Annotated in this window: 38 protein-coding genes and 1 pseudogene; 30 read left to right on the forward strand and 9 right to left on the reverse strand. The window is 59.8% G+C overall.

All coding sequences use genetic code 11. The annotated features are described in order from the left end of the window. The first annotated feature begins 264 nt into the window (after positions 1–264). Entirely contained in the window at positions 265–612 is a 348-nt protein-coding gene (locus tag KIH76_RS10475; protein ID WP_236036984.1) for a cupin domain-containing protein, read from the forward strand. 239 nt (positions 613–851) lie between these two features. On the opposite strand, the gene KIH76_RS10480 is transcribed toward KIH76_RS10475, so the two are convergent. The 3 genes from KIH76_RS10480 to KIH76_RS10490 form a co-directional block, all read right to left on the reverse strand. Continuing rightward, positions 852–1943, reverse strand: a complete 1092-nt coding sequence (locus tag KIH76_RS10480; RefSeq protein ID WP_236036985.1) for a type IV toxin-antitoxin system AbiEi family antitoxin domain-containing protein — start codon at positions 1941–1943, stop codon at positions 852–854. 611 nt (positions 1944–2554) lie between these two features. Continuing rightward, entirely contained in the window at positions 2555–3211 is a 657-nt protein-coding gene (locus KIH76_RS10485) for a sugar O-acetyltransferase (protein WP_219070598.1), read from the reverse strand. A gap of 109 nt (positions 3212–3320) precedes the next feature. Beyond that, positions 3321–3890 (reverse strand): DUF1349 domain-containing protein, encoded by a 570-nt coding sequence (locus KIH76_RS10490; protein ID WP_214374582.1) that lies wholly within the window; start codon positions 3888–3890, stop codon positions 3321–3323. Positions 3891–4095: 205 nt separating this feature from the next. Between KIH76_RS10490 and KIH76_RS10495 the strand changes: the two genes are divergently transcribed. Beyond that, entirely contained in the window at positions 4096–5028 is a 933-nt protein-coding gene (locus KIH76_RS10495) for an AraC family transcriptional regulator (protein WP_214374583.1), read from the forward strand. Positions 5029–5046: 18 nt separating this feature from the next. On the opposite strand, the gene KIH76_RS10500 is transcribed toward KIH76_RS10495, so the two are convergent. The 3 genes from KIH76_RS10500 to KIH76_RS10510 form a co-directional block, all read right to left on the reverse strand. After that, complete coding sequence (locus tag KIH76_RS10500; RefSeq protein ID WP_214374584.1) at positions 5047–5487, reverse strand: GNAT family N-acetyltransferase; 441 nt, start codon at positions 5485–5487, stop codon at positions 5047–5049. Positions 5488–5701: 214 nt separating this feature from the next. After that, the gene (locus KIH76_RS10505; protein ID WP_214374585.1) at positions 5702–6778 is read right to left on the reverse strand and encodes an aldo/keto reductase; all 1077 of its coding nucleotides are present in this window, start codon (positions 6776–6778) and stop codon (positions 5702–5704) included. A 43-nt stretch (positions 6779–6821) separates the two neighbouring features. Next, positions 6822–7478, reverse strand: coding sequence for a sugar O-acetyltransferase (locus KIH76_RS10510; RefSeq protein ID WP_219070601.1), 657 nt, complete (start codon positions 7476–7478; stop codon positions 6822–6824). Positions 7479–7640: 162 nt separating this feature from the next. Here KIH76_RS10510 and KIH76_RS10515 point away from each other — a divergent pair, with 162 nt between their 5' ends. Continuing rightward, positions 7641–8537 (forward strand): LysR family transcriptional regulator, encoded by an 897-nt coding sequence (locus KIH76_RS10515; protein WP_219070603.1) that lies wholly within the window; start codon positions 7641–7643, stop codon positions 8535–8537. A 222-nt stretch (positions 8538–8759) separates the two neighbouring features. Next, the gene (locus KIH76_RS10520) at positions 8760–10310 is read left to right on the forward strand and encodes an aminotransferase class I/II-fold pyridoxal phosphate-dependent enzyme (RefSeq protein ID WP_214374588.1); all 1551 of its coding nucleotides are present in this window, start codon (positions 8760–8762) and stop codon (positions 10308–10310) included. A 104-nt stretch (positions 10311–10414) separates the two neighbouring features. Here KIH76_RS10520 and lepB read toward each other — a convergent pair whose 3' ends face one another. Then, positions 10415–11035 (reverse strand): signal peptidase I, encoded by a 621-nt coding sequence (gene lepB / locus KIH76_RS10525; RefSeq protein ID WP_219070605.1) that lies wholly within the window; start codon positions 11033–11035, stop codon positions 10415–10417. Positions 11036–11366: 331 nt separating this feature from the next. Between lepB and gltB the strand changes: the two genes are divergently transcribed. The 7 genes and pseudogenes from gltB to KIH76_RS11800 all read left to right on the forward strand — a co-directional run. After that, positions 11367–15938, forward strand: a complete 4572-nt coding sequence (gene gltB, locus KIH76_RS10530; RefSeq protein ID WP_219070607.1) for a glutamate synthase large subunit — start codon at positions 11367–11369, stop codon at positions 15936–15938. A gap of 1 nt (position 15939) precedes the next feature. Beyond that, on the forward strand, positions 15940–17472 hold the full coding sequence (locus KIH76_RS10535) for a glutamate synthase subunit beta (RefSeq protein ID WP_219070609.1): 1533 nt from the start codon (positions 15940–15942) through the stop codon (positions 17470–17472). 160 nt (positions 17473–17632) lie between these two features. Beyond that, positions 17633–18571, forward strand: a complete 939-nt coding sequence (locus KIH76_RS10540) for a C39 family peptidase (protein ID WP_219070611.1) — start codon at positions 17633–17635, stop codon at positions 18569–18571. A gap of 29 nt (positions 18572–18600) precedes the next feature. Next, a complete protein-coding gene (locus KIH76_RS10545; protein ID WP_219070613.1) occupies positions 18601–18972 on the forward strand; it encodes a hypothetical protein in 372 nt (123 codons plus the stop codon). 98 nt (positions 18973–19070) lie between these two features. Beyond that, complete coding sequence (locus tag KIH76_RS10550; protein WP_219070615.1) at positions 19071–19535, forward strand: tripartite tricarboxylate transporter TctB family protein; 465 nt, start codon at positions 19071–19073, stop codon at positions 19533–19535. 142 nt (positions 19536–19677) lie between these two features. After that, a complete protein-coding gene (gene glgA / locus KIH76_RS10555) occupies positions 19678–20925 on the forward strand; it encodes a glycogen synthase (protein WP_219070617.1) in 1248 nt (415 codons plus the stop codon). A gap of 167 nt (positions 20926–21092) precedes the next feature. Beyond that, positions 21093–21621: pseudogene (locus KIH76_RS11800) on the forward strand (ABC transporter ATP-binding protein); the annotation flags it as partial. 441 nt (positions 21622–22062) lie between these two features. Here KIH76_RS11800 and KIH76_RS10565 read toward each other — a convergent pair. Further along, positions 22063–22911: an aldo/keto reductase gene (locus KIH76_RS10565; RefSeq protein ID WP_219070637.1), complete on the reverse strand. Its 849-nt coding sequence runs from the start codon at positions 22909–22911 to the stop codon at positions 22063–22065. 89 nt (positions 22912–23000) lie between these two features. Between KIH76_RS10565 and KIH76_RS10570 the strand changes: the two genes are divergently transcribed. Next, a complete protein-coding gene (locus KIH76_RS10570) occupies positions 23001–23204 on the forward strand; it encodes a hypothetical protein (protein WP_214374596.1) in 204 nt (67 codons plus the stop codon). Between the two features lie 39 nt (positions 23205–23243). Here the strand turns inward: KIH76_RS10570 and KIH76_RS10575 are convergent, their stop codons facing one another. After that, positions 23244–23906: an alpha/beta hydrolase gene (locus KIH76_RS10575; RefSeq protein ID WP_214374597.1), complete on the reverse strand. Its 663-nt coding sequence runs from the start codon at positions 23904–23906 to the stop codon at positions 23244–23246. Positions 23907–24120: 214 nt separating this feature from the next. On the opposite strand from KIH76_RS10575, the gene KIH76_RS10580 reads away from it, so the two are divergent. From KIH76_RS10580 to KIH76_RS10665, 18 genes are all read left to right on the forward strand, one after another. Next, a complete protein-coding gene (locus KIH76_RS10580; RefSeq protein ID WP_236036988.1) occupies positions 24121–24774 on the forward strand; it encodes a DUF1819 family protein in 654 nt (217 codons plus the stop codon). Between the two features lie 38 nt (positions 24775–24812). Continuing rightward, positions 24813–25535: a DUF1788 domain-containing protein gene (locus KIH76_RS10585; protein WP_214374599.1), complete on the forward strand. Its 723-nt coding sequence runs from the start codon at positions 24813–24815 to the stop codon at positions 25533–25535. Further along, positions 25532–29281 (forward strand): BREX system P-loop protein BrxC, encoded by a 3750-nt coding sequence (gene brxC / locus KIH76_RS10590; protein WP_214374600.1) that lies wholly within the window; start codon positions 25532–25534, stop codon positions 29279–29281. Before KIH76_RS10585 ends, brxC begins: the two co-directional genes overlap by 4 nt. Before the next feature lie 80 nt (positions 29282–29361). Then, on the forward strand, positions 29362–30588 hold the full coding sequence (locus KIH76_RS10595) for an ATP-binding protein (RefSeq protein ID WP_214374601.1): 1227 nt from the start codon (positions 29362–29364) through the stop codon (positions 30586–30588). A gap of 2 nt (positions 30589–30590) precedes the next feature. Then, positions 30591–34286, forward strand: a complete 3696-nt coding sequence (gene pglX / locus KIH76_RS10600; RefSeq protein WP_219070621.1) for a BREX-1 system adenine-specific DNA-methyltransferase PglX — start codon at positions 30591–30593, stop codon at positions 34284–34286. A gap of 26 nt (positions 34287–34312) precedes the next feature. Further along, entirely contained in the window at positions 34313–36487 is a 2175-nt protein-coding gene (locus KIH76_RS10605) for an AAA family ATPase (RefSeq protein ID WP_219070623.1), read from the forward strand. A 108-nt stretch (positions 36488–36595) separates the two neighbouring features. Next, entirely contained in the window at positions 36596–37273 is a 678-nt protein-coding gene (locus KIH76_RS10610) for a sce7726 family protein (RefSeq protein ID WP_214374603.1), read from the forward strand. A gap of 24 nt (positions 37274–37297) precedes the next feature. Then, positions 37298–38308: a sce7725 family protein gene (locus KIH76_RS10615; RefSeq protein WP_214374604.1), complete on the forward strand. Its 1011-nt coding sequence runs from the start codon at positions 37298–37300 to the stop codon at positions 38306–38308. A 20-nt stretch (positions 38309–38328) separates the two neighbouring features. Next, positions 38329–39384, forward strand: a complete 1056-nt coding sequence (locus KIH76_RS10620) for an RES family NAD+ phosphorylase (RefSeq protein WP_219070625.1) — start codon at positions 38329–38331, stop codon at positions 39382–39384. Positions 39385–39401: 17 nt separating this feature from the next. After that, on the forward strand, positions 39402–40898 hold the full coding sequence (locus tag KIH76_RS10625; protein ID WP_214374606.1) for an ATP-binding protein: 1497 nt from the start codon (positions 39402–39404) through the stop codon (positions 40896–40898). A gap of 132 nt (positions 40899–41030) precedes the next feature. Beyond that, positions 41031–43670 (forward strand): BREX-1 system phosphatase PglZ type A, encoded by a 2640-nt coding sequence (gene pglZ / locus KIH76_RS10630; protein WP_219070628.1) that lies wholly within the window; start codon positions 41031–41033, stop codon positions 43668–43670. A gap of 48 nt (positions 43671–43718) precedes the next feature. Beyond that, the gene (brxL, locus tag KIH76_RS10635; protein ID WP_219070630.1) at positions 43719–45962 is read left to right on the forward strand and encodes a BREX system Lon protease-like protein BrxL; all 2244 of its coding nucleotides are present in this window, start codon (positions 43719–43721) and stop codon (positions 45960–45962) included. Positions 45963–46071: 109 nt separating this feature from the next. Next, positions 46072–47127 (forward strand): tRNA (adenine-N1)-methyltransferase, encoded by a 1056-nt coding sequence (locus tag KIH76_RS10640; protein ID WP_214374608.1) that lies wholly within the window; start codon positions 46072–46074, stop codon positions 47125–47127. Positions 47128–47218: 91 nt separating this feature from the next. Beyond that, positions 47219–47776 (forward strand): SixA phosphatase family protein, encoded by a 558-nt coding sequence (locus KIH76_RS10645; RefSeq protein ID WP_219070631.1) that lies wholly within the window; start codon positions 47219–47221, stop codon positions 47774–47776. A 135-nt stretch (positions 47777–47911) separates the two neighbouring features. Then, positions 47912–50215, forward strand: coding sequence for a 5-methyltetrahydropteroyltriglutamate--homocysteine S-methyltransferase (gene metE, locus KIH76_RS10650; RefSeq protein ID WP_219070633.1), 2304 nt, complete (start codon positions 47912–47914; stop codon positions 50213–50215). A gap of 65 nt (positions 50216–50280) precedes the next feature. After that, a complete protein-coding gene (metF, locus tag KIH76_RS10655) occupies positions 50281–51126 on the forward strand; it encodes a methylenetetrahydrofolate reductase [NAD(P)H] (RefSeq protein ID WP_214374611.1) in 846 nt (281 codons plus the stop codon). 102 nt (positions 51127–51228) lie between these two features. After that, entirely contained in the window at positions 51229–54366 is a 3138-nt protein-coding gene (locus tag KIH76_RS10660) for a bifunctional [glutamine synthetase] adenylyltransferase/[glutamine synthetase]-adenylyl-L-tyrosine phosphorylase (RefSeq protein ID WP_219070634.1), read from the forward strand. Between the two features lie 82 nt (positions 54367–54448). Next, positions 54449–55303, forward strand: a complete 855-nt coding sequence (locus tag KIH76_RS10665; RefSeq protein WP_219070635.1) for an HAD family hydrolase — start codon at positions 54449–54451, stop codon at positions 55301–55303. The last annotated feature ends 683 nt before the right edge of the window (positions 55304–55986 follow it).

Below are 55986 nucleotides of genomic sequence, written 5' to 3' on the forward strand. Positions count from 1 at the left end.
AATACCAGCTCAAACCCCCGCTGACCGCCACGCAAGCCAACCGCCTGCACGACGGCAACGGCACGACCGGCAAACAGGCACGCGTCGCCACGGCCGGCAACCGCAAACGAGCCATCCGACGAGGCACACGCTAACACGCCACGTCCGCTCCCACGCGTAGGTTTTCAAACAACACCACGCATGGTGCGAGCGTCAGCGTCGCCACTCAACCCATCAAACAACCAAACACGGTGCGTTGCGGCGATGAATGAAAGGATTTCGAAGATGAGCGAACAGACGAGTGGCCCGCAGCCGTCTGAGGTGATGGAGTTCATCGATGATTTGGGATCGCTGGTGGCGGTGCAGCCCGAAGCCACGGTCTCGCGTACCGTGATGCAGGTGGAAGGCGCCAACGTGGTGCTCTTCTCCTTCGACAAGGGGCAGGAATTGAGCGAGCACACCGCCGCAGTGCCGGTGCTGGTGCAATGTCTCGAAGGACATCTCAAGGTCACCGGTGGCGGCAAGACCGTGGATCTCGTGCCGGGCGGCATCCTGCATTTCCCGACCCGGCTGCCGCATGCGGTGTACGCCGCGGAAGCGTCCAAGATGGTCCTGATCATGGTGCGGAGCTGAACGTCATCGTTCGTTCGGAATGATTTGTTATGCGGTTCCTGGTCCTGTTTTGTCCGGAGTCCGCTTTCGTCGTAATCTCCATAGTTTCTCCTCGCAAAGTTCGCATGATTTCGTCGACCGTGCGAACTATGTGAGGAAACAAGTGGATCAAACTTCGCAAAGTTCGTACATCTCACGAAATCATGCGAACTTTGCGAGGAGAACGGCGTGCTCGAGCCCATACCTGCCGGTCTTCCAAGTCAATACTCACGTCCTTTGACGTCCGTCCGTCGTTCGTAGAACGGATGCATGCCGGTCATCGGCACGTCGGCGTCTAACAATTTGTGCATCAGCGGCGATCGTTGTGCAACCTCGTCGAACGTCGTCCGGATAATCGTGGTCACCTTGGCGCGGCGCAACGCGTCCTCGCGTTCGCGTTCGTCATGTACCACGGATTGTACGCCGCGTCGTCCCGTCATCTTCGGATCGACGTACTTGCCGGTGCCGTCATATTCCAGCACGATGATGCGTCCGTCCTGCGTATGCCATACGAAGTCGACGCGGTACCGTTTCCACGGGGCATCGGGGTCGACGAACACATGCTGCAATTGCGGCACTGCGAACCCCAGATCGAGGACCGTCGCGTAGCACCACGATTCGCCGCCGTTCTCGCACAACGGGTTCGCATAATGCAACAAGCGAAGCACGGGGCCGTGACCCGTATGCAATCCGTCGCACGTCTCCATTACCTCATCCAAGGTGACGAGCCCCCTGCGCAACGCCGAATTGAACATGGGCATCGCCTGCGCAAACGGATATCGCAAACCGCAATCGACCAGCGTCCTTGCCGGCGAAGTGACTCGCACGATCTCCGTCCCCGGATCGGCCGGCGCGGCGGACAACGCATGCTCCGGCGTGACGGAGATCGTGAGGCCTCCGGGACGTGGGCGATGCGCTACCCGGACCACCGGCATATGCCGCATGAAGATGCGGCGGATGTTCGTGTGACAGCGGGAATTGCCGCCGGTGGGCGAGGCGATGAACACCGCATCGTCTCTGTGGAGCCGCCAACTGTATTCGAGTTGCAATATGGCGGCGGCGCTGAGTCCGGCGAATACGCGGGATGGCTGCCGGTACGCCAGTGAGCGGATGACATGACGTGCCTGTTCTCTGGCATTCAGGTCGTTCCAGTACTCGGCTCGCGCGTAGATGCCGCGATGGGGACGGACCAGCAGCCCCGATCGCAGCCGTGTGATCACGGCGTGACGTTGAGCGCCGGTCGCAGGGGAGAAGCAGCGGCGGAAAGTTTCGGCTTCGTTGCACAGGTTGTCGATGTCCGTATTCTTGCGCATACGGCTAATGATGGGCGCATGCGGCTACCCGCGCAATGAAAACAGGGGTATGTGGTCGAAAGGTATGCTTCGGCGTGTTGTATCGTTCGGCTCGGTCCCGGCTTCGCAAGGTTCGCATGATTTTGACGACCTTGCGAACTTTGCGAGGAAAAAGGCCTCCCAAACCTCATAAAGCTCGCGCAACCCTTGAAATCATGCGAACTTTGCGAGGATGGATTATGGTGTCGACCTGGTGTGGAGAGGTCGGCCTCGGACTGTGCCGTTGCGACTAGACCGTGTGCGATTCGGGTGCACGGGATGGTGTCCGGGAACGCGAACCGTCTCGTCGTCATGCTTGACGTGAACGGGGCAAGACCATTCCGCACGGCTCCACTGATGGGTGGGTGTGCGGAATGGTCTTGGATTGATTGCCGTGGCGAAACGTGGGGAAGTCCCGGTGTCAGTGCACCGAACGAACGTTGCGGTGATAACGACTATGACGATGGGGATCGCGAACGCTGGCGTGAAGGTGTCGGTGGCCGTTTCCTCCTCCGAAGTGATAGTCGGATCGACGGCGCGACAGGAAGTAATCGTTCGCTGATAGTCGGTCGCTCTTTTATCCATCCGCGCCGTCAGCGGGCCGCATCGCGGGCGGCGATGCGCTCGCAGAAGCCGGTCTTGTCCGCTTCGGTGATCGGGCGCAGCACGCGGGCCGGATTGCCCACGGCGATTACGCCGGCCGGAATGTCGTGCGTGACGACCGAACCCGCACCGATTACCGAGCCGCGGCCGATGGTCACGCCGCCGAGCACGGTCACGTGGCCGCCCAGCCACACGCCGTCCTCGATCACGATCGGCTTGGCCTGGCATGCGCCTGCCTTACGCTCCTCGAAGTCGAGCGCATGGTTCGTGGCGAACAGGCCGACCATCGGCGCGATCCACACGTAGTCGCCGATCGTGATCGGCGCGTTGTCGAGCATCACGCAGTCGAAGTTGATATACGCGTGCGAGCCGATCGAGATGTTGCGGCCCATTTCGCAGCGGAAGTTCGGTTCGATGAACACGTCGTCGCCGACCTCGGCGAATAGCTGTTCCATGATCGCCCGGCGTTCGGCCTCCTGATCGTAGTCGAGCGCGTTGTAGGCGCGGAACAGCTTCTTGGCCTCCACGCGCTTGCGCTCGATCTCCGGATGCGAGTCCTGATAGACCTCGCCGGCCACCATAAGATCCCATTCGATGCGGCCCTCGGGCGTGAGATCCGCGGTGACGTCGTAGGTGTTCGTGGTCATGATTGTTCGCTCCTTCGCCGATGTTGTGTACGGTCGTACATTATAGGTGACATGCTCGATGTATCCGGATCGAATCGGATAAGCCGAACATGACCCGGGAGTTGCGCGGTCACTGTCCGGCACGCGGATCGGACAGGCGATGGTCGAGGATCTCAAAGTCGGTGAAGGTACGCGTGCCTCCTTCGCCGGTGGGGGACTGGGCCTCGAACCCGACCTTGAGCAGCCGGTCGAACGGCATGGAGGAGCATAGGCGCGACATGAACCACTGCATGCCGTCGAAGGAGTAGTGGATCGAAAACACATCGTCGGTGCGGGCGAGTTGCAGCCAGACGAAATCACCGTGAACGGTGACGCCGTAACAGTCGTCCGAAACGCCATCGGTCGCCACGGTGACCACCGACTTGAACCCGTAATCGCCCTGCTCGAAGCAGGCCTTCACCCAATGGGTGTCATCCTGATAGGCGAACAGTGCGCCGCCGTCGAACTTCGCCTTGTGCTCGAGCGAGATCTTGGCTCGGCAAACGAAGTCGCCCACGACCGGACGGTAGACGAATGCCGCGTCGGCTACCACGCTGTCGTCCACGGGATTGACGAAGAAGTCCTTGCCTGGTATGGATTCGATGGTCAGTACGTTGCCGCTGATGTTGAATGTGACGTTGTCTGAGTTTGCGCGCAGCATGATGGGATTCCTTTCTATCGGTGATCCGGGATCGGTGCCCGGTTGCGTATCCCCGTTTGGCTGGGATGATTGATTATGATGATAATTCCGTAAGCTCTCTCAAATTCCGCTTGCTTTGGTGAAATATTGGTATGATGATTCCAAAATATAGAAGGATCATTCCCTGATGGATTCACTGCGCGAAGATGTATGGAGGTGACGTGGCATGGCGAACATTGCGGTTCGGGTGAACTCCGACTATCTGGAGGACGTGCAGTACGATGACCCCACTCTGCCGATCCACTTCTGCATGGACTACTTCGACACGCTTGCTGGCCACGAGATCAACGTGCACTGGCATCGCGACTTCGAGTTCGCGATCATGCTGCGTGGCGCCTGCAACTATCATCTGGGCGGCGGCGACGCGATACGGCTCGAACAGGGCGATGGCATCTTCGTCAATTCCGAAGCGCTGCACTCGGCAGACAATCCCACGCCGGGTGCGATCATGAGCTGCGTCACGTTCTCTCCGTTGTTCTTCACCGGGCAGCCGTCCGGCACGATCTACGGCGAACACATACTGCCGGTCGTGAACCGGCCGCTCGCCGGACTACGTCTCGACGCGAGCCGAAACCGTGACATGCTTGCGGAAATACTGACGGTTACGTCGATCGGCAAACGCGAGACAACTGCACCGCTGGAATACGTCGAACATGTGGCGAGACTGTGGCGGCTGACGTTGTCTGCGATCGACAAGGTGCCGGACGAGCGGCCGGACGAGATGGAACTGCTTCGTGAACGGCGCATGCGCACCATGATGACGTTCATTCAACGGCATTTCGATGCCGGCATCGGTTTGCTCGACATCGCGGCCAGCGCCGGCATCGGTCGCACCGAATGCTTCCGGCTGTTCACACGTCTCGCCGGAGTCAGCCCGGGGGAGTACCTGATCTCCTACCGTCTGCGTCGGGCCGCGGCGATGCTCGTCTCCGGCGACGATTCCGTCGCGCTCATCGCCCATGTCTGCGGGTTCAACGACGCCAGCTATTTCGCCAAACGGTTTCGGCAGCGCTATGGATGCACGCCAAGGGAATATCGTGCCCGTTGCCGGACGGGTTTTGCGGCGTCCTGTGTTGCCGGAGTGAAGATTAGAGAGTGATTGCGAAACTTGCACGTATTATTGCGCCCGCCACATCATGCCGATGTGGGGGATGCCGTCCTCGAGAAACTCGTCGGAGATCTGCGTGAAGCCGAGCTGCTCGTACAGGCCGCGCGCGTAGGTCTGCGCCTCGATATGCACGACGTCGGCGTGCATGCGTTCCTGTGCCACGCGCAATCCCTCGCGTACGATCCGCGTGCCGAGGCCCTGCCGGCGGCGGGTCGCCAGCACACGGCCGATCGACGCTTCCGCAAACGTGACGCCCGGATCGATCACGCGGCAATAGGCGGCGATGCCATCCTCGTCATGCAGGAACACATGCCAGCAATGCCGGTCCGCCTCGTCCACCTCCTGATAGGCGCACCGCTGCTCCACCACGAACACCGCCACGCGCGCCCGGTAGATCTCATACAACTCCGCCGCGCTCAGCTCTTCCAGCCGTTTCACCGTCAACTGCATGATCCCATCGTATAAGCCGCGTCCGATTCCATTCACAAACCGTATGGCCGGCCATTGAAAGAGCCTATTGGACATGGCGATTGATGTGCGGTGTAATGCATCACAGTGGACAGACGAACACCCCTTCCCGCAGGGGCAGGCTCAATGGGGTGATGGAGAAGCCATATGAGTAGTTTTGTATGCTTGTTCATGATAGTCGGTCGAACTGCGTTCGTCACCGGTTGGTGAGCGCCTCCTGTGTGGGCGCGTAACGGGCGCCTTCGATGGTGATCGAGTCGAGCGTGCGGTTGATCTCGGCCAGTTCGTCCGGCGTGAACGTGACGGCCGCGCCGCCGAGGTTCTGCCGCAGCCGGTCGACGTGCTTGGTGCCGGGGATCGGCACGATCCACGGGCGTTGCGCGAGCAGCCAGCCGAGCGCGATCTGCGCGGGCGCGACGTCGCGTTCGTCCGCCAACGACTGCACGTATTCGCTCATGCGGATGTTGTGCGCCATATGCTCGGGGGAGAAGCGCGGGATCTTGCTGCGATAGTCGTCGGCGGCGAAGCGCGTGGCCGCGGTGAACCGGCCTGCCAGCATCGCCTTGCCGAGCGGGCTGAACGGCACGAGCCCGATGCCCAGCTCCTCGAGCATCGGCATCAGCTCTCGTTCGGGACGCCGCCACCACATCGAATACTCGTTCTGCACCGCCGTGACCGGCGTGACCGCATGCGCGCGGCGCACCGTGGCGGGCGCCGCCTCCGACAGCCCCCAGTGCAGGATCTTGCCTTCGGCCATCAGCTCGCCCATCACTCCGGCCACATCCTCGATCGGCACGGTCGTGTCCACGCGATGCTGGTAGTACAGGTCGATGTGATCGGTGCGCAGTCGTCTGAGCGACCCTTCGACCGCCTTGCGGATCGTTTCGGGACGCGAATCGGTCTGCTGCACGCGGCCGGACGCGTCCAACGCCGCGCTCCCGTCGGAGCCGTCGCCGTTCGGGTCGCCGTGCAAGGCGAATCCGAACTTGGTGGCGATCACCACGTCGTCGCGGAACGGCTCCAACGCCTCGCCGACCAGCGCCTCGTTCGTGAACGGCCCGTACACTTCGGCCGTGTCGAAGAACCGTTCGCCCATCTCGTACGCCGCGCGGATTACGCGGATCGACTCATCGTGCGGCAGGAACGGCGGCCAGCTCATCGTGAACCCCATGCAGCCCAAGCCGATCGCCGACACCTCCAATGCGGCCGGGCCCGTGCCCAGTATGCGAGTCGGCATCGCCGCTGTGGGGGCGGTCGCGGTATTCGTTTCCATGATGCGTTCCTTTCGCCATGCCATTATGTGAGCGATGCCACGATCAGACGTGGCCGATGACGTGTGCCGGATTGCCGGCGACGATCGTGCCGGCCGGCACGTCGTGCGTGACGATCGCGCCCGCGCCGACGATCGCGCCGTCTCCGACCGTCACGTGCTGCAGGATGATTGCGCCCGCGCCGATCCATACGCGCTTGCCGATCGTGATCGGCCGGCTGACGGTCGTGGCCCGCCGGGCCGGGTCCTTCATATGGTTGATGGTGATGAGCTGCACGTTCGGCCCCAGGAACGAATCGTCGCCGATACTGATGCCGCCACGGTCCATGAGCATGCACCCCCAGTTGATGAACACGTTGCGCCCGAGCGTGATGTTGTGGCCGAAATCCGTGTAGAACGGCGGATTGAGTCGGAACGACGGATCGACCGGATGGCCGACGATCCGTTCGAAGAGCGCATGAGTCTCCTCGGAGTCGTGGTATCCGGTGTTCAGTTCGATGCACAGACGTTTCGTAGCGCGGATGATGGTGCCGATGGCGGCGTCGTAGCCGGGCTCGCGCGGATCGACCGGTTCGCCGCCGCGGTCACGGGCAAGCAGATCCGTCGTTTGCAAAGACGGTTCGGACGATGGTTCCGTATCGGAGATGCCGTCGCGGACAGTGGATGCGTCGGCGGCGAGGGCGAGGGTTGCGTTGGCGGTCATGATGCGTTCCTTTCGACGATCGCCATCATTGAACCGCTGCAATCATCTATTGTCTAATAGCATGAGCATATGGTCGTCTATGCTTACAGTGTATGGCTGGCATCGTAATGGCATCCTGCCGATGTGCGGGACGATGCAGGCAATGAGGAAACGGAGCGGGGTATGGAATTGCGCGTACTGCGGTATTTTCTGGCGGTGGCCGAGGAAGGTAGCGTCACCGGCGGCGCCGAACTGCTGCGGATATCCCAGCCCACGATGTCGCGCCAACTGCAGCAGCTCGAACGCGAGCTTGGCGTGACGCTGTTCGAACGGGGCCAACGGTCCATCGCGCTGACGCCTGAAGGCCTGCTGTTGCGCGATCGGGCACGGGCACTCGTCGAACTCGCCGACAAGACCGTGAACGATGTGACGAATCGTTCGGCTGAAGAGCTGAACGGCGAGATCGCGGTGTGTTGCGGTGAGCTGCGTGGCGTTGATTGGCTGGCCGATCGCATGGTCGCGTTTCGCGCGCGGCACCCGCACGTGCGGTTCGCGCTGTTCTCCGCGACGGCCGACGTGATGCAGGAACGACTGGAACAGGGGTTGTCCGACGTCGCCGTGATGGGCGGGTCGATCGATGCGGAACGGTTCGATTTCCTGCATCTGCCGCATCAGGACCGTTGGGGCGTGATGATGCGTGACGGCGATCCATTGGCCGGTCGCGGCGAGATCGCTCCCGTCGATCTCAGAGGGAGAGAAGTGCTGATGCAGTACCGTCCGCAGGTGCGCGGCATGCTGGACAGCTGGCTCGGCGGCGTGCGTGACGAGATCATCGTCGCCGGCACCTACAACCTGCCGTTGAACGCGGCGACCGCGGTGCGGCACGGCCTCGGCATCGCCCTGTGCATCGATGTGGGGCAGGTGGGAGACGGCCTGCGGTTCGTGCCGTTGACGCCGCGTCTCGACGTGCCGTCCGCCGTCGTGTGGAAACGAGGGCGCACGCTCAATCCCTCGGCTGCGGCGTTCGTCGGATCGTTGCGCGATGCCGGCGTGTCCGATGTGCCCGATCTGGTCGGTTGACGGGGTTGGGTGTCCGTCCGTCTATCCTCGCACCGTGTCCGGGTGCGTGGGGCGCTGATTGCACACGGCCTGCAGAGGAGGGGCACACGCCGATCGAAAGGTTCAATTTGTGTTTCCGGAATGTGACGTGAATTGAACTTACGGTGCTTTCGGGGATGATGTAGTGCTATGGTTTGAACCAATGGTTTTGAACTTTGAACTTTCCGGGATCGGGGGAGTGACATGGAAAGTTTCGCGACGCGATTGAAGACGGCGATGGGCGCCCGTCATCTCAAACAGGTCGACATCGTCCATGCGGCCCAGCGGGCTGGGATCAAACTCGGCAAAAGCCACATCAGCCAGTATGTCGGCGGCAAGACCATACCTCGTACGGAAACGCTGCGCTTCCTCGCCGATACGCTCGGCGTCGACGAGGAATGGCTGCTCGGCCATGATATGTCGCAGTCAAGCGGTCCGCAGCTATCCACGGCACCCGCCGCACCGGCGTTGACCACACGGGCATCATCTCAGCACACGGCGTCAGACCACCAGACCATCCTCACGGAAGAAGGAATCCCCATGCGTCAGTTCCACAAATCCACCAAACTCGACAACGTGTTGTACGATGTGCGCGGCCCGGTCGTCGACGAGGCCGCCCGTATGGAGGAAGCGGGCATGCACGTGCTCAAGCTCAACATCGGCAACCCCGCGCCGTTCGGCTTCCGCACGCCCGACGAGGTCGTTTACGACATGTCGCGCCAGCTGACCGACACCGAAGGCTACTCCGCGTCCAAGGGCCTGTTCTCCGCGCGCAAGGCCATCATGCAGTACGCGCAGCTCAAGAACATCCCCAATGTCGGCATCGAGGACATCTACACCGGCAACGGCGTGAGCGAGCTCATCAACCTGTCCATGTCCGCCCTGCTCGACGACGGCGACGAAGTGCTCGTGCCCAGCCCCGACTACCCGCTGTGGACCGCGTGCGTGAACCTTGCCGGCGGTACCGCCGTGCACTACGTGTGCGACGAGCAGTCCGAATGGTATCCGGACATCGACGACATGCGCTCCAAGATCACCGACCGCACGGTTGCGATCGTCCTGATCAATCCGAACAACCCGACCGGCGCGCTCTACCCGCCCGAAGTGCTCCAGCAGATCGTCGACCTCGCCCGCGAACACCAGCTCATGATCTTCTCTGACGAGATTTACGACCGTCTCGTCATGGATGGCCTCAAGCACGTCTCGATCGCCTCGATGGCGCCCGACCTGTTCTGCGTTACGTTCTCCGGCCTGTCGAAGTCGCACATGATCGCCGGCTACCGCGTCGGCTGGATGGTCCTGAGCGGCAACAAGCGCATAGCCAAGGACTACATCGAGGGACTCAACATGCTCGCCAACATGCGCATCTGCTCGAACGTTCCCGCCCAGTCGATCGTGCAGACCGCACTCGGCGGCCATCAATCCGTGAACGACTACATCGTGCCCGGCGGCCGCATCCACGACCAGCGCGACTACATCTACAACGCGCTCAATTCGATCGACGGCGTCACCGCAGTCAAGCCGAAGGCCGCGTTCTACATATTCCCGAAACTCGATGTGAAGAAGTTCAACATCACCGACGACGAACAGTTCGCGCTCGACCTGCTGCACGACAAGCGCATTCTCATCACGCGAGGCGGCGGATTCAACTGGCAGGAGCCGGACCACTTCCGCATCGTCTATCTGCCGCGCATCGAAGTGCTCAAGGACGCGGTCGACAAGCTCACCGACTTCCTGTCGTACTACCACCAGTGATCCGCGGCGGGCCGAGAGCGATTCGAGGTATCCAAGACAATATGCGTGTGGCCTTCCTCCGGATGGGGAAGGCCACACGCATATGAAACGGAACGAGCCAGTCGTCACCGCGCGTCGGGTACGGCCGCGAACACCTCGTGGTGCGCATCGAGCACATGGACGCGATCAAGAGGCCAGAACGTGAACACGGCCACGCCCTCCGAGTTGCTCATCGGCACCTGACCTCCGTTGGCATCGTCCTGATGGGCCCGGCTGTCGGCGCTGCCCGAACGGTTGTCGCCCATCATCCACATCATCCCGTTCTTGACCGTGACGCTGAACGCCTGATCAGACGGGTTCACCCCGGACTTCAGATACGCTGACTCGTCGATCGCCACGCCATTGACCTTGAGCGGCGCGCCGTCGCCGTCGCAACTGACCGTGTCTCCCGGCAGACCGATCACCCGTTTGATCAGATACTTGCCCTTGCCAGCCGACAGCCAGTTGTCCGGATCCTTGAACACGACGATGTCGCCGCGTTGCGGCTTCATCACCTTGACCGCGACCACGCGATCCTTCAGCTGGATCGTGTCAAGCATACTGCCGGACGGGATCACGTACGTGCCCAGCAGAAACATGCGGATCAGCGCCACCGCGACCACCGGCACCACGATCCAAGGAAGCCAGTCCATCAGTCCTTCCGAGGGGGCCGTAGACTCGTTCGCCCGTGCGCTGTGTCTTGCCATATCCGTCACTTCCGTTCCCTGCGCCCGCGCCGCCGGTGCGGCACAGTCTGCCATTGCACTGCCCGCCATTATCCCACAGCCGGCCCGGCGGTTCGCTGGGAGCGTCGCGGCATACGGGATATCCTGAGACGTCGGCCGCCACGACGACACCGTGACCGCGCACATTCGTAAAATCCTCTAGAATTGGGTATTGACTTTTGCCCCGACTCGGTATATGGACAGGGAAACGTATTTGACATATCCCAGCGGTACTCTGTCCTACGCATTACCTAAAGAACCGTAGGTTGTCAAGACCTGCCGAAAAAGAATCATAGACATGAAGGTGGTTTCGGTGACTTTCCACGCCCCGCTCGATCTGAGCATTCATTCATCACAAGGTCTGTACGACCCCAGCGCCGAACATGACGCCTGCGGCGTCGGCATGGTCACCACGCTCAACAAGCAGCCCGAACGCAAGATCATCGACGACGCCATCGAGGTGCTGGTCAACCTCAACCACCGCGGCGCGGTCGGCGCCGAGGAGAACACCGGCGACGGCGCGGGCATCCTCATGAGCATGCCTGACGAGTTCATGCGCGCCACCGCCGGCGTCGAACTGCCCGAGGCGGGCCATTACGCGGCTGGCATCGCGTTCCTCGATCGCGACATTGCCACCTCCGGCCAGCAGGAGCAGGCCATCGCCAACATCGTGCGCGAGGAGGGCCTCGAAGTCCTCGCGTGGCGCGTCGTGCCGACCAACCCGGACGGCCTCGGCCTGCAGGCCCTCGCCTCCATGCCGAGCTTCAAGACGCTCGTCGTGGCAGACCCGGACGGCAAACTCGCCGGCATCGACCTCGACCGCAAGACGTTCCGCATCCGCAAGCGCGTCGAGCATGAGGTCGGCATCTACTTCGCGTCGCTGTCGGCCCGCACCATCACCTACAAGGGCATGCTCACCACGATGCAGCTCACCCCGTTCTTCCCCGACCTGAGCAACCCGCTCATGAAGGCGAAGATCGCGATCGTGCACTCGCGCTTCTCCACCAACACGTTCCCGAGCTGGCCGCTCGCCCAGCCGTTCCGCCTGCTCGCCCACAATGGCGAGATCAACACCATCCAGGGCAACCGCAATTGGCTGTCCGCGCGCGAGGGCCGCCTGAGTTCCGAACTGCTCGGCGAGTTCAAGCCGCTGCTGCCGATCACCACGCCCGGCTATTCGGATTCCGGCACGTTCGACGAATGTCTCGAACTGCTGCACCTCGCCGGCCGCTCCCTGCCGCACGCGATCTCGATGATGCTGCCGCCGGCCTGGGAGAACAACGACCAGCTCGACCCGGACGTCAAGGCGTTCTACGAGTACAACAACACGCTGATCGAGCCGTGGGACGGCCCGGCCGACATCATCTTCACCGACGGCACGCAGGTCGGCGCCCTGCTCGACCGCAACGGCTTCCGCCCCGGCCGCTGGCAGCTCACCGACGACGGCTATCTCGTGCTCGCTTCCGAGGCGGGCGTGCTGCCCGAGATCGACGACGCGCACGTGGTCGAGAAGGGCCGCCTGGAACCGGGCAAGATGTTCCTCGTCGACACCGACGAAGGCCGCATCATCCCCGACGAGGAGATCAAGAAGAGCCTCGCATCGCAGCACCCGTACCGCCAGTGGGTCGAGGGCAACTCGGTGGAGATGAGCGACCTGCCTCAGCGCGAGCACGTGAGCCACTCCGGCCAGTCCGTGCAGCGCCGCCAGCGTGCGTTCGGCTACACTGAGGAGGACTTGAAGCTCCTGCTCGCCCCGATGGCCAACACCGGCAAGGAGCCGCTCGGCTCGATGGGCAACGACAACCCGCTGCCGGTGCTCTCCAAGCGCAGCCGCATGCTGTTCGACTACTTCCACCAGAAGTTCGCGCAGGTCACCAACCCGCCGCTGGACTGGGAGCGCGAGGAGATCGTCACCTCGCTCGAGTCCGCGATCGGCCCGGAACCGAACCTGCTCGAGGATTCCGAGCTGCATGCCAAGAAGATCCTCATCCCGCTGCCGGTCATCAACTCCGACGAGATGGCCCAGCTCAAGCGGCTTGACAAGGCCAAGGTGCTCGGCGGCTACTACCGTCCGTTCGTCGTCAAGGGCCTCTATCAGGTCGCCGGCGGCGGCAAGGCGCTCGAGGAGCGTCTCGAGGAAATCTTCTCTGAAGTCGACGAGGCCATCGCGAACGGCAGCAACTTCATCGTGCTCTCCGACCGCGAATCGAACCACACGTGGGGTCCCATCCCGTCGCTGCTGCTCACCGCGGCCGTGCAGCACCATCTGCTGCGCCGCCACACCCGCACACAGATCTCGATGGCCGTCGAGGCCGGCGACGTGCGCGAGATCCACCATGTCGCCCTGCTCATCGCCTACGGCGCGGCCTGTGTGAACCCGTACCTCGCGTTCGAATCCGTCGAGAACCTCGCCCGCACCGGCTACCTCAAGGTCGATGCGCCCACCGCCGTGAAGAACCTCACCAAGGCGCTGTCCATCGGCGTGCTCAAGATCATGGCCAAGATGGGCGTCTCCACGATCATGAGCTACCGTGGCGCGCAGCTGTTCGAGGCCGTGGGCCTGAGCAAGGAAACGGTCGACAAGTACTTCACCGGCACCGTCTCCCAGGTCGGCGGCGTCGGCCTCGACGAGATCGCCGAGGAGGTTGCCATCCGCCATCGCGTCGCCTACCCGAACCAGTGGACGGCCACCCCGCACATGAACCTTGAGACCGGCGGCGAATACAAGTGGCGCCGCACCGGCGAGGACCATCTCAACGACCCCGAGGCGATCTTCCTGCTCCAGCAGTCCACCGCGCGCGGCGACTACCAGATGTTCAAGAAGTACTCGCACCACATCAACGACACGTCGAACCGCATCATGACCCTGCGCGGCCTGATGAAGTTCAAGCACGACCGCAAGCCGATCGACATCTCCGAGGTCGAGCCGGCCTCCGAGATCGTCAAGCGCTTCTCCACCGGCGCGATGAGCTATGGCTCCATCTCGCAGGAGGCGCACGAGACGCTCGCCATCGCCATGAACACGCTCGGCGCGCGCTCCAACTCCGGTGAGGGCGGCGAGTCCGACGACCGCATCGAGGACCCGCTGCGTTACAGCCGCATCAAGCAGATCGCGTCCGCCCGCTTCGGCGTGACCTCCGACTACCTCGTGCATGCCACCGACCTGCAGATCAAGCTCGCGCAGGGCGCCAAGCCCGGCGAGGGCGGCCACCTGCCCGGCGCGAAGGTCCCGCCGTGGATCGCCAAGGTCCGTCACGCGACCCCGGGCGTGGAGCTCATCTCCCCGCCGCCGCACCACGACATCTACTCGATCGAGGATCTCAAGCAGCTGATCAACGACGCGAAGATGGCGAACCCGAAGGCGCGCATCCACGTCAAGCTCGTCTCCGAGTTCGGCGTCGGCACCATCGCGGCCGGCGTGGCCAAGTGCCATGCCGACGTGGTGCTGATCTCCGGCTACGACGGCGGCACCGGCGCGGCCCCGCTCAACGCGATCCGCCACGCGGGCACCCCGTGGGAGATCGGCCTGTCCGAGACCCAGCAGACGCTGATCCTCAACGGCCTGCGCTCCCGCATCGTCGTGCAGTGCGACGGCGAGCTGAAGACCGGTCGCGACGTGGTCATCGCCGCGCTGCTCGGTGCCGAGGAATTCGGTTTCGCGACCGCCGCGCTGATCGTCGAAGGCTGCGTCATGATGCGCGCATGCCAGAAGAACACCTGCCCGCAGGGCATCGCCACCCAGGATCCTGAGCTTCGCGCCCGCTTCCTCGGCAAGCCCGAGTCGGTCATCAACTTCTTCATGTACATCGCCGAGGAGGTGCGCGAGATCCTCGCCGAGCTTGGTTTCCGCACGCTCGAGGAGGCGGTCGGCCACGTCGAGTGCCTCGATCAGAACGAGGCCATCAAGCGTTGGAAGGCCGACGGCGTCGACCTGACCAACGTGCTCATGCAGCCCGGTCCGGTTCCCGGCACCATCCTGCACAACACCGAGCCGCAGAACCACGAGCTCGACAAGGCGCTCGACAACAAGCTCATCGAGCTCGCCCGGCCGGCGCTCGAGAACAAGGAGCCGGTGACGATCGACCTGCCGATCCGCAACGTGAACCGTACGCTCGGCACGATGGTCGGCTACGAGATCACCCGCCGTTACGGCGCGGCCGGTCTGCCGGACAACACGATCGACATGACGTTCCACGGCGCTGGCGGCCAGTCCATCGGCGCGTTCATCCCGAGCGGCGAGACGATCCGCGTGATCGGCGAGGTCAACGACTACGCCGGCAAGGGCCTGTCCGGCGGCCGACTGATCGTGCGTCCGAACGACGACGTGACGTTCGACCCGCATACCAACGTCATCGCGGGCAACGTGACCGGCTTCGGCGCGACCTCCGGCCAGATGTTCGTCGCCGGCCGTGCCGGCGAACGCTTCGCCGTGCGCAACTCCGGCGCGACGTTCGTGGTCGAAGGCGTGGGCGACCACGGCTGCGAGTACATGACCGGCGGCACCGTCGTCGTGCTCGGCTCCACCGGCCGCAACTTCGGCGCCGGCTTCTCGGGCGGCAACGCCTACGTGCTCGACCTCGACATGAACCAGGTCAACCCCGAAGGCCGCAAGAACGGCTCGCTGCTGTTCCAGCCGCTCGACGAGACGACCGCGCCGATCGTGCGCGACCTGGTCGAGCAGCACGCCAAGGAGACCGGCTCCGCGTTCGCCAAGGAACTGCTTGAGAACTGGGACGAGAACGTGCTGCGCTTCACCCGCGTGGTGCCCGAACACTTCCTCGCCATGACCGCGGCCATGAAGCAGGCCGAAGAGGACAACATCGATTTCAATGCGCCCGGCGCCTGGGAACAGGTGTACGAGCACGTGATGGAAGGAGCGCGCTGACATGGGAGATCCTCGTGGATTCCTGAAGGTCCGTACCCGCCGAGAACTCGCCGAACGCCCGGTCGCCGAGCGCATCAAGGACTGGCTCGACGTGCACGCCGAATCCGGCCTGCAGCCGTGGACCACCGAACAGGCGGCCCGCTGCATGGACTGCGGCACCCCGTTCTGCATGACCGGCTGCCCGCTGGGCAACATCATCCCCGAATTCAACGACCTCGTGCGCCAGGAGAAGTGGGAGGACGCGTACAACCGCCTGTCCACCACCAACAACTTCCCCGAGGTCACCGGCCGCATCTGCCCGGCCCTGTGCGAACAGGCCTGCGTGCTCGGCATCCACCAGCCGCCGACGATGATCAAGAACGACGAGTGCACGATCATCGACCAGGCGTGGGATCTCGACTACGTCAAGCCCCTGCCGCCGCAGCGCCTGACCGACCAGACCGTCGCGGTCGTCGGCTCCGGCCCCGCCGGCCTTGCCTGCGCGCAGCAGCTGACCCGTGCCGGCCACACCGTCGTCGTCTATGAGCGCGACGACGCGATCGGCGGCCTGATGCGCTACGGCATCCCGAACTTCAAGCTCGACAAGCGACTGCTTGACCGCCGCGTCAAGCAGATGGAAGCCGAAGGCACGCGCTTCCGCACCGGCGTGGAGATCGGCAAGGACATCAGCTGGGACGATCTGCGCTCCCGCTATGATGCGGTCGTCGTCGCCATCGGTTCGACCGTGCCGCGCGACATGAAGATCCCCGGCCGCGAGCTCAAGGGCATCCACTTCGCGATGGAGTTCCTGCCCGATGCGACCCGCCGCGTGTACGGCGTCAAGCCGGTCAACGACATCACCGCCAAGGACAAGCACGTCGTCATCATCGGTGGTGGCGACACCGGTTCCGACTGCCTCGGCACGTCCATCCGCCAGGGTGCGAAGGACGTGACCGTGCTGCAGATCATGCCGAAGGAACCGTCCTCGCGACCCGACAGTCAGCCGTGGCCGACCTTCGCGCGCCTGTACCAGAAGACCTCCTCGATGGAGGAGGGCGGCACTTACGTGTACAGCACCGATTCGGTCAACTTCGTCGGTTCCGAAGAAGAGCAGGCCAAGGTGCACGTCGAGAACTCGACCGCGACCGAAGGCTTCGTGGCCGACGCAACCGGTCACGTGACCGGTCTGAAGGTCGTCGACGTTGCTCCCGGCGAGAACGGCCCGTTCACCCGTCAGCCCGGCACCGAACGCGTGCTGCCCGCCGACCTGGTGCTCATCTCCGTCGGCTTCCTGCACCCGGACACCACTTCGCTCATGGATCAGCTGCCGGTCGAGCTCGACAAGCGTGGCAATGTCGCTCGCAACGACAAGTTCGCCACTTCGCAGGACGGCGTGTTCGTCGCCGGCGATGCGGGCCGCGGCCAGAGCCTCGTCGTGTGGGCGATCTCGGAGGGACGCTCCTGCGCCGCCGCCGTGGACGAGTACCTGACCGGCTCCACCGAGCTGCCCGCGCCGATTGTCGCCTCCCAGCGCCCGATGATGCTGCCGCGCTGATCGGTTACGCCGCGCCGTCGCCGTCGGTTTCCGACGGCGACATGATCGCAAAGCCCTTCCGTCAACGAGACGGAAGGGCTTTTCACATATCGGGCACGGTTGGTTCGCGTGGCGCATGAGTTTGGAGGATACCCTAGAACCATAGGGAAGGCGGTGCGCGATGAGGCGACGTGAACTTACCGTGATCATCGGCTCGCTGTTCGTCGTGGCGGTAATGGCGGCGGGCGGTGCGGCGTGGCACGCGAAGATGGCCGACACAAACCATCATGCGGCTCAACCCGGGTCACCATCTTCACCGCAAGTGACCGAACCCGATCACGACGATCTTGACAGAGCCGTCGTGCCGCCGTTTGCAGATGTTCCGACGGAGAATACTGCGGAACTGCTCGATCCGAGCGTGCTCGCCGGACTGAACATGGGCGTGGACGATTCGTATCCCGGCGACGCATGGTTCCGCGAAGCCAGCGGAGAAGAAGGAATCGTCGATGCATCGGACGAGACCGCCCAGCCGCCGGAATCGGACGGTCGCCCGTCGGCGAACGCGACAAGCGTTCGTCTCGACGTGCCGCAAAGCGTGCAGGAAACCGGGTATTGGTGCGTGCCGGCCTCCGTGCAGATGGTGCTGCGGTACAAGGGGATCGACGTCAGCCAATCCGCGCTTGCCTCCGAAATGAGCGCCAAACCGCAGACCGGCACCGAATACGTTGACCTGGCACGCGTCGTCAACAAGTACCTGTTCGGCGTCGGCGATGCGAACCCGATCGGTGCCGGATACCGGGTACAGACCGTTGAGATAGGAGATACGGACCCCGCCGTAGCGCGCACGTTTGCGAAACGGGCGAAAACGGACCTCGACGACGGGTACCCGGTGTTCGTGGCCATTGACGTGCATACGCTCTACCCGTCGTTCGCCCACGCCAACCACATGATCGTCATCACCGGATATGACGCCGACGCCACCGGCGCCGTCACCCATTGGACATATCGCGACCCGTGGTATCGGGTGCAGGGCGAAGCCTACGCTGGTCTGAAGATCGCCACCGCGCACGAGATGGTCAATGCGATCGTATCCAACGAGGAACCCGCCTATATTTGGTGAACGTGAACGGAACGATGATGCCGAAACGTATGGCTCTGCGCATACTGTGGTGGGCCGGCTTGATCTGCCAACTGCCGACCGCATGGTGCTGGATCGACGACCGTGCCGTCTCGAACATATTCTCCGGATTGCCGTTGTCCTGTGACCTCACCCAACCCGATTGCGACACCATGCCCGGCATATGGCGACTGCTGTTGCTCGCTGTCGTCGGCTACGCGGCGTGGATCGCCGTCGCCGTGCTGCGCGTTGTCGAGGCGGGCGCGAACGATGCGCCCGGCAATGCGGTGCGTCCGTTGCCTCTGCGCATCGCCGCTGTTCTTGTCACCATCGGCATGATCGTTGTCACGCTTCCGGTCGTCGGCGTCATGACACTCACCGTCATGATCGTCATGGGATGGTGACGATGCAGGCGTGCCGATGGGCAATGCGCGGTGTACGGCGGGGGAGCGCGGTACACTGGCACACAGTGTTATCCGTCTCGCAGTAGAGGAGTAGTGGAATGCCGAACCGTGCAGAACGTCGCAAGGCCGCGAAGGACCAGCGCAGGGGAGTGCCGCAGCAGTACGATCAGACGCGTGGCCGTGGCCGTGCGCATATGGTCGACGAGTACGCGCTGCAGGAGAAGTCCCGTCGTATCCAGGAGGGCACCGACGGCCCGTGGAAGCCGACCGCGCACTTCGACTCCGACGAGGTCGCGTCCATGTTCGAGACCGACCCGAACTACCGCGATCCGAAAGCGTTCAAGGCCCCGCATTCCGTGCACCAGTGGTTCCGCGTGGTCAGCTGGGTGCTGATCGTGCTCGCCGCCGTCGCGTTCTGCGTGGTCATGTGGCTGCCGCAGCATCCGATCTGGCTGATCGCGACCGTCGCGGTCGTGTTCATCGTCGGCGTGCTCAGCCTGTTCTTCACGGCCGGCGATTCCAAACACAATCCGAACCTCGACCAGAACGGCACCGCCATCTGATCGCCCCGTACGGTCTCAGTCATCAAGAAAACGTACAACCGGACGCAACACGAACGCGTCGGTTGTGCGTTTTTTCTTGCCCGATGGCTTACAGTTGACTTGGTGGCATAACACTGTCTACACAGATTGGAGAGGTGTACCAATGAAGGTTGATCTGCTCACAAGAGAATACCCGCCGCACGTCTACGGAGGCGCCGGTGTGCATGCCGAACAGTTGTCCAAGGCGCTGGCCGAACGCATCGATGTGACCGTGCGCGCGTTCGACGGTCCTCGTACGGAAGCCGACGTTCCCGCGATCCCGAACGCGTCCGAGGCCAAGGGCAGCCTCAAGGTCGTCGGATACAACACGCCCGCCGAACTGGCCGACGCGAACCCGGCGCTCAAGACCTTCGGCGTCGATCTGCAGATCGCCAACGACGTGGACGCCGACATCATCCACGCGCACACGTGGTACGCGTGCCTCGCCGGATATCTGGCGAAGATGCTGCACGGCACGCCGCTGGTCATCACTGCGCACAGCCTCGAACCGTTCCGTCCGTGGAAGCGCGAGCAGCTCGGCGGTGGCTATAACCTGAGCTCCTGGGCCGAGAAGGACGCCTATGAGCACGCCGACCGCGTGATCGCCGTCTCCAAGGGCATGCGCAACGACATCCTCACCGCCTACCCGAACCTCGACCCGGACAAGGTTGTCGTCGTGTACAACGGCATCACCATGTCCGAATTCGCCACGCCGGCCGATGGCGATCCGGGCTGGGGCGTGTTCGACCGCTACCACATCGACCGCAGCAAGCCGACCCTCCTGTTCGTCGGCCGCATCACCCGCCAGAAAGGACTGCCGTACCTGCTCAAGGCGCTGCACTTCGTCGACCCGGGCATCCAGATCGTGCTGTGCGCCGGCGCGCCCGACACCCCGGAGATCATGGAGGAGGTCAAGAACGCCTTTGCCGAACTCGACAAGGAGCGTGGCAACATCATCTGGATCGAGGAGATGCTGCCGAAGAACGAACTGAGTGCGCTCGAGCATGGCTGCGACGCGTTCATCTGCCCGTCGATCTATGAGCCGCTTGGCATCGTGAACCTTGAGGCGATGGCCTGCGGCCTGCCGGTCGTCGCATCCGCCACCGGCGGCATCCCCGAGGTCGTCGTGGACGGCGAGACCGGCTATCTGGTGCCGATCGAACAGCTGCATGACGGCACCGGCACTCCGACCAACCCGGACAAGTTCGTGCACGACATGGCCGACGCGATCAACAGGATCATGGCCGATCCCGAACTGCGTAAGAAGATGGGCCAGGCCGGCTACGAGCGCGCCCGCGACGTGTTCAGCTGGGAGTCGATCGCCGACGAGACCGTCAAGGTCTACCAGTCCGTGATCGACGAGCAGAAGTAACCGTGTCCGTGCCTTCTCCCGATGAGGGACTGGCACGCGAAGCGTGACGGAGGGAGAGACGAGTGCGTAGTCCGTCTCTCCCTCTTCTTCATACATCCCATACACCCATATGGAGAGAACGGCTTTCGGCTGCTTCTCCGATCATCCGTACATAAAGGAATCGTCCCATGCCCACCGAAGTCCTCAAACTCGACAACGTCGAATTCCGCCGCAATCGCCGCGTCATCATCACCGACGTGAACCTCACGATCAACGCCGGCGAACGCTGGGTGCTGTTTGGCCCGAACGGCATCGGCAAATCGACCGCGGTGGGCATGCTCGCCACACGCACCTTCCCGTCCGAAGGCCGCGTGTTCATCCTCGGCCACCAGCTCGGCAAATACGACGTGTTCAAACTGCGCACGCGCATCGGTCTCGCCTCAGCCGACCTCGGCCGCCAGTTCCCCGACTTCGAGGACCCGCTCGACGCGGTCGTCACCGGACTGAGCGCCGTGACCGGCCGCTGGCAGGACACGTACACGGACGAGGAGTATGCCCGCGCCCGTCAGCTGCTGCGCGACTTCCGCGTTTCCTACCTCGAAGGCAAGCAGATGTGGCGGTTGTCGGAAGGCGAGCGCACACGCGTGCTCATCGCCCGTGCGCTCATGGGCAATCCCGAACTGCTCATCATGGACGAGCCCACCACCGGACTCGACCTCGGCGGACGCGAACAGGTGATGCGCACGCTGAGCCGCATCGGCGAAGAGGATTCCAACCGCGCCGTCGTGCTCGTGACGCACCGACTCGAGGAGATCCCGGCCGGATTCGACCACATCGCCATCATGGGCCGCAAGCCGATTCCGGTCGAGGACGCCACCGACGAGGGCGTCGATGTCATGGGCAACCCCGGCGCCGGCACCATCGTCTACTCCGGTCCGCTCGAAGACGGTCTGACGAACGAACGGCTGTCCAGCCTGTTCGGCATGCCCATCGAAGTCCAGCACACCCGCGACCGCTGGTCCGCCTACGCGGTGTGAGAGAAGACCGGGCGACGAAGCAAAAAGTGGCGTTCGTCTGGCTATGCGAACCGGAATGTCCCGATTCGCATAGCCAGACGAACGCCACTGACGAATCCGTGACCGGAATCCCGCTTGAGTGTCAGGCTTCCTCGTGCCAGTGGGGGTTCTGGCCGAACGTGTAGCCTTCGGGGTTGTCCATTGCGGCGATGTCGCGCATGTCCTGTTCGTCGAGCGCGAAGCCGGTCAGGTCGAGGTTGGCGCGCTGGCGGTCGCGGTGCATGGACTTCGGGATCGCCACGTCGCCCAATTGCAGGTGCCAGCGCAGGATCGCGGCCACCGGCGACACCTGATGCTTGGCGGCGATGCGCGTGATGGTCGGGTCCTTGAGCATCTGGTTGGCGCGGCCCAGCGGGCTCCACGCCTCGGTGATGATGCCGTGCGCCTCGTCGTATGCGCGCAGCTCGTTCTGCTGGAGGAACGGGTGCAGTTCGATCTGGTTGACCGCCGGCGTGACCCCGGTGGCGCGGATGAGCAGATCGATATGGCCGGGCAGGAAGTTGCTCACGCCGATGTGCTTGACGATGCCCTGTCGCTGCGTGTCGACGAGCGCCTGCCACGCTTCGACGAACTGGCCCTGGGACGGGTTCGGCCAGTGAATGAGGTACAGGTCGATGTAATCAAGTCCCATGCGCGCCACGGACTCCTCGATGGTGGTTCGCGCCTGGTCGTACTGGTGGTGGCGTCCGGGCAGCTTCGACGCGACGATGATCTGCTCGCGAGGCACGTCGGATTCGCGGATCGCCTTGCCGACGATGCCCTCGTTCTCGTAGTTGAACGCCGAATCGATGAGCCGGTAGCCGACCTCCAACGCCGATCTGATCGCCTCGGCGCCGGCGAAGCCGTTCACCTTGTACGTGCCGAACCCGATCGCCGGCAATTCCAGCCCGTCATGCGCGCGACGCACCGGGATGACCGGCGGTTCCATCAATGTCATGATCGCTCCTATTATCGAACCGATGAGGTACTGCACTGCCCACTATAGAGATGCCGCACCCGTTCCGACGTATGATGAACGGCATGGACGAACGATGGATGAAGGCGCTGCGCGCCAAAGGCATTAACGTGGGAGTCGGCGGACAATCCCAGGACGGGCATAAGGCCGAAGCCGCTGCCAGCCACGGGATCATAGGAAACCGGTCGCCAGTGATGGCCGGTTCGTCTCGAGCCAAACCGTTCAAGGCCACCGGTCATAAGGGCGGTATCAGTCGGCAGGGCAACTGACCTGTGCCTCGCAGCGCCTCGGCCGTATGAGGCGCGGAATCATATCGATCGCACGAAACCGCGTATATCGGCGATTTCCTCATCGCTGATCGCGTGGCCCATGCCGGCATATTCATGGAAGGTCAGATGTCCGGCGGCGCTCAGCACGGCACGGGCCGTATGCTGGTCGGCAAGGGGAATCGTACGGTCTTCGGAACCGTACGCCAGGAAGAATCGCGTGGTGGAGTCCAGCCGGTTTCCTTCCTCGCCCTTGAACGACGGGCTGAGCAGAATCGCCGCATCGAACAGATCGGGATAATCCCGGACGATCCGGTACGACAGATATCCGCCCTGCGAGAATCCGACCAGTATCTTCCTGCGCCCAGCGAACAGCGCGCAATCAAGCAGAGCGGCTACGGCCTTGCCGACGGCCGCGCATTCGCGTCGCCGTTCCTCGACCCCGCAGCCGTCCGGATACCAATAGTTGCCGCCCATGTACGGTCTCTCATAGATGCCGCGCAACGACAGATAACTTGGATGATCCGCGAGTCCGGTGCGCGAGCCAACTTCGGTTGCATCGCCGGTGTCGGTGCGTTCACGTGTCTCATACACCGCATCGATGATCCGCATCATCTCGCTCTCATCGTTGCCATATCCGTGGAACATCACGAACAGCGGCCCTGTTCCATCGGTCTCGATCCGACTGGCCATTTGCAAACGCATGATCATCACCTCTGCCAACGAGTGTAGTGAGTGAGCTGGCTGGGCAAGAACACGATGATACTAGATGCGAAACGGATGGAAAGCGGGAGTGCCGGATGAGTGGATGCCGATTCGTATATATCCCGTCCAAAGGGTAGTCTGAAATATTCTTGTCAGATCGGGCAACGATACGACGCGAGGAGAGACAATGCCGGGATCGTACGGAAGCGAAACGATGCAGAACGAGCAGCGATACCGGTTGTCGTTTACGGTCGGCGGACTGCTCGCGCCGCAGGGGCGTATCGTCGCCGCGCTGTTCGTGGACGATGAGGACTGTGCCGATCCCCATGTACTCGCGCATGATGAAACCGAACTGGGGGAACGTATAGCGAGAATCCGCCGGCGTGCCATCGACGAGAACGCGCTGACCATTCGCACGCAGGCGGCGAACTCGCGTATGGTCAGCGAAGTGATCAAACGGCTGAGCACGCTGAGCGGAACGGAACTGTGCCATCTGGCCAGCGCCGATACGCCAGCGGCCGATCGTCACGCGCTGATGTGGGTGGCGATGTGCCGCTATTACGCCCTAGTGGGGCAGTTCGCCCATGACGTGCTGCGCGACCGTTATCTGATGGGCATGCCGACCGTCACCTATGAGGACTACGACCGGTTCATACTTGCCAAAGCCATGTGGCATCCGGAACTGGAAACGCTCAGCACAACCACGGCAGCCAAACTGCGCTCGAACCTGTTCAAGGCGATACACGAAGCCGGATTGGTGGACAAAACCGACAACACGCTGCAACCCGCGCTGCTGGGCAACACCCTGACCGGTATTCTGGAACACAGACCGGAATCATTCGGATTCTTCCCCATCGGGGAACGTTGAGGCAAGACATCCGCACGGCAGAAGGAAGCGGGGAGGCAATGACGGGCAACACCGCACGACGGCAGTCATCCAACATCGAGCAGGACTTCGATGGACTGTTTCGTTGCATGCGTTCCAAACGTTTTCGTGACGGCGAGGACACCGGCGGTGAGCCGGCGAACTACATTTACGCGTATCGGCCGCAGCAGGAGCTGGAAGTCGAACGTCGCATCCCGATTCTCGTCAACCGTCTGCAGGGCATGGACCCCGTGGACGATGATGATGCCGCGCCGGCCATACTGGTCATCAACCTGTACGAGCTCGCCATCCGGATCATGCAGGACAACGACGTCTTCGACTCCGCCATCGAACAGGAACCGGACATGCACGGCGAAGCCGACGATGCCGGAGCCGACGCATGGCCGTCGCTGCAGGAGGACGACTTCTATCAGGCGCTCGCCGGCATGCTCGGCCCCGACAACGACGATCTGAAGGACGCGCTCGAGACGCGATACCAGCAGGCGAAGGCGAATCACGAAGCCGATCTGGTGTTCCTGACCGGCGTGGGCCAGGTGTATCCGTACATCCGCACACACGCGCTGCTCAACTGCGTGCAGGAGATCATCGACGAACATACGCCCGTGGTGGTGTTCTTCCCGGGAACCTACGAGAAGACCGCGTCGACCGTATCGGTGATGCGACTGTTCGACCGGCTCGACGCGGACAACTACTACCGTGCATTCAGTCTCAACACCGCGATCATGGAAGGAGCCGACGCATGAGCGACATGAACGACACGAGCGAATCTCGAGGCGGCGCATTGCAGTTCAGGAACATCTTCGTCAGGAACATCGAAGACAAGATCGACGGCGTCATCAAGGCCAGCGACGACAGGAACCTCGCCGATGAGGTGAACGAATACGTGTTGACCAACGAGATCCAGACCAATCTCGAACGGTTCCTCGACACGTACAACGACCCGGCAGCCGACTACACGAACGGCGTATGGATCTCCGGTTTCTTCGGTTCCGGTAAATCCCATCTGTTGAAGATGCTCTCGCATATTCTGGGCGATATTCCCGCGCCGTTCATCGCGGACGACGCCGAATCGCTGAGCCGCGAACAGGTCATCGACATCATGAAGGCCAAGGCCCGCGACGCCGAGAATCACGAGCTTGAGGGACTGCTGGACGCCAACCTGCGCATTCCCGCCACCTCGCTGCTGTTCAACATCGACAGCAAGGCGCAGAAGGGCAGCAAAACGGTGCTCATGGACGCGTTCATCCGCGTGTTCGACGAGGCCCGTGGCTATTACGGCGCCAACAAGTACGTGGCGAAGATGGAACGCGATCTCGATGCCAACGGGTGTCTGACTGAGTTCGTGCGTCAGTTCGAATCGATCGCCGGCAAACCGTGGTCCAAGGGCCGCGCTCAGGCCGCGTTTTCCGGACCGAAGATCGATAGGGCGTTCGCCGCGGCCACCGGCGACGAGGTCAGGGACATTCTCAAGGATTACCAGAAACAGTACAATCCGACCATCGCCGATTTCGCCGACGATGTGAACGACTGGCTGCAGCAGCAGGATGACGGTCGTCGTCTGATCTTTCTGGTGGATGAGGTAGGCCAGTTCATCGGTTCTCGCACGGATCTCATGCTCAATCTACAGACCGTGACGGAGGAGCTGTTCGCGCGCACCAACGGCCGCGTGTGGGTGATCGTCACCTCGCAGGAGGACATCGACGCTGTGATCGGCGACCGTTCGGTCAGTCAGGGGCTTGATTTCACGAAGATCAAGGGCCGGTTCGCCGTCAACCTGAAACTGTCCAGCGCTGACGCCATCGAGGTCATCCAGAAACGACTGCTGGCCAAGAACGAGCAGGGGGAGACGGCCACGGAGGAACTGTGGCAGGCCCACCGCGACGAGCTTGACGCCCTGTTCACCTTCCAGGGCGAAGGCGGCGCACGCCAGTTCAACAACCTCAGATTCGGCACCCAAGAGGACTTCATCGCCACTTATCCGTTCGTCAACTACCAGTTCCTGCTGTTCCAGGACGCGATGCGCGGCATGAGCGACGCCGGCTTTTTCGAAGGCCAGCATCGTTCGGTCGGCGAACGTTCGCTCTTGTCCACGATCAGCAGCGCGCTGGTCGAACACAAAACCGATGCGATCGGCGGTCTGATACCGTTCAGTGCCCTGTACGACGGCATTTCCGGCACCATCCAGAGCTCGGTGAACCATCGCATCATCGAAGCGGAACGCGAGCTCGCCCCGGACGTCCAGAAGCTGGCGCTGCCACTGCTCAAGGCGTTGCTGCTGGTCAAACAGGTCGATGACTTCAAGGCCAACGTGCGTAACCTGCGCATTCTTGTGCTCGGCCGGTTCGGCGAGGATCTGCCCGAACTGGAACGGCGCATCCAAGACACGCTGAACATGCTGGAACGGCAGAACTACGTGCATCGAACCGGCGACGAATACGAGTATCTGACCAACGACGAGCAGGCCGTCGAAAGTGAAATCAAGAACGTCGACATCGAGGACCGGCAGATCCGCGACCGCTTGGGCAGGATCGTCAGCGAGGATATTCTCGGCCAGCCGCTGACCGTCGAATACGGGCAGGGACGGCAGAAGGTGAGGTTCCGGTACGGTCTGACCATCGACAACGTGGCGCAGGGACGGACCTATCCGATCACGCTGCACATCGTCACCCCAATGGACGACATACCGTTGGACGCCAAGATCATGCGATCATCCGGCGAACGCGGGGAACTGCGCGTGATCCTCGACGACGACGACTCCAATTTCATGAACGACCTGACCATGGTCGAACGTACCGAGAAGTATCTCCGTCTGCACGCCAACGAACAGGGTTCCCGCAAACACATCCTCGACGCCAAGCGCGGCGATCTCAACATCATGAAACGGGAACTGAAGTCCACGGTGTCCAAGGCGCTGTGCTCGGCCGTCATCGCCTACAACGGCGCCACGTTGGACACGAAGGCGCGCGAAAGCGCGACCGGCATCATCACGGAGGCGATGCAGACGCTGATCGGACGCCTGTACACCAACTTCCGACTGGTGGAGGATCTCTCCTACACCGAGCGTGATCTCCCCGCCGTACTCGCCGATGCTTCGGACTCCAAGCCGTCGCTGGACGGCACCGATTCCGTGCAGAATCGTCTGGATCTGCCGGCACAGGACGTGTACGACTATGCGGCCGGGCAGATCCGCCGCAATCTCGTGCCGACGGTCAGAGACGTCATTGCGCACTACGAGAACGAACCGTACGGCTGGCCGCTGGCGGACACGCTCGCATGTCTGTGCTACCTGTATGGCAACGAACGGATTCGACTGACGATCGACAGCAATCGGATACCGCGCACCGATGTGGTCAAATATCTGACCAATCAGAAAAAGACCGAAAACATGCGCGTGGAGATCCCGAAGCGCTACGATGCCGCCAAACTCAGGGAACTGCGCAATTTCGCCAACGATTACCTTGGCCTGACCGCAGACAGGCTGCCCGGCGACGCCGAAGACATGGCTCGCGTCATCAGGGACGGGTTGCGCGAACAGATACGCGCGATCGAACAGCTCAAGGCCGCCAACGGACGGTTCGCGTTCGTCACGGCGCTTGATGAGCCGCTCGAACGGCTGAAGACCGTTGCCGCCAAGCCGGAGGAGTGGATGCTGGAAACCTTCCCCTCCAAGAACGAAGACGACAACACGGATCAACTGCTGGACGACCAAGAGGACGTGATCGCCCCGATCCGCAAGGTCCTCAACGGCTTCCAGCGTGACGTGTTGGCCAACGGCCTGGACTGGATCAAAACCAACGACTCCAACTTCACACTCGCATCCGCCGATCTGCAACGGGAACGTGACGAAGCGCGTGCCACGGCGGACGATCCGAAACTGTTCCAAGGCAACCGGGTCAACCTGTTCAAGACCCGACTGACCGACCTCCAGCAGCATCTCGGCGAACTCGTCGACACGGAACGCGAACAGGCGCTGGCAGCCGTCGCCGCCGTGCGAGAATCCCTCACCGGCATCGATTCGTACCGTGCCGCCCGCGAGGATGCCCAACGGCAGGCCCTGCGCTCGCTGGATGATGCGGCCGCGAAGATCGAGTCGGCGAAGTACATCGCCGACATCCGGCAGACCGCGGACACCGTGCGCGGCAGCCTGTACCTGACCTTGGTCAACCAGTTGGACGCTGCCAAGGAACAGCCGGAACCGCAGGAACCGGCTGACGTTCACGACGAGCCGGGGAAGCCAGTGGAGTCTCGGGACTTACGGAATCCATCAGCTGGGGAGACGCTGCCCGATACCGTTGCGCCAGTCGAGCCCGGTCCCAAGCATATCGAGACGGTACAGGCCGAGTCGAAGCCGGTCGAGCGCACCATCCGCGTCACACCGCCGCGCCCCAAGCCGATGCTGCGCACGGAAGACGATGTGGATGAGTTCCTCGACGAATACCGGCGCAAGCTCATGGCCGTCATCCGCGAAGGTAAACGCATTTTACTGTGAGTCAGTTTTTGCGTGGATTTAAAATGAGTTTTAAATCCACGCAAAAACTGATAGTATTGAAAATACGTTTTCAATGAGGGATGGTGTGGATGATCGACCGACCGAAGTACCTGCGCAAACTCGACATGTGGAAAGACCATGACGTAGTCAAGGTAATCACCGGCGTGCGCCGATGCGGCAAGTCGACGTTGATGACGCTTTGGAAACAACGTCTGGTTGAACGGTATGGCGTTGCGCCGGAGGCTATCGTCCACATCAACCTCGAACTGTTGGAGAATGAACCGTTTCTCGAGTACCGCCGCCTGTATGAGGAAATTCTCCGCCGTTGCGGCGAAGGAGAGGGAACGCGTTATGTGCTGATCGACGAAATCCAGAATGTGCCGGACTTTCAGAAAACGCTTGACAGCTTGCAGGCCAAGGGCGGCATCGATCTGTATGTCACCGGATCAAATGCCATGCTGTTATCCGGAACGCTGGCAACCTTGATATCCGGCAGATACGTAGAGATCGCCATGACGCCCCTTTCGTTTGCTGAATACTGGAGTGCGCAATCCGACACAAGGACGACCATGCGGCGCGCATGGTCCGAATACCTGCATGATGGTGCGCTTCCCGCCACGGTGGGCTTTTCCGGCAACGAAACGATGCTGCACGATTACCTTGACGGCATACTCAACACCGTGTTGTTCAAGGATGTAGCCGCACGATTGGGCGTCTCCAACATTGCGGCGCTGGAAACGGTGACCCGCTATCTGTTCGACGATGTCGGCAATCTCGTGAATCCCAAGTCCATCGCGGATGCCATGACCTCGATGGGCACGAAGATATCGCCGCCTACGGTGTCCAACTATGTGGAAGGACTTGCGGCGGCATTCATCTTCTATCCGGTGCAGCGATATGACGTCAAAGGCAAGCGTGCTCTGCGGCAGGAGCGTAAGTATTATGCCGTAGATCTAGGCATGCGTCGCATGTTGTGTTCCAACAAGGTGCGCGACACTGGTCGTCTTCTGGAGAATGTGGTGTTTTTCGAGTTGATGCGCAGGGAAGGTGATGTGTATGTCGGTCAGAGCGCGGGTGGTGAGATTGATTTCATCACCCATGGTGCCGACGGCCCGCGCTATTACCAAGTGAGCGAATCCGTGCATGATCCGGATACATTGGAGCGTGAGTTGTCGTCGCTGCGTGCGGTACGGGATAATTATCCGAAGATGCTGATCACACTGGATGATGAACGTCCGGTTTCCCATGAAGGGATTCAACAGATATACGCATTGGATTGGCTGCTTGACGATGGAGAGGAGCAGTGAGCATGAACACGAGTAAGTTGCAGGCTTTTGCGGCCGGGGCGCGCATGGAGCTGATGAAGGCGGTGCGGGCCAAGCTGGATGCGGCGATGGAGCCGGATTCGGCGGCGAGTGTGGACAATCCGCGCGCGTTCGCAAAGCTGCAGGATGAGATTCTCGGCAACGGCGGCGGCGAGCAGGGGCGTGCCAGAACCGCGGAACGGCACGCCTACCGGTGGTTCAACCGGATCATCGCCCTGCGGTACATGGATGCGAACGACTTCACCAGCCCGCATGTGGTGTCCGGCGAGGACGCGGACAATCCGAACGCCTTGCCGGCCGTATTGTCCGCGGCCAAGCGCGGCGAATTCGACGAGGACGTGTTCGGCTCGAACGTTGGTGTCAAAGCCAAGCTGGTGCCCACGATCACCGCACTGTTGGATGGCAGCAAAACCAGCAACGATCCGCAGGGTGAGGCGTATGGTCTGTTGTTGCGTGCGTACTGTGATTATTGGCATAGGTTTTTGCCGTTCATGTTCGATGATGCCGGTGCGGCGGATGAGATTCTGATGCCGGCCGATCTGCTCGCGTCCGATTCCGTGCTGCGCAAGGTCGCGGAAGTGATGACCGTTGCCGATTGCGTGGGCGACGAGGGGCAAGGCAATGTCGAGATCATCGGCTGGCTGTACCAGTTCTACATCGCAGAACGCAAGGATGAGGTGATGGCCGGCTTCAAGAAGAGCAAGAAGGCCGGTGCCGCCGAAATCCCCGCCGCCACCCAGCTGTTCACCCCCGACTGGATCGTGCGGTATTTGGTCCAGAACACCGTCGGCCGCCTCTGGACCCAATCCCATCCCGAATCCCAACTCTGGAAGTCCTGGGAGTACTACATTCCCGAAGTTCCCGCCACTGAAGGCACTCCCGGCGCATCTGATGGCGTCGGCCTTTCCTCCCCCCGGGAGGGGGAGGTGTCAGCAAAGCTGACGGAGGGGGTCCTCAAACCCCAATCCACCCTCCATATCGCCACCCCGGAGGAATTGACCGTCTGCGACCCCGCCTGCGGCTCCGGCCACATGCTCACCTACGCCTTCGACCTGCTCTACGACATCTACGACGAAGCCGGCTACTCCGCCAACGAGATCCCGGGCCTGATTCTCGAGCACAACCTATTCGGCATGGAGATCGACGAACGCGCCGCCAACCTCGCAGCCTTCGCCCTGACCATGAAGGCCCGCGGCCGCTACCGCCGATTCTTCCGCAAGCAGGTGCAACCCAACATCCAGCGCATCACACCCGAATACTTCACCGACACCGAAGTCGAAGAACTCAACGACCTGTACAACGTCACCTTCGACGCCGACACCTGGAACACCTACCAACACGCCGACATCTACGGCTCCCTCATCCAACCCCCATCAGACCTCAAAAAGCTGGCGGTAGCCTCGGCTCCCTCGGCTGAGGGAGCTGTCGAGCACAGCGAGACTGAGGGAGCGTACACCCTACTCGCGCCAGACCTTGAGGAACGCTCCAAAACCGTCCTCACCCAAACCCGCTACCTCACCCGCCAATACGCTGCGGTCGTCGCCAACCCGCCCTACATGGGTTCCGGCAACATGGGCAATGAGTTGAAGAAGTACGTAACCGACCACTACAAGGACGGGAAAGCGGACCTCTTCGCCGCGTTCATCCTGCGTAACCTGCGACTCATCCAGCCGAACGCCCTGCTCGGTATGATCACTATGCAGAGCTGGATGTTCCTCTCCTCATTCGAGGAACTGCGCAAAAACCTGCTTGCGAAGAACACCGTCGAAACGATGGCACACCTCGGTGCCGGAGCCTTCGACAGCATCGGCGGCGAGGTTGTTTCCACCACGGCATTCACGATTCACAAGAGTCAGGCCAATGGCAAAGGCAAGTACTTGCGTTTGGTTGATGTGAATGGAGATGACAATCAGTCCAACATATGTACTGGTGCTGTGCGGGGCGAGCATGATGATCTCATGTTCACCGTCAACCAGCAGGATTTCGCCCAGATTCCCGGCTCACCAATTGTGTATTGGCTCTCTGATGCCATGCGTCGCGTTTTCGCGGAGGGGAACCCGATTGATGATGTTGTCGAGCCTAAGAAAGGTTTAGGAACTGGGAACAAAGACCGTTTTATGCGGTATTGGTGGGAGGTCTCCCAAACGAATACATGTTTTACTGCGCCCAATAGTGAATTTGCGAATAGATCGAGATGCATGTGGTTCCCACATAATAAAGGTGGAGAGTTCCGCAAATGGTACGGTAACAACGATTATGTGGTGAATTGGTTCCATAATGGTGTGGGAATAAAGGCTTATACAAATGAGCGTGGCCAACTTGCATCATATCCACGAAATCAAGATTGCTATTTTAAGGAGTCTGCTTCTTGGTCAAAAATCACGAGTGGGCAGTTTTCAATGCGCTATGTACCTTTTGGCAGTATTTTTAATGAAGTTGCCCCTGCTTTTTTTGCAAACAAAGATTTGCTATTTTCACTTTTGGCATTTCTTAATAGTTCTATCGGCAATGAGATTGCAAAAGCCATTTCTCCGACTCTGGATTTTCAAGTTGGACAAGTTGCGACATACCCTATGTCTTCTAAGATGTTTGATGAACGAATTGGCAATTTAGTCTCTTTGCTGATATCTGCATCCCTTGTCGACTGGAACTCCTATGAAACTTCGTGGGAGTTTGCTGGATTGGATGTTCTGAAGGACTCTGACGAAGCTGCACTATCTAACATCATCCACGCATATATCGTCCACTGCAAAACCATCGTTGAAGAACAGCGTCAGCGTGAAATCAAGAACAACGAGCTGGTGGCGGACGCCTACGGCGTGCGAAGCGAGGTGCCGTGCGATGTGCCGATCGAGCGCGTCTCGCTGAAACGCAATCCGGCGTTTGCATACCCGAAGAACAAGCCTGCCGAACGCGACGAACTCATGACCCGCGACATTGTCAAGGAGATCATCTCCTATGCGGTCGGCTGCATGTTCGGACGCTACTCGCTCGACAAGCCGGGCCTGATTCTCGCCTCCCAAGGCGAAACCATCGACGACTATCACGCGCAAATCCCGAATCCCACGTTCGAGCCGGATGTGGACAACGTGATTCCTGTGACCGACGACGAATGGTTCGAGGACGATATCGTCGCCCGATTCCGTGACTTCCTGAGCGTGGCATGCGGCGAACGGCATCTGAACGAGAACATCGCTTACATTGAACAGGTACTTGGTAAGCCGCTGCGCAAGTACTTCGCCTCCGACTTCTACGACGATCACGTGAGCATGTACAAGAACCGTCCGATCTACTGGATGTACTCCAGCCGCACCGACAAGAAGGGCACGTTCAAGGCGCTCGTCTATCTGCACCGGTACACGCCCGCCACCACGAACACGGTGTTGAAGTACCTGCGCGAGTTCACCGCCAAGCTCAACGCTCAATCCGAAGCTTTACTCGCCTCCGGCAAGCCTGCCGAAGTGCGCAAGGGTGAAAAGTTGCGCACCGCCATCAAGGAATGCACCGACTACGAGCGCGATGTGCTGTATCCGCTCGCCACCCGCAACCTCCCCGTCGACCTCGATGACGGCGTCCTCGTCAACTACCTGCGCCTAGGCCCCGCCCTCCGCACCATCCCCGCAATCGAGAAAAAACGCCCCATCGTCCAATCCTGGACCTGGCCCACTTATGTATTATAAAAGAATGATAGATTATTGGAGATATTATGAACCATGTACTAAATCTTCCAAGCAATTCGTATCTTAATTTCACACAAAACTCAATTGATCTAAAAAAAGTTAACTTCTTTTATGGAAGCAATGGCACCGGGAAAACAACTCTCGTCGGGTTGATGAAATCTCAGTTTGCGATGAACTATGATGTTAGGATATTTAGTGGATTTAATGAAGTTGTTCAAACCAATGATACGTTGGATGCTATTTCATTAGGTGAAATCAATGTGCAAATTCAAAATCACTTTGATGAGCTGGATAGGGAAATATCGGATCTAAATGATGATATCGATGAAATCCCAGGTCGTCAGAATTTATTTGAAGATTATATTAATATACAGCAGAAAATACAATCAGAAGAGGATGCTATTGATTCTTTTTGTATTGAATCGGCAAGAAGAATCAAGAATATGTCGAGACCGCAGATTGCGAATCCAGGATATAATAAGAATGATTTTAGAGAGGATATAGAAGAATCGGTTATATTGTCGGGAAAGGAAGTTAGTGTAGCTGAAGATGAGTGTAATGCCATACTCATGAAAAATATCGGGAAAGTATATTTTCCTGTTTTTATTTTTGAAAATTTTAAATCTGAAATCAAAGATCTTTTATCTGAATCCGTATCGGAGATTGTGTTTGTTGAAGGTATTGGTAAGGATACTGTCAGAAGGAATTTTGCGGAACAAGGGATGAAGATTCACAGCAGACAGGAAGGAGAGGTCTGCGCGTTCTGTGGAAATATAATATCGATGAAACGCTGGGAAGAATTAGATCAGCTGTTTGATCAATCTATTGTCAGATTGCGGCAAAAGATTGATAGAATACTTGATGAGATTCGGACCGTCAAGCATCAATTTGAGGTACTCTCACTACCTCAGCCTGATTCATTTTATAGTGTATACAGAGAAGACGCAAAACAGTTGTATGTGGATTCTTCTGATTATTTAAAAACTGTGCATATTTTCTTTGACGCTGCAGAGGAAATGCTTCAGAAAAAGAAGAAGAATCCCTATCTTTCATTTGCTTTTGATGTAATATGCCCGAATGAGTCAGATGATTTAAGCAATAAGTGGAATGAGATTATTGACGATAATTCTCAATATGGTAACGATCTATCGGACAAAATCCAAAGTGCAAAGCAACGTCTTCGACGTCATTATGTTGCTATGTATTGTAAAAATGAGGATTTTGAATCCCATATTGCTCATCTAGGCGTTTATAAGGATGAGAGAAAACAACTGGCTGACAAAATTTCTAGGAAAAAAAATCAAATAGAGGATTTGCGAGTTAGGCGCAATCAATTACTGGAACAGACGGTCAACGAAGAGCGAGCTGTGATATATATTAATAATGCAATTCGATCGCTTGGGGTATTGTCGTTCGAATTGCGACTTGAAGCTGATTCAGATTCAAGAGGACAATATGCTATTTATAGCAATAATTCTCGTAGGTCAATACGTTCATTAAGTACTGGTGAACTTAATTTAGTGGCATTTCTTTATTTTGCAAAAAAGTTAGAAAGTGATTTAGATCATGTAAAGCCTAGATTTATCATTTTTGACGATCCGATGAATAGTAATGATTCTGAGTCACAGTATATCATGTATAGCTATATTAGCCACTTATATTATGGCAATAATCATATAATGGGCAATGATGATCTTCTTGCGGTTCTAACGCATAACTTACATTTTTATTTGAACTGCTGTCCGTATAATTATAAAAGAGAAAGAATGAGGAATGTTTCTTGCTTTCGAATAAAAAAGAATAACTCCTGTACTTTCATCGAGTCCATTGAGAGTATGGGGGAATTGAAAATTGGATATAAGACTTTATGGGATGATTATGTTTATTCCTATGATCATGACCGTCCGGAAATGATGTGTAATGTGTTGAGAAAAATAATAGATTCATTTAATGATTTTTCTGGGGAAAAACATTTGAGTGGTATTATGTACGAAAACATGCCGAATGATGTTACTCCTGTTGTTCTTGGTGAATTGAAAAAAGTTTTGGATGTTAATTCACATGGTTTATATGATCTAGCCATAGATTACAGTGTATTTAATCGAGATGTTATAAATAATTTTGCACGTTGGTATTTTGATACGATGGGTTATATAAAACATTATAACAAAATGGTTGAAGGAACATCGTGTGCTTCTTGATTGACTTTTTATTTCTAAATTATGTTGTTATTAAGTCTATATTATTAGCGCAGTTTTGAATTCAATGTTTTCGTGAGCCATAGCTTATAGCAACTTTACGGGATTTCCATGAAAGAAAGAAACGAATCGTTTTATCAGGATGTGGTGGCGTATCGGTTGCTGCTGCATTCGCATAGTTTGAGGACGTCGAAGGCTTTTCGACAGATGCGAGTCGCCAACTCCGTAGCGGACACGGTAATCATCAACGGACATGGAACTGTATACGAAATTAAATCTGATCTCGATACTTTCGAGCGGCTTGAGGGGCAGCTTAAGGATTACTTCAAGGTATTCTCCTACGCAAATGTGGTCATTCCTGAAAAAAAGCTCGCTTGTTTGCGGGATCGCCTTGCCGCTATGCCTGAATTCGGCCGGCATGTCGGCATTTATACGCTGACGAACCGTAATGCACTCAAATGTGTAAAGAAACCAGTTGAGTACAATGACGATCTCAGCAAAATTGAGCTGTTAAAGGTACTGCGCAAGCCTGAGTACTCGAAGATTCTACGATCTGAATTCGGTGCATTGCCTGACGTTTCCCCGGCTATGTTCTATGGTGCTTGCCGCGACATGTTTCTCCGGCTTCCTGTACTCAAGGCACAGTCGTTGGTCATGAACGCGATTAAACAACGCAAGGTTTGGACTCGCGAGGAATTGGAACAGTTTCCAGAGGAGCAGCGCATCTCCCTGTACTTCGCCTACGATAGGGTGGAGAAAGTGCCGGGAGCAAAGACTCTCCCGGCGTAACCATTGGCAACAAGGGGGTTGGGGATGACATACTACCCGTATCTCAGAGCGAGACAGTACGAGTTACTTGCGCTTCGAGAACTACTGATGGCAGGCAAACTTCCCGTACAAGTAACCCCTATCATCGAGCCGGTGAAAGACACTCCACAGCTTCGGCAAACGATGAAGATCTTCCGCGAGCGCGAAAATGGCGCCTTAGGCGTTGTGCTGAATCCCGATGTGGGGGATCTGACGGCAGACACCGATCTTGATAGCCGGTTCGACATATACGGCAACAGCCAAACGCTTCCTCTCATTGGGGAATCCGGACGTATAGTCCCTGCGATCCTTTTGAACAATGATGCCATGACGGTCGCGAATAGAGTCGAACAGACCGACGCAACGTTGATGGAAGAAAGCGGTATCGTATTTGTGTCTGAAAATGATCGGGGACGTATTCGTAACTTGAAGGAATTCAAGTTTCATGCCATCGCATCATCCGACAGTATGCAGTTGCGGCGAGACTTAAAGCGGAATGACATCAGTGCTAAGCGCATTCTGTTCTCAGACCCTTTCATTAAGCGTGAGAATAATGCCGCCTATGATGACGATGATTGTCGAGATGAATTTTTCTCGGATGATCATTTGTGGTACAAGGATGAAGGACAATACGAGGGGTTTGGCGACTATTCCATCGTCGGAGACAATTACGATGAACGTGGTGGCATGCCCAAAGCAGTCGCAGTGCATATCGTCTATTTCGATGAGCACTGGAATCTGCGCATCCATCATTTTGTTTCCTATGCCAGTGATGATGTTCATGAAACGCCAGCTAAATTCATTCAAGCTGTTGAGAAACTGAGTGCTTGGCATGATGAGCGTGATGGACTTAGTAGCGAGCATATGACCATAGGTATGCGAACGCTTATCAACCATGCCGAGACCGGTACCTATCCAGGATTGCCGACTATCAAGAAGCTGTCCATCATGCACCATCTCGAACTTATGGGTTGGTTCTTCTCGGAAAGGCCGGATCTACAATGCGATGCTGCGTGAACTGTTTCCGGGATCATGTCTTGCGTGACCGAATCGAAAGCCTGAATATCAAAGGTGATTGCGATTTCTGCGGAATGGCCGATGCCTTTGTCTACGACTTTGCAAGAAATAACAGCCTGCAAGATTCGATGCTTGCCATCATGGGATTGTATGAGACTGCCGACTCATCGGTCGGCCATATGGGACATTCAATGGTATATGAATTAACCAGCAGATGGCATTTACTCAATCTGTCGGAAAAGACGACTGCGAAGTTGCTGGACGCCATGTACCGGGAGACCTCGGATGATACCTTCGCAGGCTACGACATGGAATCGTTACTGACTGGTGACGTTCATCTGAAGACTTCTGAAGCCAATGCAATCCCGGAACATGATTGGGAGAAATTTGCCAATCATCTGAAATACCAGAATCGTTTTTTCGTGTCTTTCATCAATACCGATGAATTGGCAAAACTCATCAGTTGCACGCGAACCATCTGCAAATCCGGCACTGTACTTACGCGAGCACGTATCGCATCAGACGCGAAAGGGTATGCTCCTGGTCGTGATATGGGCGCTCCTCCTGCGGGTCTGGCTGGGAATGGTCGTATCAATCCGGTTGGCATCAGCGAACTCTATACCACCGTAGGTGAGGATGATCTGACCGACGATACCGCTCTGCATGAGATTCGTGCGGGCATGCACGATTACGTGACGTTCGGAAAGTTCACTTTGAACAAAACGATCACGGTCGCCGACCTATCAAAAATCTCTGAGATCAGTCCCTTTGACATAGATGCCGAAGACCTGCCGCTTTTTGCGGTGAACCTAGAAATATTGGACGGCATGGCCCGAGATATTGCCAGGCCGATGCGCAGAGGTGATAACCCTCTTGAATATATTCCCTCGCAATACATCGCCGAATTCATCAAAAGCCTTGGTGAAGAGCAGGGCGGGCCATATGACGGCGTGATGTACAGTAGCACGTTGAAGAAAAACGGCGTGAACCTATGCCTGTTCGCCCCGGAAGAATACACCTGCGATACAACGTATACCAAACGGGTAAGTGAAATAACGTACGATGTCGTGGATTGATGAATTTGGAGGAGAGCATGCTCGTCAATGATCTGATATCCGGCGAATCCAAGAACGTTGAGTATAAGGTGGCGTTGCCGGATCGGAGCATCAAGTATGTGAAGACGGCGGTGGCGTTTGCCAACGGCGAGGGTGGTCGAATCGTCTTCGGCGTCGAGGATCAGACGCTGAACGTGGTCGGCGTGCCAGATGATCAAGTGTTCACCATCATGGACGCCATCTCCAATGCCATCGCCGATAGTTGCGAACCGTTGATCATTCCGGATATTTTCATGCGTGACATCGGCGGCAAGACGGTGATCGTCGCCGAAATCCTACCGGGCGCGCAACGGCCGTACTACATCAAGTCGATGGGGCGAGACCAAGGTACTTTCGTACGCGTCGCCGGCACCACGAGGCAAGCCGACGCGGCGACCATCAAAGAACTGCTGTTCGAAGGCAGCAATCGCAGCTTCGACCAAACCGTATGCCTCGGACTGGAAGCAACCGACGAAGACGTCGACAAGTTATGCGAAGCAATGACCGATGTCGCCAAGACCAACGCAAAGCATGATGTCGACTCGATCAAGCCGGTGACCGCCAAGCAGTTGCTCTCATGGGGCGTCCTGGTTGAACGTGATGGCGAGCTTAAGCCAACGAACGCGTATGCGATTCTGTCCGGCATCAACAGTCCGGTGCGTTCCATCGTGCAATGCGGCGTGTTCAAAGGCTCCACCAAAGCCGTGTTTGTTGACCGTCGCGAATTCACCGGCGCGCCGTGGGAACTCGTCGAACAGGCGTACCAGTACGTGCTGCGCAACATCCATATGGGTGCGCGGTTCGAGGGTGTGTACCGGCAGGATGTGTACGAGATTCCGCCGGACGCGATTCGCGAACTCATCGTCAACGCCGTCGTGCACCGCAGCTACATCGACCACTCCAGCATCCAGATCGCGATCTACGACGACCGGCTCGAAATCACATCTCCCGGGCGGCTCCCGATGGGCCAGACCATCGCACGCATGAAGGAGGGCTATTCGAAGATCCGCAACGAGGCATTGGCGGCGGCCTTCTCCTACATGCGGCTCATCGAACACTGGGGCAGCGGCGTCCCTCGCATCATCGAAGAAGTGCGCGAGGCCGGTCTGCGCGAACCGGAATTCCTCGGCGGCGATACCGACCTACGTATCAACATTTACCGTCAAGTTGATGCTCTAGCATCAGATACTGCGTCTGGAGTGCGGGATACTACCGAAACGGTGCGGGATACTGCGTCTGGAGTGCGGGATACTACCGAAACGGTGCGGGATACTACCGGCCTGACCGATGATGAACGCGCAGTGATCCACTATGCGCAAGCCAACGGCGGAATCACATCCGCGGTAGCGAAGAATGTGTTGAATCTTCAGGAACGTCAGACCCAGAAGATTCTCGCTGGCCTAGTGAACCGCGGAATACTGCATCGTATCGGTGCTGCACGCTCCACGCGATATGTACTGGCTGAGACGACTACGGCGAACGAGAATCGTGATTGAGATGTGTCGACCATACTCGACACATCTCAAGAAAAGCCAATGGAGTTTCGACTATATTCGAAACCTTCGTGTACAACCCAGTACAGTGTCGACCATACTCGACACTCGATCATAACAACGAAAGGACCCCGCATGAGCAGCGGCATGCAGATCGGACGATTGCTGGCGTCCCGGTTCGCGGTATTCGACGGGACACCGTACAGCGCCGGGCGCATCGTGTTCTGGTATGACGAGCGTGGCGAGTTCGAGGACCAGCTGACCGACATCGCCGGGTCGGATGCTGCCGACGAGACGTTGCGCGATGTTCAAATCGTGCGTCTGGAACGCAATCCGTTCGCGTTGAAGCATCGCATGCTCATCGAACAACCGACCGCGAAGTTCCTCGTGTATCTGACCGGCAAACTGCCCAAAGACGAAGACAACTGGCTGTTGGATCTCGAACTGGCATACGGACCACTGTTCACCGCCGACAAGCTGTCGATGATCGTCCATGAACTGTTCCCGCGCGAAACGTCCGCCGTCACTCGCGATACGTGGCTCGCCATCATGCAGCGCACCAAACCGTTCTTCGAGGACGACGAACTGGTCGAATCGTTGGCAAGCCGTTTGCGAGCCAACGATGACGAACGTGATTTCCAGGCGAAGATGATCGCCGTGCTCTTGAGCTTGCCGGCGGGGGAGCACAGTCTGCAATCGATCTGGCGCAAACTGCTCGAACAATACGCGCAAGGTGACACGGACGGCATCGAACGCATCGAAACGATGGGACTGCTCGACTACCACTGGACCGGCACACGCGGCATCTACCGGTTCGACGCGGACCGGTCATTGGCGCATCCCACGGTGAAGGACTTCGTGCTCTGGCTATTCCGCTTGGCATGGAACGGATTCAGCGACGCCGAGCATGGCGCCGACTACTATGCGAACATCCGCCGCGACTTCGACATGTGGCGCAACGATCCACGGTTCGCGCCGGTGATGCGGGCCCTGGCCGAGGACGTGTTCTCCGACCTGTCGATTGACCACGACATCGCCCGTATGGAATTGGACGAACTGACGTCGCGCGGCGTTTTCCGCGAAGTCGACGAGCAGCTCGTGGAACTGCTGTACGCGGACCTCGGCAACGAGAGCATCACCGACGATGACGTGCAACGCATCGTCGCATCCCGCCAATACGGCCTCTGGCATGATGATTTCGCCAAGGATTATGCCGTCATCGCCGCCGCCAGCGCATTGCGGGCGCAACTGCGCACGGCCCGGCCCGTCATGGCGTCCATCACGTCAGCGCAAGCCGGATTCAGGATCTACGCCGACGACTTGTGTCGCGTCGACGGCTGTTACCGTCGGTTCGTCGCCGCATGGAAAGCGAGCAGCCGGCCGTTCAGCGGCAGAATGGTCGCGGAAAGCCTCGAACAGGAATACGCGCGTTATCAGGCCGATCTCGGCATGGCATGGCAGACGCAGGTCAACACGATGACCGACTGGTCGATCGACGATGTCCCCCCGCAAACCGACTTCTACACGCGTAATGTCAAGAAAACGACCGACGCCGGCAAGAAGATCGCCGTCATCATCTCCGACGCGCTACGCTATGACGTGGCCGCGGAATTCCGCGAACGGCTGGGCTCGCAAAGCCGCTGGAACGCCACGATGGACGCGCAACTGGGCGTGCTGCCCTCATACACGCAACTGGGCATGGCCGCGCTGCTGCCGCACACGACGCTCGCATTGGACCCGGCGGACCACTACTCCGTGCTCGCGGACGGCCAATCCACCAAGGGCACGGCCGCGCGGGACTCGATCCTTTCCGCAGTGAACGGCACCGCAGTGGACGCGGAAACGCTGATGAACATGAAACGGGACGAATACCGCGAACTGGTCAAATCCTGCAACGTGCTCTACGTCTACCACAACGTCATCGACGCGACCGGAGACAAGGCCGCAAGCGCGTCGGACGTATTCGGCGCATGCGAGCGCGCGCTCGATGATCTGGACGGCATCGTCAAGCGACTGGCCAACGCAAACGTGACCAACATGATCGTCACCGCCGACCACGGCTTCCTCTACCAAGACCATGACGTGACCGATGCCGAATGGCTGAGCGAAACCCCATCCGGCGACGTGATCTGGCAGAAGAAGCGGCGGTTCGTCATCGGCTCCAACCTTGCGAACAAACCCGCGTTCGTCACGTTCGCCGCCGCACAGGTCGGACTGGCCGACCCGAGCGACGAGCACGTGACCATACAGACTCCCAACGGCATCCATCGGCTGCGCATCCAAGGCGACGGCGCACGATACGCGCACGGCGGCGCCGCACTGCCGGAAATCGTGGTGCCGGTCGTACACATCAACAAAGGCCGTTCAGCCTCCGGCGACGCACGCCAGGTGGAATTCCGCATCCTGCAGAACACCGACCGCATTACCACCGGACAGATCACCGTCGACTTCCTGCAGACCGAACCGGTGGGAGGCAAGATATCCGAACGCACCGTGCTCGCCGGACTATGGGGCGTGGAATCAAACGGCCACGCCACGCTGATCTCCAACGAAGTGCCGCTCGCCTTTGCATCCACATCCAAAGATCCGGCCGAACGCCACGTCCCGGCCACATTCCTGCTGACCACGGACGCGGACCGGTTCAACAACACCGTCATCGAACTGCGATTGAGCGAGCGGATTGCCGGCTCCAACCAGACGCGCAGACTTGATGCCAAGAAGGCGGAATACCGGCTCCAACGCGGACTCGTGATCGACGACGGTTTCGACTTCTGACACGAGGCCAGACAACTTGAGCAACGACAGACGGGTAAGGTAGGAACCATGACCAACGAAGAGCATGCGGCGGGCAACACGCCGGCCGAACAAGGCAGCGTTCCGCCGATGAGCGAACTGGACCGCAAAGTGACCGCCGAAGTCTCCGGATACACGGTGCGCAAGGACCTCGTCAGCAAAGTCAAAGGCAACGCGCTCGTTCCCTCGTACGTGTTGGAGTATCTGCTCGGCAAATACGCGACCACCACCGATGCGAACAGCGTGCAGGCCGGCGTGGAACGGGTGCGGGCCATCCTCGCGGACAACTACGTGCATCGCGAGGAAGCCAACCTCATCCAGTCGAAGATCCGCGAAAAAGGCCGCTATCAGGTCATCGACAAAGTGCAGGTCGCACTCAACGAAAAACTCGACCAGTACGAGGCCACATTCGAAAACCTCGGCATCAGTCGGGTCGTCGTCGACTCGCAAACCGTTCGGAACAATCCCAAGCTCATGGTCACCGGCATCTGGTGCATGTGCACGCTGGTCTACGCCTACTCGGGCGACCCCAAGGACGTGCCGTGGCGGCTGCACCGGCTCATGCCCGTGCAGATGTCGCACGACGACCGGGAAAACTATCTCGCGATGCGCTCGCGGTTCACGGCCGACGAATGGATCGACCTGCTGATGCAGTCGGTCGGATTCAACCCGTCGCAGTTCTCGGATCGCGCCAAACTGCTGCATCTGGTGCGCATGATCCCGTTCGTGGAACGCAACTACAATTTGATCGAACTCGGGCCGAAAGGCACCGGCAAGTCGCACATCTACTCCGAGTTCTCGCCGCACGGCATGCTCATCTCCGGCGGCGAGGTGACCGCGGCGAAACTGTTCGTCAACAACACGACCGGGCAGATCGGTCTGGTCGGGTTCTGGGACACGGTCGCGTTCGACGAGTTCGCCGGCAAAACCAAGAAGGCCGATCGCGCGCTCGTGGACATCATGAAGAACTACATGGCGAACAAGTCGTTCTCGCGCGGCCGCAACACCATGCAGGCGGAGGCGTCCATGGTGTTCGTGGGCAACACGTCGCACAACGTGCCGTACATGCTCAAGAACACCGACCTGTTCGAGGAACTGCCCGCCCAATACCATGACCCGGCCTTCCTTGACCGCATCCACTACTATCTGCCCGGCTGGGAGTTCGAGCAGATCCGCAGCGAGATGTTCACCTCCGGTTATGGGTTCGTGGTCGATTATCTGGCCGAGATCCTGCACAACTTGCGCAATGTAGACTACGGGTCTGCATTCGAGCGGTACTTCACGCTTTCGCCGTCGCTGTCCACGCGAGACAAGGACGGCGTGCGCAAGACCTTCTCCGGACTGATGAAACTCATCTACCCGTCCGGCGATGCGACGATGAGCGAGATGGAACCGTTGCTGCGCTGCGCCATCGAAGGACGCAAACGCGTCAAGGACCAGCTGTGCCGCATCGACTCGACGATGGCCGAGGTCGACTTCAGCTACATCCGTGCCGGCTCCACGGAACCCGTCGCCGTGCATACGCTCGAAGAGGACGACTACCCGGAGCTGTATTGGCGGGACGGGAACGGGCGTGACGACGTTGCGGCTGTGGAGAATACCGCGATGCCGGGCATGCCAGTGACAGTCGCCGTTGCCGATCCCGTCACCAACGGCGTGGACGCCAAGTCGATTCCATCCGCAACGGATGGCCAAACCCAGCCCACGGGAGATTCCTCCATACAGTCCGTGACTGCGGTGAAGAAGTCTGTTTTGTCGCGCATCGAACGCGCCGCCGCAGCGGCCCGTGAGGGCCATCTTGAATTTGCCGAAAACCAACGGGGCATCACGTACAACAAACTGTTCGGCGCGTATGTGGCCGGCGCAAAGCGCATCACGCTGAAGGACCAGTACATCCGGATGCCCTATCAGATTCGCAATCTTGCCGAATTCCTGGAAACCGTGCTTAACTACACCGATCGAGGGGACGAAGTACAAGTGCACTTGGTCACGGGGCGCACCGAGCCGCAATTCCTTGATCAGCAGATCGAAGACCTGAATGCCGTGCAGGCCGAGTTCGGGGAGCTGGGCATCGTTTTCACATATGAATTCAGCGACTCCGGACACGACCGTTCCATCGTCACCGATACGGGATGGCGCGTCATCCCCGGCCGCGGGCTTGATATCTATCAGCCGTACAGCTTTGACTGGCTCAACCCGCTCACGCGGCAGCAGTCGTTGCGGCGTGCCAAGGAGTTCTCCGTGACCTATCAGAGGACTGACCGGGACGAGTGAATGGGCATTACGGTTCCTGGGATTGCTCGGCGCGATCCCGGGAACTGGATACACTGGTATCCGCTTTATATCGGGACCGGATACTAGAGATCCACAAGGAGAGACAGTCATGCAGGAACGTCGCGGGGCGTTGCGCGCCGGCGAGAAGGTGCAGTTCACCGATCGCAAGGGCAAGAAGATCACCGACCAGCTGGTCGCCGGCGGCTCCACACAGACCGAGCATGGCCTGATCCTGCACGGTGATGTGATCGGCCGTACGGAAGGCATCGTCGTGACCACCGTCACCGCGAAACGTGAGGCGCAGGTCAATCAGGTGCATCCTGAACGTGACGCCAACAAGCCGTGGAAGGCCGCCCGCGCGATCGGCGGCTGGGACTATGCGGTCATGCGTCCGCGACTGGCCGACTACGTACTGTCGATGCCGCGCGGCGCGCAGATCATGTACCCGAAGGACATCGCGCAGGTCATCCAGCTCGGCGACATTCGCAAAGGTCTGCACGTGCTCGAATCGGGCGCCGGTTCGGGCGCTATGAGCGTCAACCTGCTCGATGCGGTGGGGGAGAACGGCCATCTGACCACGATCGAGCTGCGCCCCGACTTCGCGCGCGTGGCCGAGGCGAACGCGACCCTGTACTACGGCGAAAAACCGGCATGGTGGGACCTGAAGACCGGCGACTTCGACTCGGTCGCTGCAAGTCTGCCGGAACATGAATACGACCGCATCATGCTCGACATGCTCGACCCATGGAACCGGCTCGAACAGGCGTACCGCGTGATCGCCCCCGGTGGCGTGCTCGTCTGCTACATCACCACGACCACGCAGATGTCGCGTCTGGTCGAAGCGCTGCGCGACTCCGGCCGCTGGACCGAACCGGACATTCAGGAGACGCTGGAACGTAGTTGGAAGGCGCAGGGATTGGCCGTGCGTCCCGACCACCAGATGATCGGCCACACCGGGTTCCTCGTCGTCTCGCGCGCGATGGCGGAAGGCTTCGCGGCGCTCAAGAAACGCGACCGCGTCACCAAGGACACGACCACCGACATCGACTCGCTCACGGACGACGAACGCGCCGCGCAGCTCGAGGATCTCGAACTGCGCGACATCTCAGACCGCAAGTTGCGCAAGGTGCTGCGCGATCTGGACGCGCAGGTCTCGCACCTGTAACCGGGTGAATCCCGTGCAACACGCGGGATGAAAGTTCACTTTCATCGGCCATAATAGGGGGCAGTTTTATCGCTTCACCGAAAGGGCGGTCATGGCCGTGAAATTGGGCAAGGTCGAGAAAAAAGCCAAGTCGTATGATCATATCCTCATCATCATGAGGCATGCGAAGGCCGAACCGTTCGGCGAACACGGCGACCGCGACCGTCCGCTGTCCGACAAGGGACTCAAGCAGGCCAAGGCCGTGGGCAAGGGGCTGCTGGGTTTGGGGCTTGTGCCCAACCGTATAGCGTGCTCCGGCGCGTTGCGTACCCAACAGACTTGCGCGAAGATGCTCAAAACCTTCGGCGACGTGCCCAAGGTCGACTATCGGCAAAGTCTGTACGACGGCGGCATCCAGGCCGTGCTCGACGAACTTGTGCAGACCAAGGACAAGCATCGCGTGCTCATGGTGCTCGGTCACGAGCCGACCATGTCGATCGCCAGCCAATGGCTTGCCTCGCATGATTCCGACCCGGCCACGCTCGACCAGCTCAACCTCGGCCTGTCCACCGCGTCCATCGCGGTCTTCGGCTCGAACAAGCCGTTCAGTCAATGGCAGCTGCACGACGCCGACCTGATCGCCGTCATCACCCCCAACGACTTCGACTGAGCGCGGCCGGCGACGACCGTCTCGACACTGCTATAAGGCTTGCTTATAGCGACACCCAAGTTCCCTTGATGCCTTACATCCGGCCGATCTGTGATAGGTTGGCCGGGTTGCAATTGTAAGATTTCAGGAGGAACCATGTCCGCACTGACTTCCGTTTCCGGTTTTCCGCGCATCGGCCAGAACCGCGAACTGAAGAAGATCATCGAAAGCTACTGGAAGGGCGCCGCCTCGCTCGACGACGTTCGCGCCACCGCCAAGGATCTGCGAGCCAAGCACTGGAAGCTGCAGGCCGACGCCGGCGTCGACCTGATCCCCAGCAACGACTTCAGCTACTACGACCAGATGCTGGATACGGCGATCCTGCTTAACGTGATCCCGCAGCGCTACCAGCGTCTTTCCTTCGACAATCCGGAGGAAACGCTGTTCGCGATGGCCCGTGGCTATCAGGGCGAGCACGGCGACGTGACCGCCCTGCCGATGAAGAAGTGGTTCACCACCAATTACCACTACCTCGTGCCGGAGATCGAACCGTCCACCGAGATCAAACTCAACAGCACCAAGCCGTTCGACGAGTTCAACGAGGCCAAGGAGCTCGGCATCCTCACCAAGCCGGTGCTCATCGGCCCGTACACGTTCCTCAAGCTCGCCCGCAATGACCAGGCGGAAGAAATCGAATACGACAAGGGCCTCGTGAACGCGGTCGCCGCCGTGTACGCCGAAGTGCTCGCCAAGTTCGCCGAGCTCGGCGCCGCATGGGTGCAGATCGACGAGCCGTACCTCGTGCTTGACAAGGAGCCGGGCGACGTCGAACTGTTCAAGACCCTGTACACGAAGATCCTGCCCGCCCGCAACGGCAAGGTCAAGGTGCTGCTCAACACGTACTTCGGCCACATCGCCGACGTGTACGAGACCGTCAACCTGCTCGGTTTCGACGGCATCGGCCTCGATCTCAACGAAGGCAAGGACGAGAACCTCGCCGCCGTCCAGCAGCACGGCGTGAACTCCGCGACGACGATCTTCGCCGGCGTGGTCAACGGCCGCAACATCTGGCGTAACAACTACGCCGTGAGCCTCGGACTGCTCGACGCGCTCAAGCAGGTTACGCCGAACGTGGCCGTGTCCACCGCCTCCTCCCTGCTGCACGTGCCGTTCAGCACCGAAGGCGAGACCGCGCTCGATCCGGCTGTGCTCAAGCATTTCGCGTTCGCCGTCGAGAAGGTCGGTGAACTGGTCGAGATCGCCAAGCTGGCCGACGCGAGCGATGACGAGAAGAAGGCGTCTGCCGAACTGGCCGCCAATCAGGCGCTGTTCGACGGCACCCGCGTCACTCCCGATCAGGCCGTGGCCGACCGCATCGCCAAGCTCACCGAAGCCGATTTCGTTCGTCAGCCGGCCCGCGCCGAACGTCAGAAGGAACAGCGCGAGGCACTCGGCCTGCCGCTGCTGCCGACCACCACGATCGGCTCCTTCCCGCAGACCAAGGAGATCCGCGCCGAGCGTGCGCGCTTCCGCAAGGGTGAGATCACCAAGGACGAATACGACACGTTCATCAAGGGCCAGATCGATGCGTGCATCAAGCATCAGGAGGAGATCGGCCTCGACGTGCTCGTCCATGGCGAATTCGAGCGCAACGACATGGTCGAATACTTCGGCCAGAACCTCAACGGTTTCCTGTTCACCAAGAACGCCTGGGTGCAGTCCTATGGCACCCGCTGCGTCAAGCCTCCGATCGTGTGGGGCGACGTCTCGCGTGCCAAGCCGATCACCGTCGAATGGTCCGCGTACGCGCAGAGCCGTACCAACCATGTCATGAAGGGCATGCTCACCGGTCCGGTCACCATCCTCAACTGGTCCTGGCCGCGCGAGGACATCACCCACGAGCAGCAGACCCAGCAGCTCGCCCTCGCCATCCGCGACGAAGTGCTCGACCTCGAGGCCGCCGGCATCAAGGTCATCCAGATCGACGAGGCCGCACTGCGCGAGAAGCTGCCGCTCAGGAAGACCGACTGGCACAAGAAGTACCTTGACTGGGCCATCCCGGCCTTCCGTCTCGTGCACTCCGGTGTCAAGCCGACCACGCAGATCCACACGCACATGTGCTACTCGGAGTTCAACGACATCATCCGTGATATCGACGCGATGGATGCCGACGTGATCTCCTTCGAGGCGTCCCGCGGCGATCTCGTCGTGCTCGACGCGATCCACGACGCGCACTTCGAGACCGAGGCCGGCCCGGGCGTCTACGACATCCACTCGCCGCGCATCCCGTCCGAGGCCGAAATCGAGGAGCGCATCTACGAGATCCTCAAGAAGATGGACGTCGAGAAGGTGTGGATCAACCCCGACTGCGGTCTGAAGACCCGTGGCAACGCCGAAACCTGGCCGAGCCTCGAGCATTTGGTCGCGGCCGCCAAGGCCGTGCGCGCCAAGCTCGCCTAAGTCTTTACTGGCATAACGGCTCCCCTCACACGAGGGGAGCCTCTTCATTCATAGGAGCATCAACCATGCACTCTCCGATGTTCTCGCTGGAAGTCTTCCCCCCGAAGCGCGACGCGCCGATCGGCACGATCTACGATGCGCTCGACGGGCTCGAAGGACTCAAACCGGACTTCATCTCAGTCACCTACGGCCACGGCACCCATGCCGATCGCACCGCCACCGCGCGCATCGCCAACACGATCCGCCAGGATTATCAGATCCCCACGGTCGCGCATCTGACCGCCCTGTACTCCGACGAGGCGAAGATCGACGACGCGCTCGGTCTGTTCACCCAGGCCAAGGTCAGCGGCGTGCTTGCGCTGCGCGGCGACCACCTCGACGGCCTCGAACCGGTCGACGTCTTCCTGCACGCCAGCGACCTGATCGCATACATCCGCGACCGCAAGCCGGATTTGAAGATCTACGCCGCCTGCTATCCGGAAGGCCACATCGAATCCGAATCCCTGGACGACGACATCGCCCACCTGAAAACCAAGGTCGACGCCGGCGCCTCGCACCTGATCTCCCAGCTGTTCTACGACAACGCCGACTTCTACCGCTTCCTCGACAAAGCGCGCGCGGCCGGCATCGCCGTGCCGATCGAAGCGGGCATCATGCCGGTCACCTCCGCCAAATCGGTCCTGTCGATGGCCGCCAAGAACAACACGCGCATCCCCAAGGCCGTGTCCGCCATGCTCGACAAGTGGGGCGACGACCTGCCGTCGCTGCGCGCGGCCGGCATCAACTTCGCCGCCCAGCAGATCACCAACCTCGTCGCCAACGACGTGGACGGCATCCACCTGTACACGATGAACCGCCCCGGCACCGCACGGCATATTTGGCACAACGTGTCCACGCTGTTCTCAAAGTAGCCGCCGGCGACTGTCCCGAACCGCAGTACGGCAACGTCTGCCGCGATGTTTCCGTGTCTGATCGCACGCGCCGAGGCAGACGATGCAGTACATTGGGACAGTATGGATGCCACGCGAGAATTCAAAGTAGGCGCACGCGAACTGATCCATGCCGGATTGCAGGATCTCGACGCCGCGCGGATACAGCTCGACAGGCTCGCCGCTGACGGGGTTGGCGAGCCGCGATTGCGCGAACTGCTGTCCGATCTGGAAAAGGCCTGCGATCCGGACATGGCATTGGGCAATCTGGTCGACATCATCAACGCGCTGCAAAGTCAAGGGCGCACGTTGGACGAGATCCTGCCCGACGAGCAGGCGTTCGCCAGACTCATGGCCGTGCTTGGCGTGTCCGACGCGATGGGCAAGCTCATGCGATTCCGTCTTGATCTGGTCGAGGCGGCGGCCAGCGACGGCTGCAATTCCCACCTGTTCAATCACGACCAGCGTCGTTCCCACGTACTGGAAGCGGTCGGAGCCGATCCCGCCGATTCCAACGCGCCCGTCGCAACGCTGAGCCTCGCGGATGCGACCACCGCGCTGCGACGCACCTATCGCAAGCAGCTGGCCGCGATCATCGCGCAGGACACGCTCTCCGACGATCCGATCGCCCTGCAGCCGCGCATCAGCGAGGAACTGTCCGACCTTGCCGACGCGGCGCTCGAAGGTGCACTGGCCATCGCCCGGCATGAAGTGGATGGCAGCGAGCACGTGCGTTTCACCATCATCGGCATGGGCAAACTCGGCGCCCGCGAACTGAACTACGTATCCGACGTGGATCTGATCTACGTCGTCGAACCGGCCGATACCGAAACCGGGCATCAGGCGCTCACCCGCGTCGGCACCAAGATGGGTACACTGCTGCAACGCGTATGCCAATCCGTCATCATGGGTGTCGCGGAACCGACCCTGTGGCAGATCGACGGCGGCCTGCGCCCTGAAGGCAAGGACGGTCCGTTGGTGCGCACGCTCGAATCGCATCAGGGCTATTACGAGCAGTGGGCGGAGAACTGGGAGTTCCAGGCGTTGCTCAAGGCGCGGCCCGTTGCCGGGGACAAGGATCTCGGCAAGGCATATATGGACATGACCCGGCCGTTCGTCTGGACGGCGTCGAAACGCGACAATTTCGTATACGACTGCCAGAAGATGCGCAAACGTGTCGAGGACCTCATCGCCGCGCCGCTCAAGGACCGCGAGATCAAACTCGGCCGCGGAGGTCTGCGCGACGTGGAGTTCACCGTCCAGATGCTTCAGCTCGTGCACGGCCGCGCCGACGAAAGCCTGCGCACTTCGTCCACGCTCGAATCGCTGCAACGGCTCGCGGACGGCGGTTATGTGTCGCGCAAGCAGGCCGCGAAGCTTTCGTGGGACTACCGGTTCGAGCGTGTGATGGAGCACCGCCAACAGATGTGGGCGCTTAAACGCACCCACCTGTTCCCCGACCTCGGGCAGGGCAGCATCGGCGGTCTCGACCGCAAGCGCGACATCAGCGACGAGGCGCTCAATCAGAATCCTGAACTGCGTCGGCTCGCCCGAGCGTTCGGCATGCATCCCGAGGAACTCGTCAACAAATACGACGAGACCCGTCGCGAAGTCCGCCGCCTGCACATGGATATCTATTACCGTCCTATGCTGCCGATCGCGGCATCTGCGGACGGCGACGGCGTCACCCTGTCCGAGCAGGCCGCACACGAACGATTCGCGTCCATCGGATTCGCGGACACTGATGCGGCCATCCGCCATGTCCACGCGCTGACCGCCGGCGTCTCGCGCGCCGCGAAGATCAACCGCATCATCCTGCCCGCCGTGCTCCAATGGCTCGGCCAAGGCCAGAACCCCGACATGGGTCTGCTCAGTTGGCGCAAGCTCGAGGAGAACTTCGGCACCGACAGCGAATACCTCGGCTTCCTGCGCGACTCGACTTCCGCCGCGCAGCGTTTGTGTCACATCCTGTCCAATTCGCGTTTCCTCGGCGACGCGCTCAACAAATCCGTCGTCTCGGTCACCTGGCTGGGCGACGACGAGCGTCTGCGCGCACGTTCACGCGACAGTCTCGACGTGCAGTGCGCGTCGTCGCTGTCTCGCAACGCCGGCAACATCAACGATTTCGCGACGTCGATGCGTGCCATGCGCCGTCATGAGATCGAACGTATCGGCCTGGCGTGGATGAGCGGCGTGATGGACGACGCTGACTCGCTGCACGGCATGACCGACGTGTACGACGCGATCATCGACGCCTCGCTCACCTGGGCGATACGTAACCAGTGCCGTGAACTCGGTCTACCGGAAGACCGGCCGCCGGTCGCCATGTCGGTCATCGCGATGGGCCGGTACGGCGGTCGTGAGGTCAACTTCAGTTCCGACGCCGACGTGATCATCATCTACCGGCCGAACAGTGCCGGCAGTGGCGATGACGACGGAAGCGTCGCGTTCGACGAACAGTCCGCCAACCAGTTCGCCCGCAAGGTCTGCGAATCGCTGCGCCAGATCCTGCAGGGGCCGACCACGCTCGAACCGAAGATCGAGCTCGACATGGATCTGCGACCCGAAGGCAAGAACGGTCCGCTCGTGCGATCCTACGAATCGTGCCGCGAATACTATGCGTCGTGGGCGAGCACGTGGGAACATCAGGCGCTGCTGCGCGCACGGTACGCCGCCGGCGACCGAGCGCTGGCCGAGGACTTCCTGCACGAGCTTGCGGACCCGTTGCGCTACCCGGTCAACGATCTGACCGAATCCGAGCTGGGGGAGATCCGCAAGCTTAAGGCCCGCATGGAAGCCGAGCGTCTGCCGCGCGGCGTGCGGCGCGACCGGCATTTGAAACTCGGCAAGGGTGGCCTGTCGGATATCGAATGGACCGTGCAGCTGCTGCAGTTGCGTCACGCCGGCGACCACGCCGCATTGCGGCTGAACTCCACGCTGGAGACACTCGATGAACTGGAACACATGACGTACGTCAGCGTGGCCGATGCTATGGTGCTGCGCAAGGCGTGGCGCATGTGCACCGCCGCGCGCAACGGCAACTACCTATGGAGCGGACGCGTCTCGCAGGCCGACATCCTGCCGGACGACATCTATTCGCTCGGCGGCATCGCCGTGTACCTGGGCTATGACGCGCACCGCGGCCAGCATTTCGAGAACGACCTGTTATCGGCCATGCGCAAGGCGCGCGACGTGACGGAACGGCTGTTCTACGGCCGGTGACCGTTCGATTGGGCGCGTAAGGTCGGTAGGTTTCTGTCCGATCGATCAGGATGAATGACGCTGCAAGAAAGGTGAGATTGCGATGAACGCAACGGCGACCCCCAAATTGGTATTCCTCGACATCGACGGTACGCTGGCCGACGAACGGCATGTCGTGCCTCAATCCGCGCAGGACGCGTGTCGTCAGGCGCAGCGCAACGGGCACAAGCTGTTCATCAGCACCGGCCGTTCTCTACCGAAGATCGAACACAGCATTCTCGATCTCGGATTCGACGGCGTCGTCTCCGTCGCCGGCGCTCAGGCGAACATCGGCGACCGTGTGCTGTTCCAGCATTTCGTAGCGCCCGAGGACATTGACCGGACGAACGAGTACTTCCGCCGCCACGGCATCGAGAACTATCAGTGGCAGGGCGCCGATGGCATGTATATCTCGCGCGGATACCTGCACCACCTGCAGGAGACGAAGGGATCGGTATGGAACGCCGGCGAATTCGCCCGCTACTGGCATGTGATGGATGAGATCGAAGTGCCGGAAGGCTCTACGCTCGGCCATATGATTCGTGCCAGCAAGGGATCGTATTTCTCCGGTCCGAACCCGGATGTGACCTTCGAGGACGTGCGCCATGACATGAGCCCGTGGTTCCAGTTGGTGCACGGCTCATACGACGAGATCTCGCCGAACAATGGTGAGCTGCTCATCAACGGCGTGGATAAGGGGAGCGCGGTGCGTGACGTGGCGCGTCTGCTTGGCTACGACATCGCCGACACGATCGCGATCGGCGACAGCGACAACGATGCGGCGATGCTCAAGGCGGCCGGCACCAGCGTGGCGATGGGCAATGCGGTGCATGGCATCGAGGCGTTCTGCGACATGCAGACCACCGATATCCATGACGATGGCATCGCGAACGCGTTCCGCATGTTGGGTCTGATCTGAACCGACGGGACCGATACGACTGTTCATCGCCAACGGGGGCGTGACGTCGGCGACACAGGAAGTGGCGGTTTTCTCCTGCAAGGCAAGCACTTGGCGGGAGAAAACCGCCACCGTCGTTTATGACGCCGTTGCGACGGCCGCCGCGTCGATTGTTGCTCGGGCGGGAACTGCCGCCTCTCGGATGCTTGCGCGGCTGGTTCTTTTTGCGACACGCCGGTGGTGGTTGTTTTTTGGTGGTGTTGGGTGTGGTTTGTGGGGTTGGTTGGTGTGGTTTTGGGGTGTTTTTGGGTGTTTGCGACACGCCGGTGGATGGTAGTGTTTTCAGTGGTTTTGTGGTGGTTGTGTGGTGGTGGGTTTGCGTTTGTGGTTGGGGTGGTGTAAGTTATTCACTCGCTGCCGCTGAGCGGTCGGGTTCCTCCGGTTGGAGGGGTTTGGTTCCGGTCTGTCGTGTGGTGGTGGTTTGAGAACTCAAGAGCGTGTTTGTACTACTTCTTTATAGTCAATGATTGCCAGTTCATTCCTCGCTTCCTGTTTGGGGAGTCCATGAGAGTGGTTAATGAGGGGTGAGGTTTTTGTGTGGACGTCCTTCCTTATAGGATGTTCCGTCAATTGATGTTTTGAGAGTCATTCAATGGTTCTCTTCACGAGGTTTTTTTGTGGAGGGTTCGATTCTGGCTCAGGAT

The sequence above is a fragment of the Bifidobacterium simiiventris genome, assembly GCF_019331715.1.
GTDB classification, from domain to species: domain Bacteria; phylum Actinomycetota; class Actinomycetes; order Actinomycetales; family Bifidobacteriaceae; genus Bifidobacterium; species Bifidobacterium simiiventris.

Excerpts from the sequence above, each read along its gene's own strand:
- KIH76_RS10605 (WP_219070623.1), top strand. The coding sequence starts at position 34,313 with ATGAACCATGTACTAAATCTTCCAAGCAATTCGTATCTTAATTTCACA.
- glgA (WP_219070617.1), top strand. The coding sequence starts at position 19,678 with ATGAAGGTTGATCTGCTCACAAGAGAATACCCGCCGCACGTCTACGGA.
- KIH76_RS10595 (WP_214374601.1), top strand. The coding sequence starts at position 29,362 with ATGGTGTGGATGATCGACCGACCGAAGTACCTGCGCAAACTCGACATG.
- pglZ (WP_219070628.1), top strand. The coding sequence starts at position 41,031 with ATGAGCAGCGGCATGCAGATCGGACGATTGCTGGCGTCCCGGTTCGCG.
- KIH76_RS10520 (WP_214374588.1), top strand. The coding sequence starts at position 8,760 with ATGGAAAGTTTCGCGACGCGATTGAAGACGGCGATGGGCGCCCGTCAT.
- KIH76_RS10500 (WP_214374584.1), bottom strand. The coding sequence starts at position 5,487 with ATGCAGTTGACGGTGAAACGGCTGGAAGAGCTGAGCGCGGCGGAGTTG.
- brxC (WP_214374600.1), top strand. The coding sequence starts at position 25,532 with ATGAGCGACATGAACGACACGAGCGAATCTCGAGGCGGCGCATTGCAG.
- KIH76_RS10645 (WP_219070631.1), top strand. The coding sequence starts at position 47,219 with ATGGCCGTGAAATTGGGCAAGGTCGAGAAAAAAGCCAAGTCGTATGAT.
- KIH76_RS10490 (WP_214374582.1), bottom strand. The coding sequence starts at position 3,890 with ATGCTGCGCGCAAACTCAGACAACGTCACATTCAACATCAGCGGCAAC.
- KIH76_RS10550 (WP_219070615.1), top strand. The coding sequence starts at position 19,071 with ATGCCGAACCGTGCAGAACGTCGCAAGGCCGCGAAGGACCAGCGCAGG.
- metF (WP_214374611.1), top strand. The coding sequence starts at position 50,281 with ATGCACTCTCCGATGTTCTCGCTGGAAGTCTTCCCCCCGAAGCGCGAC.
- KIH76_RS10515 (WP_219070603.1), top strand. The coding sequence starts at position 7,641 with ATGGAATTGCGCGTACTGCGGTATTTTCTGGCGGTGGCCGAGGAAGGT.
- KIH76_RS10665 (WP_219070635.1), top strand. The coding sequence starts at position 54,449 with ATGAACGCAACGGCGACCCCCAAATTGGTATTCCTCGACATCGACGGT.
- KIH76_RS10575 (WP_214374597.1), bottom strand. The coding sequence starts at position 23,906 with ATGCGTTTGCAAATGGCCAGTCGGATCGAGACCGATGGAACAGGGCCG.
- KIH76_RS10475 (WP_236036984.1), top strand. The coding sequence starts at position 265 with ATGAGCGAACAGACGAGTGGCCCGCAGCCGTCTGAGGTGATGGAGTTC.
- KIH76_RS10580 (WP_236036988.1), top strand. The coding sequence starts at position 24,121 with ATGCAGAACGAGCAGCGATACCGGTTGTCGTTTACGGTCGGCGGACTG.
- KIH76_RS10480 (WP_236036985.1), bottom strand. The coding sequence starts at position 1,943 with ATGCGCAAGAATACGGACATCGACAACCTGTGCAACGAAGCCGAAACT.
- KIH76_RS10510 (WP_219070601.1), bottom strand. The coding sequence starts at position 7,478 with ATGACCGCCAACGCAACCCTCGCCCTCGCCGCCGACGCATCCACTGTC.
- KIH76_RS10570 (WP_214374596.1), top strand. The coding sequence starts at position 23,001 with ATGGACGAACGATGGATGAAGGCGCTGCGCGCCAAAGGCATTAACGTG.
- brxL (WP_219070630.1), top strand. The coding sequence starts at position 43,719 with ATGACCAACGAAGAGCATGCGGCGGGCAACACGCCGGCCGAACAAGGC.
- KIH76_RS10610 (WP_214374603.1), top strand. The coding sequence starts at position 36,596 with ATGAAAGAAAGAAACGAATCGTTTTATCAGGATGTGGTGGCGTATCGG.
- KIH76_RS10625 (WP_214374606.1), top strand. The coding sequence starts at position 39,402 with ATGCTCGTCAATGATCTGATATCCGGCGAATCCAAGAACGTTGAGTAT.
- KIH76_RS10505 (WP_214374585.1), bottom strand. The coding sequence starts at position 6,778 with ATGGAAACGAATACCGCGACCGCCCCCACAGCGGCGATGCCGACTCGC.
- pglX (WP_219070621.1), top strand. The coding sequence starts at position 30,591 with ATGAACACGAGTAAGTTGCAGGCTTTTGCGGCCGGGGCGCGCATGGAG.
- KIH76_RS10615 (WP_214374604.1), top strand. The coding sequence starts at position 37,298 with ATGACATACTACCCGTATCTCAGAGCGAGACAGTACGAGTTACTTGCG.
- KIH76_RS10540 (WP_219070611.1), top strand. The coding sequence starts at position 17,633 with ATGAGGCGACGTGAACTTACCGTGATCATCGGCTCGCTGTTCGTCGTG.
- lepB (WP_219070605.1), bottom strand. The coding sequence starts at position 11,035 with ATGGCAAGACACAGCGCACGGGCGAACGAGTCTACGGCCCCCTCGGAA.
- KIH76_RS10485 (WP_219070598.1), bottom strand. The coding sequence starts at position 3,211 with ATGACCACGAACACCTACGACGTCACCGCGGATCTCACGCCCGAGGGC.
- KIH76_RS10535 (WP_219070609.1), top strand. The coding sequence starts at position 15,940 with ATGGGAGATCCTCGTGGATTCCTGAAGGTCCGTACCCGCCGAGAACTC.
- KIH76_RS10585 (WP_214374599.1), top strand. The coding sequence starts at position 24,813 with ATGACGGGCAACACCGCACGACGGCAGTCATCCAACATCGAGCAGGAC.
- metE (WP_219070633.1), top strand. The coding sequence starts at position 47,912 with ATGTCCGCACTGACTTCCGTTTCCGGTTTTCCGCGCATCGGCCAGAAC.
- KIH76_RS10495 (WP_214374583.1), top strand. The coding sequence starts at position 4,096 with ATGGCGAACATTGCGGTTCGGGTGAACTCCGACTATCTGGAGGACGTG.
- KIH76_RS10660 (WP_219070634.1), top strand. The coding sequence starts at position 51,229 with ATGGATGCCACGCGAGAATTCAAAGTAGGCGCACGCGAACTGATCCAT.
- KIH76_RS10640 (WP_214374608.1), top strand. The coding sequence starts at position 46,072 with ATGCAGGAACGTCGCGGGGCGTTGCGCGCCGGCGAGAAGGTGCAGTTC.
- KIH76_RS10545 (WP_219070613.1), top strand. The coding sequence starts at position 18,601 with ATGGCTCTGCGCATACTGTGGTGGGCCGGCTTGATCTGCCAACTGCCG.